We start from the raw sequence: 57,325 nt of genomic DNA on the forward strand, positions 1-57,325 counted from the left end.
GGTGTGCGTAAGTCGGCGGTTTCGAGGATGGCGGGCCAAAATAGTGCATGGAAAGTCAGAATGTCTTTGCCGATAAAATGATGCAATTCCGCAGATGAATCTTTGTTCCAGTAGCTGTCAAAATCTAAACCCAAGCGATCGCAGAGGTTTTTGTGGCTAGACATATAGCCGACCGGCGCATCCAGCCAAACATAAAAATATTTGCCCGGTTCATCAGGAATTTCAAAACCAAAGTAAGGCGCATCACGCGAAATATCCCAATCGTTTAAGCCCGATTCCAGCCACTCTTGCATTTTGTTGGCGGCTTCTGGCTGCAATTTGCCTGGCGTATTGGTCCACGTTTTCAAGAAATCGGTACAGTCGCCCAGCTTGAAAAATAGGTTTTCAGTGTCGCGCAGTACCGGTGTTGCGCCAGAGTAAATAGAGACAGGGTTTTTGAGTTCCGTCGGGCTGTAAGTCGCACCGCAGACTTCGCAATTGTCGCCGTATTGATCTTTGGCATTGCATTTTGGGCATTCGCCTTTCACAAAACGATCGGCCAAAAACATTTCTTTTTCTGGGTCGTAGAGTTGTGACTTGATCTTTTTGACGATTTTGCCTTTGGCTTTGAGCTTGGCGTAAATCTCGTAAGCAAATGTCCGATTTTCAGGGCTGTTGGTGCTGTAGTAATTGTCGAACGCGACATGAAACCCCGTGAAGTCACGCAAATGTTCGCCATGTACGCGGCCGATCAGCGCTTCGGGCGTGATGCCTTCTTTTTCTGCGCGCAACATGATTGCGGTGCCGTGCGTATCGTCAGCACAGACATAGTGGCATGCATGGCCACGCAATTTTTGAAAACGAACCCAAATATCAGTTTGGATGTATTCAACCAAATGGCCTAAATGGATAGCGCCGTTGGCGTAGGGAAGGGCAGAGGTAACGAGGATTTTACGGGTCATGGCCAGCCAAAAAATGTGCGAAATAGTAGCTTGATTATAGCGCAGACTGAGGCTGCTCGGCTTGACAGAAAAAATAGGTGGCTTGGATGTCGTCATTTAACTGGCGTGATGCTGGTCAGCCCTAGATGAATTAAGCCGTGGCGGTGCTGGGGCGTAGCTTGTTTAGAATACCTTTATTGGCGAGTAAAACCATTCACGGATTGCCAGTCGATGACGCTGCTGTATATATTGTGGCTGTGACAGTCTGTGTGTTTCCGATGGTAGTGGATGATCTGCTGGTAGATTTAATCTAAACCAAGCAAATTGATGCAACTCAAGTGTGAATCTCAATAGGGGGATGGAATGACGACGACAAGCGATTTAACTGCAGAATTACAACAAGAGTTACACGATATTGAGCGAATGTTTGCTGAATTAACCCAGGCCGTTGGCATGGATATGCAGGATGAATTGTTGGCGCTGTTTTTTCCGACTCAGGATGAGTGTTTGAATGGTTTGGAGCAAGCTATTAGCGAGAATAATGTGGAGCAGATTGTGGGTTTTGCACACAAACTGAAGGGTGCAGCAGGGCAACTGGGTGGCACGCGAATGGCCACGCACTGCAAGCGTATTGAAATGGCGGTGAAGCTAAAAGACATGCCAACGGTGATGACTGAGTTTGCTGCCTTGCAACTCCTGGGGCAAAAAATTAGCGAGCAGTTGCGGGTCGTTTGATCTCGTTGCAATGTGTGTTGTGGCGTATTTCTTATCACTAGGACGAGCGTGAATAACTGGGCTTCGCTGGAAGTGCTGTATTTAATTGGCACTGCATCATTTACGATTTCGGGCTATCTCATCGGTGCGCGTAAACGCTTTGATTTGTTGGGTATTGTGATACTGGCACTGTTAACTGCAATTGGTGGCGGGATGATTCGCGATGTTTTGGTGAATCGCATTCCGAGAGCTTTTATTGATATCAATCCGCTTTACACCATCTTTGCCACCTTGATTCTGGCCTGGTTGATTAAATTGCAGCAGAAAAACTCCCAGTTGCTGATTAGGATTTTCATTGTTGCCGATTCGATTGGTTTGGTGGCGTTTAGTTTGGCGGGCGCTCAACTGGGGATTGACTTGCAGCTCAATGTATTTGGGGTTTGTGCGCTGGGCTTTATTACTGCCATTGGTGGTGGTTTGGTGCGCGACATGATGGTGAACGATGTACCGTTTATTTTGCATCAGGATTTTTATGGTACGGTTTCAATTTTGCTAGCGGTATTGCTATTACTGGCCGAGCGATCTGGTTTTGTTGGTCCTTATGTGATGTGGACTTTATTTGGCTTTGGTCTGGCGCTGCGGCTTATTGCACATAAAAGTGCTTTGCGTTTACCGAGGGTGAGTTAGTCATGTTGCCCAGCGTAGAGCAATTGCCCTTGTGGTTGATGGAGCGGCTTGCTGCCTCCGTACCGACCAGTGGTGGCGATTATCAACATAATTCTCAGCGCACGGCGGCAGTGCTGATTCCGATTGTGCTGCATCCGACGGGCGCGACGGTTTTATTGACCGAGCGCGCCGCGCATTTATCAGCCCATGCCGGGCAGGTGAGTTTTCCGGGCGGTGCGAGCGAGGCGCAGGATGTGGATGCCATTGCAACCGCTCTGCGCGAAACCACAGAAGAAATCGGCTTGATGGCGAATCAGGTGCAGGTTCTGGCTTGTTTGGGTGAATACCATACGATTAGCGGGTTCTGCGTGACACCTGTTGTGGGTCTGGTTCAGCCCGGGTTTGTCCTGCGCCCCGATCCGACTGAGGTGGCTGATGTGTTTGAGTTGCCGCTACGGATTTTGCTAGATCGTTCTCTTTATGAGAAGCGTTGGATTACTCGGCAGGGTTTGCGGGGTACTACGCATTTTTTAGAGTTTGATGAGCGCGTTGTTTGGGGTGCTACTGCAGGTATGTTGTTGAACTTCTCATTGGACTTGCTGCTTGAGGGTATACCCAAGGATAAGACGCAGTAAGTTGTTCGTTGTATTTTTTGGAGCTGACTGCGGCCAGTATTTCTCAATGCCGGTGCAGGCGCACGCAGTGCATCGCATTTAGTTGCCTTCTTTGCTGAAATGGATGCCGTTAATCAGGCATTTTCTAGGGTTAATGCGTTTTCCTTGGCATAAGTCCTTGGCGACTTCACGGTTTTTTCATTAAGCCGTGGTACAATCCGCGTTTTCGCAAATACCCACAGTCCAAACATGACCCGTGCACTTCGTAACGTCGCCATTATCGCCCACGTCGACCATGGTAAAACCACGCTGGTAGACCAGCTTTTACAACAAGCCGGTACATTCCGCGCCAACCAAGCAGTCGTTGAGCGTGTAATGGATTCCAACGATCTTGAAAAAGAACGTGGTATTACCATTCTGGCTAAAAATACAGCCATCGAATACGAAGGCACGCATATCAACATCGTTGATACCCCAGGTCACGCGGACTTCGGTGGTGAAGTTGAACGTGTATTGGGTATGGTTGACGGCGTATTGTTGCTGGTTGATGCCGTTGAAGGCCCGATGCCACAAACGCGTTTCGTGACTAAAAAAGCCTTGGCTTTGGGTTTGAAACCAATCGTTGTAATCAATAAAGTAGATCGTCCAGGCGCACGTCCGGATTGGGTTCACGATCAAGTGTTTGACTTGTTCGACAAACTCGGCGCGACCGACGAACAACTCGATTTCAAAATGATTTACGCTTCAGGTTTGAATGGCTTTGCCAAACTGACTTTGGAAGAAGAATCAGACACAATGCGTCCATTGTTGGACTTGTTGGTAGCAACAGTGCCTAGCCCTCCGGGCGACGCTGATGCGCCATTGCAATTGCAAATTTCTGCATTGGATTATTCAACATTTACCGGCCGTCTTGGCGTGGGTAAAGTATTGAATGGTCGTATCAAGCCAGGTCAACAAGTTGTCGTGATGAATCACGGCGACCAAGTTTCTAGTGGCCGTATCAATCAAGTGCTCGGCTTTAAAGGCCTTGAGCGCGTGCCAGTTGAAGAAGCACAAGCAGGCGACATCATTATCATTTCGGGTCTGGATGAAATCGGTATCGGTGTAACGATTTGTGATAAAGACGCGCCAGTCGGTTTGCCAGTGTTGGGTGTGGATGAGCCAACATTGACGATGGACTTTATGGTGAACACTTCACCACTCGCAGGTACTGAAGGTAAGTTCGTAACAAGCCGTCAAATCCGCGACCGTCTGACTAAAGAATTGCTGGTCAACGTGGCATTGCGCGTTGAAGATACTGACAACACGGACGTGTTCCGCGTTTCAGGTCGTGGCGAATTGCATTTGACGATTTTGATCGAAAATATGCGTCGTGAAGGTTTCGAGTTAGCTGTTGCGAAACCACGCGTTGTGTACAAAGACATCGATGGCGTGAAATGCGAGCCATACGAAAATCTAACGATCGACTTGGAAGATGAGCACCAAGGTGGCGTGATGGAAGAAATCGGTCGTCGCCGTGGCGAATTGACCAATATGGTTTCTGATGGTCAAGGCCGTACGCGTCTTGAGTACCATGTTCCAGCCCGTGGCTTGATCGGTTTCCAGGGTGATTTCATGACCTTGACTCGCGGTACTGGCTTGCTTAGCCACATTTTTGATGACTACGCACCAGCAAAACCAGATATGCCAGGTCGTCACAATGGTGTGTTGATCTCTCAAGACAATGGCGAAGCCGTGGCTTACGCCTTGTGGAAATTAGAAGATCGCGGTCGTATGTTTGTTAGCCCAGGCGACAAATTGTACGAAGGCATGGTGATCGGTATCCATAGTCGTGACAACGATTTGGTTGTGAACCCAATTAAAGGTAAACAACTGACTAACGTTCGCTCTTCAGGTACTGACGAAGCTGTTCGTTTGACAACGCCAGTTAAAATGACGCTTGAGTCTGCAGTTGAGTTTATTGATGATGATGAATTGGTTGAAGTTACACCAAAAACCATCCGTATCCGTAAACGCTTCTTGACGGACAACGAACGTCGCCGTAACAAAACAGCTTAATTGCGGTTTTGAACGCCAAGAAAAACGCCAATCGATTGATTGGCGTTTTTTTATGTTCAGCGCATTACTTTGCCTTGGTTTCGCCAGATGAATAGGCTTAATAGCGCGCCAATGCTGGCAAGTAATATGTCTTTGTGTGCATCCCATTGGTCGCCTTGTTGTCCGTTGTAGCCTTCGGCATCTTGCGCGGATAAGGTGAGCGAGACGCCCCATTCGAACCATTCATAAAACAAGCTGCTCGCCATGATCCATAAAATCGCCAAATGCCAGCTGGTCTGTTTACTGTGCCCTTTGCGTTGAAAAAACTCAGCCAAGGGTAATGTGAAGCACAGGCCGTAGGCGAGGTGAACGAGGCGGTCATAATGATTTCGCGTCCAGCCAAATAATTGTTGTGTATTGGTATTGCAGCAGGCGCTAAGCCAGTGATCGTAAGGGACGTTGGAGTAAAGCCAGCGCGCGCCAAAAATATGTAGCAGGATGAAAATCGTGATTAGGCTGGTGCTGCTGCTTGAGAGTTGGTATTTTCTTTGAATGAAAAACCAGCCGATGATAAAAACCATCGTCAAGCTGTGTTGTAGAAATAATTCTTCAGGCCATGGCGCTTTGATGCTTGAAAGTAGGGTGATGGCAATGAGGCTGCAGAGCAATATTTTGAATTGCGAGCGAGAAAGGCTTTTGGGCATGGATGGGCTCTACGAATCTGATGTGCTAATAGAAAATTGCTGTTATTTGGATGAAAAAAACGCCAATCAAAAGATTGGCGTTTTTATTTCCTCATGGGTATATGATTGTAGAGATTAATAACTAATCTCTACAAAGCAATACCCTTGCTAATTAACGCAGGCTTTCTAGGTATTTATCTGCATCTAATGCAGCTTGGCAACCACTAGCGGCAGAAGTTACTGCTTGGCGATAAATATGGTCTTGCACGTCACCCGCTGCAAATACGCCCGGTACGCTAGTGGCGGTTGCGCCGCCGTTGCGTCCGCCCTGGGTGATGATGTAGCCAGTGTTGTCCATTTCTAGCTGACCTTTGAAAATGTCAGTGTTTGGTTTGTGGCCAATGGCAATAAACACGCCCATTAAGGCCAAATCTTTGGTCGTACCATCAACCGTTGATTTCAAACGCGCGCCAGTTACACCAGTCGCATCACCCAATACTTCATCCAATGTTTGGTTGGTTTCTAGCGTGATTTTGCCTTCCGCGACTTTTTCCATCAGATGATCGATGAGGATTTTTTCTGAGCGGAAAGTATCGCGGCGATGGACTAAAGTCACGTGCTTGGCGATATTCGATAGGTACAGCGCTTCTTCAACCGCCGTATTGCCACCGCCGACAACGGCGACGTCTTGGCCGCGATAAAAGAAACCATCGCACGTAGCGCAAGCTGAAACGCCGCGACCCGAGAAGGCTTCTTCAGATGGAAGGCCTAGGTATTGTGCTGATGCGCCAGTCGCAATAATCAGTGCATCACAAGTGTATTCGCCCGAGTCTCCGACCAGGCGGATTGGTTTTTCGGCCAAATAAGTAGTGTGAATATGATCAAAAATCATTTCCGTGCCAAAGCGCTCGGCGTGCTTTTGGAAGCGGCTCATCAATTCTGGGCCCATTACGCCGTCGTTATCGGCTGGCCAGTTGTCTACGTCCGTCGTCGTCATTAATTGGCCACCTTGCGCAAGGCCAGTAATCAAGACGGGTTTCAAATTGGCGCGCGCCGCGTAAACCGCAGCGGTGTAGCCTGCAGGGCCAGAGCCTAAAATAAGTAAACGATGGTGTTGGGTCGCCATATTGAATTCCTTTAGTCGATATTGATCGGTGTCAGATGGGTGCTAGTGTAAAGCTTTTATGCGAAAGCTTCTAATCTAGCTTTTTAATGGGCTTGATAGCTAAAATGCGGGATAGCTCAAATTACTGCGCAGAAGTGCTTACGTAAAGCGCCGAGCTTGCAGCTTGTGCATCAAGGCTACGGGGCTGTAATGCAAGAAAACGGTTGCTTAATTTGTAGTTGGGGCGGGATGGTGAATATCAAGCGGAAGTGATTCCTTGGTCTTGATGGGGTGAATCGCAAGTGCGCTAGCTCAAAGCGTTTACAATGGTGACTTGGGTGTGGTTACTGCGAAAGGGTAGGGTTTAATTGTTTTCAATATTGCAGCGTGTGCTGGTTCATTTTAGTGCTTTGGCGCGCCCGCCTGTGCGGCGAGTATTGCTCAAGCAGGTCTATTTTACGGCGAATGAGGCGGCTTGGCTGGTCGCGGTAACGGGCTTTGCTTTGGGAGCGATTGTTGTCGTGCAGTTGCATGATGAGTATGGGCAAAGCCGTGATGCAGCGCTGCGTTTGCTGGGCTCGCTGAGTTTTGTTGAGTTGTCACCCTTGTTGGCTTGCTTGATGATGGTGGCGCGTTCGTCGTCGGCTGTGGCGATTGAGCTGGCTTCAATGCGAATTAATGGTGAAGTTAATGAGTTAGAGCGAATGGGGATTTCGATTACGTCCTATTTGCTGTTGCCACGGGTGTTGGGGGTTGCGTTGGCGGCGATGGCGTTGACTGCGGTGATGGCGTTGGCGTCTGTTTTGGGTGGGATTTTGTTTGCATCGGGTTGGGACGCGAGTTATCAAATTTTTGCTTTAGAGCGAATGCTGCGTTTGGATGAAGTGGTGGTGTGTATTTTGAAGGCCGCTACTTTTGGCTTGGCTGCAGGGATTGTATCGGTGCATGCTGCATTTTCAGTGCAATTGCAGGCTTCTGATGTGCCAAAAGCGGCGTCTCGTGCGGTATTGCGCGGATTGTTGGCTTTGTTTGTGATTGACTTTGCTTGGGCGATGGCGCGATGAGCGAAACTGTGTTGTTTGATGTCGATGTTTTGCGTGTGCCTGGCCAGTATTGGCTGACCATTGCTGAGAAAGAAGACGCCGATGAAGTGATTAATCGGCTCGCTGAGGCGGCGAATCAAATTGAGCCGGGTAGTTTGGGTATTTTGGAAGCAAGGCCCGTGCTCATTAATAATTTGCGAGCTTGGGAAAATTTGATTCTACCGCGTTGGTATCATCATTCCGGTGGATTGCATGAGCATGATGAAATATTGAAAGATTTGCTACGGGCAATGGAAGTGGATGAGGAAAAGCTAGTGTTGATGTTAAGTAAACTGCCGGGGCAGCTCGATATTGCGCAGCGCAGGGTGGTGGCTTTTTTGCGAGTAGTGCTGCAGCATGCGCCCGTATGGGTGATTGAGGATGAGTGGTTGGAGTGGTGGCAGGATGCGCGAGGTCGCAACCCAATGTTAGCTAAAATTATGCAGCAGATTGTGATGCCCAATTCTCTATTGGTAATCTCTACGCGCACGGCGCAGCCAAATTATCAGGTGGTGAAAATGATTGTGGAAGAGACTGAATGACGACGCCTTATTTCTTGAAAGATAACGATCCGCGCTTTAAGTGGTTAAGCTGGCGCGTTGGCTTGTTTGTGGGTTCGATTGCTGTGGTATTGGTGGTGTTGGTAGTGTTGCTGGGGCAGCGGCAGGGCTTATTTAGCAGTAAGGAAAAAATTCATTTTGTTGCTGAAAGTGGTAGTGGTTTAAAGCCCGGCATGCAGGTGCGCTTGTCGGGTTTTCGGATTGGCGTTGCGGATCGGGTTGAGCTGAATGAGCAAGCGAAGGTGGATGTCACCTTGCTGATTGAGCAGCAATATATGAGATGGATTAAAGAGGACTCCATTGCGATCTTGCAGCAAGAGGGTTTGATTGGGGATCACTATATCGAAATCGCGGGTGGAACGGCTAAGGCGAAGCTTTTGGCGGAGGGCGGTGTGCTGATGTTTGCACCTGCGCTGGGGATTGCCGATATTGCGCAAAATTTAAGTAATCGAACTTTGCCGATGATCGATTCGGTGCAGCAAACCTTTGAGTATCTGAATGATCCAAAAGGCGATATTCGTTTGATGTTTGCGAACGTACAAAAACTCACCGCCGAAATGCGCGAAACGCGTGAAAAATTGGATGTGCTCTTGGCACGGGTGGATAGTGTGGTCGATGTGGAGGCGCGAACCACTTTGCGCAGCGCTGATCGACTTTTGGTGCGTGCCGATAGTGTGGCGGCGGAGGTTAATGAGAAATTAACGCCGGTCTTGCTGGGCGCAGCATCGATTGTGGTGAGTGCGGATTCGGCGGCAAAAGATGCGAGTGCCACGATGTCGGTGGTGCGTAAGTCGGTAGAGTTAGCCGCGCCGCGTTTGCCGAGTGTGGTGCGTAATGCCGATGAGTTGCTCTATGGTGGTCGCCAAACTTTGGATGGTTTACAGCGTAGCTGGCCGCTTAATTCGATGCTTGCGCCACTGCCGTTAGAAGCGCCGATGCCGGAGAGTCGACGATGATGCGCTCTTTAATGGTATCTCTGTTGGTTTTGATGTTGGGTGCGTGCAGTTCTACGACTGAGGTGATTAAATCTCCAGCACGTATACAGGCGGAGCTAGCTCACAGAAACGCTTTGCTGGCAATACGTGATGGGCGTATCGAAAGTGCTGAGTATGAATGGCGCTCTGCATTGTTGGCGTATCAGGCGATTGATGATTGGTCAGGGCAGGGAATGGCGCGCTTGGGTTTGGCGCAAATTCAATTGCGGCTGGGGCAGGCTGAGGCTGCGGAGCAGGTACTTGCGCCCATGCTGGAGATTAAAGTGTTCCCTGCTGTGCAGCGATCTCAAGCTGCATTGCAAATGGCGCAATTAATATTGGCTGCTGATTCGCCAGATTGGTCACGTGCAAAAAGTTATTTAACGCAAGCCCGTGCCGAGTGCGCTCAGCCTTGCCCGATTGGGACGCAAATTTTGAATGTCAGCGCCAAAATCGCGTTGCGAGAAGGTGATTTGCCTGCTGCTAGTGTGGCTGCGCTGCAAGGTTTGGCGCTGGCGCAAACTAATCGCGCTGAGATGGCTTTCTCGCAGCGAATTTTGGCCGAAGTCTCGCTTAAGCAGAGTGATTTTGCTACTGCCGTCGTTTGGCTCGATCAGGCTATCGTGCTGGATCGGCAAAGTGCCGAGCCTTTATGGCTCTTGGATGATTATCGTTTGCTGCTTGAGATCGCAAAGCAATCGGGTGATTTGGCTTTGCGGCGTCGTGCTGATGTGCACTTAAGCGCATTATGTGCAGCAATGGCGTGTACGCCTTGAGTTTTTGCTGCATTTGCAATACAATCCTTCGCTTGCTGTGATGCTGCGTTTGTTTTGACGTTTTTATCGTAGTGAAAATCCCGTCCGCCCTGTCAAGGGTGCGCTTCAAATGGTTTGAAGTGTCCCGTGCGGATGGAAGACCTAACCCTAAGACACAATTGGAGAATTAAATGTCTGTAAGTATGCGCGATATGCTCGAAGCCGGTGTCCATTTCGGTCACCAAACCCGTTACTGGAACCCAAAAATGGGTAAGTACATCTTCGGTGCACGCAACAAGATTCACATTATCAACTTAGAAAAAACTTTGCCATTGTTTGAAGACGCGATGAAATACATCCGTCAATTGTCTGCAAACAAAGGTAACGTAATGTTTGTTGGTACTAAACGTGCTGCTCGCGAAATCATCGCTGAAGAAGCTGCACGCGCTGGCGCTCCTTTCGTGGATCACCGTTGGTTGGGTGGTATGTTGACTAACTTTAAAACAGTTAAGCAATCAATCAAACGCTTGAACGAAATGAAAGCAGTTCTGGAAAATGCTGAAGGCTCTGGCTACGGCAAGAAAGAATTGTTGATGATGAAACGTGACGTTGAAAAACTAGAGCGTTCATTGGGTGGTATTAAAGAGATGGGCGGTTTGCCTGATGCGATTTTCGTTATCGACACTGGCTACCAAAAAGGCGCTATCGTTGAAGCCGTTAAACTGGGTATCCCAGTAATCGGTGTAGTTGATACTAACAACAGCCCAGACGGCATTGACTTCATCATTCCTGGTAACGATGACTCTTCACGTGCAATTCGTTTGTACGCTCGTGCTGCTGCTGATGCAGTACTTGAAGGCCGTAACCAAGCAACTCAAGCATTGGTTGCATCAATCGCTGATGCTGCACCTGCTGCTGAGTAAGCTTGCATAGCAAGTGATACCAAGAAAAAGGGGCGTCTGCCCCTTTTTTGTAATGTTTATCAAATAAAATGTAAATCCCTGTTCAGGAGAATATTAAATGTCTGCGATTACTGCAAAAATGGTTGCTGAGCTACGTGAATTAACCGGTCTTGGTATGATGGAATGCAAGAAAGCATTGGTTGAAACTGAAGGCGACATCAAGAAAGCTGAAGAACTGATGCGCATTAAATCAGGTAACAAAGCGTCTAAAATGGCTGGCCGTACCGCTGCTGAAGGCGTGATTACTTCGTTTATCTCTGCTGATAAAAAAATCGGCGCTGTGGTTGAGATCAACTGCGAAACCGATTTCGTAGCGAAAGATGATGGTTTTGTTGCTTTTGCTAAAGCAGTTGCACAAGCAGTTGCTGAATCAAATCCTGCTGATGTTGAAGCCTTGGCTGCCGTGGTATTGGCATCTGGCGTAACAGTTGAAGAAACACGTAAAGCATTGATCGCTAAATTGGGCGAAAACATGACTGTACGTCGTTTTGCGCGTTACGAAACGGCTGGCGAATTGGCTGTTTACTTGCACGGTGCAAAAATCGGTGTAATGGTTGATGTAACGGGTGGCGACGAAGGCTTGGGTAAAGATATCGCGATGCACATTGCAGCAGCGAAACCTAAAGCATTGGATGCGAGCGGTGTGGATGCTGAAGTGATCGCTACAGAGCGCCGTATTGCGGAAGAAAGTGCAAAAGCTGAGAACAAGCCTGAAGAAATGATGGCTAAAATTGTTGAAGGCAAAATCAATCGCTTCTTGAAAGAAGTGACTTTGCTGAACCAAGTGTTTATTAAAGCTGAAGATGGCAAGCAAACCATCGAGCAGTTGTTGAAAGCAAAATCAGCTACTGTGAATGGCTTTACGATGTTGGTTGTTGGTGAAGGCATTGAGAAAAAAGTAGTAGATTACGCAGCAGAAGTTGCTGCAGCTGCACAACTTTAAGTCTAATTTAAAGACTTGAAATCACGCCGCGCGGTAACGTGCGGCGTTTGTACGACCACACGCCCAAGCACTCAAAAAGGATATAGAGATATGAGTCAAACCACAAAATATAAACGAATTTTGTTGAAGCTCTCCGGTGAAGCCTTAATGGGCGATGATAGCTACGGGATTAACCGCGCTACGATCGACCGGATTGTGCAGGAAGTGAAAGCGGTCGTTGATTTGGGCGTTCAGGTTGCGATTGTGATCGGCGGTGGTAATATTTTCCGCGGTGTTGCACCTGCTGCGTCGGGCATGGATAGAGCAACGGCTGATTACATGGGCATGTTGGCAACGGTAATGAATGCATTGGCCTTGCAAGATGCAATGCGCCACGCTGGCGTGGTTTCTCGCGTTCAGTCGGCATTGACGATTGCTCAAGTGGCTGAGCCCTATGTACGTGGCAAAGCGATTCGTTATCTTGAAGAAAATAAAGTGGTGATTTTCGGTGCGGGCACCGGTAATCCGTTCTTTACGACCGATACCGCTGCGGCGCTGCGTGGTATGGAAATGGGCGCAGACATCGTGATTAAAGCCACCAAAGTCGATGGCGTTTATACCGATGATCCAAAGAAAAATCCAGATGCAGTTCGCTATCAAACTGTGACTTTTGATGAAGTCATTGGTCGCAACTTGAAAGTCATGGACGCGACGGCTTTTGCCTTGTGCCGTGACCAAAAAATGAATATTTGCGTGCTGAGTATCTTCAAAGCTGGCGCTTTAAAGCGTATGGTACTTGGGGAAGATGAGGGTACGCTGGTACACTGCTGAACACATTAATTCGCAAGGTAACGGGCGGAGTGATTTTCCGCCTGTTTTTTATTGCAGCAAGAGGTAAAAAGATGATTGCAGACTTAAAAAAATCCACTGAAGCCAAAATGCAAAAGACGGCTGAAAAACTACGTACTGATTTAGCAAAAGTTCGTACTGGCCGTGCTCATACCGGTTTGCTAGATCATGTACAAGTTGATTACTGGGGCAGCATGGTGCCAGTGAGCCAAGTGGCCAATGTGACTTTGATTGATTCTCGTACGATTGGTGTGCAACCTTGGGAAAAACCAATGGTTGCTAAAGTAGAAAAGGCGATTCGTGACTGTGATTTGGGCTTGAACCCGGCATCACAAGGTGATTTGATTCGCGTTCCGATGCCGATGCTGACTGAAGAGCGTCGTCGTGACTTGATTAAAGTGGTGCGTGGTGAAACTGAAGAGGCACGTGTTGCATTACGTAATGTGCGTCGCGATGCCAACGATCAAATGAAACGCGCTATTAAAGACAAAGAAATCTCTGAAGATGACGAGCGTCGTGGTCAAGATGAGATTCAAAAACTCACTGATAAATATATCGCTGAGTTGGACAAGCAGTTGGCAGATAAAGAAAAAGAACTTTTGACTGTATAAAAGTCGATTCAATTAGGCGGTAAGAAACGTGGCTTTATTCTCTCGCGAGCGCGAAGAACCGAACATATTGAACGGTAAGATCCCTCGGCATATTGCAGTAATTATGGATGGCAACGGCCGTTGGGCTAAACAGCGTTTGATGCCTCGCGTATTTGGGCATAAAAAAGGCGTTGATTCTTTGCGTGAAGTGATTACAGCGTGCAAAGATTGGGGCGTTCAATATTTGACCGTTTTTGCGTTTTCTAGCGAAAACTGGCGTCGTCCTGCGGATGAAGTTACGTTTCTGATGGGCTTGTTTTTACAAGTACTGCAATCTGAAGTTGAACGGATGTGCCGTAATAATATTCAGCTCAAAATTATTGGCAATCGCAGTCATTTTTCTACTGAACTACTCGCGATGATTGCCGATGCCGAGGAAAAAACGGCTGCGAACACTGGTTTGGTGCTAACGATTGCGGCGGATTATGGCGGGCACTGGGATATTGTGCAGGCGACTCAGCAATTATTAAAAGCTCAGCCCGAGTTGATTTCTAGTTTTTCCGAGGCCGATATTCAGCCTTATTTGGCAATGGCCTATGCGCCAGATCCTGATCTCTTTATACGTACTGGTGGCGAGCAGCGTATTAGTAACTTCCTGCTGTGGCAACTGGCGTATACCGAACTTTATTTCACTGATTTGCCATGGCCAGATTTTGGTCGCACCCCTTTGAACGATGCGATTGCTTGGTTTCAAGGGCGTGAGCGCCGTTTTGGGCGAATTAGTGAACAACTCGATTCTGCAAAATAACCATGCTAAAAACCCGTGTATTGACTGCATTGTTCTTGTTGCCTTTGGTTTTGGCCGCATTGTTTTTCTTTCCGCCGACAGCTTGGATGTTGTTCTGTGCTGCATTGATGGGCTTGGCCAGTTGGGAATGGCAGAATCTAGCAGGGATGCACGGGCTGATTGCAAAAATATATCCTCTACTGACTGTCGCTCTGTTTTTGCTTAGTGCTAATTACGCGCCAGCCTATTTTGTGTACGGCTTGTTATTGGCCTCTTTGGTGTTTTGGTTACTTGTAGTGCCGTGCTGGTTGCGCTTCAAATGGCCTTTGTTGGCGGCGGGTAATTTGAATGTACTGAGCGGCTGGGCTTTATTGATTCCAGCAGGCTTAGCCATGATTGTTTTGCGCGGTGATGGTTGGCCTTTGCTAATCGTGATGGCAATTGCTTGGGTTGCGGATACTTTTGCCTATTTCTCAGGCAAGGCATTTGGCAGAAAAAAGTTAGCGCCAACAATTAGCCCTGGGAAAAGTTGGGAGGGGGTATATGGTGGCACGCTCGCTGTTATATGCTATTTCATGTTGATACCTAAGCCATTTTTACTGTTGCCTACATTGAGCTCAATGCAGAACAGCAAAGCTCAATTATTTCTGTGGGGTGCTTTTGCGGTACTTCTTACTGCGGTGAGTGTGATGGGTGACTTGTTAGAGTCCTTGCTAAAGCGCCAGCGCGCTATCAAAGATAGTAGTCATCTATTGCCAGGTCATGGCGGCGTGTTGGATCGGATCGACAGCCTGCTGGCAATATTACCCGTTTCGGCGGCGATTTATCTGTTACACCTAATGCCTCTGTAAGAGCGATTGGAAAATCATGCAGCAACAAATAGTGACTATCCTCGGCGCCACTGGCAGTATCGGTAGTAGCACCTTAGATGTGATTAAGCGTCATCCAGAACGTTATCAAGTGTATGCATTAAGCGCGGCCAGTCAGATCGACAAACTGATAGCCGCTTGTGAATTGCATCGTCCTCAGCATGCCGTTGTGTTGGATGAAGTGAATGCGGAGCTACTGAGCCAAGGATTGCGAGCGCGGGGGATCGATACCGCTGTGAGCTTTGGCCCACAAGCGCTGATTGATATTTCAATTGCTGCCGAAGTCACTACAGTGATGGCTGCAATTGTCGGTGCGGCGGGTATGTCCGCCACGTTGGCTGCTGCAAAGGCCGGCAAGCGGGTACTCCTTGCAAATAAAGAAACACTGGTTTTGGCTGGCGCTTTATTTATGGACGCGGTTTCGCAGTCTGGCTGTGTTTTGTTGCCTATCGATAGTGAGCACAATGCCATTTTTCAGGCGCTACCTGATTCCTACCGTGAAAATCCATATCAATCATCCTTGTCTGCTGCAGGTATCGAGCGAATTCTTTTAACTGCGTCGGGTGGCCCATTTCGCACTCGAGACATCAATACCTTTCCACAAATCACAGTCGCAGAAGCAGTAAAGCATCCAAATTGGTCGATGGGCCGTAAAATTTCCGTGGATTCGGCCAGTATGATGAACAAAGGCTTGGAGGTGATTGAGGCGCGCTGGTTATTTAATGCGCCTGCCGAGCACATTCAAGTGGTGGTGCATCCACAAAGTGTCGTCCATTCTATGGTGCAGTATCGCGATGGTTCGGTACTCGCGCAGTTAGGCTCGCCTGATATGCGTACGCCGATTGCTTATGGTTTGGCTTATCCTGAGCGGATTGAAGCAGGCGTGAAGGCATTGGATCTTTTTGCTGTGGGGCGTTTGGATTTTAGTCCGCCTGATTTTGAGCGTTTTCCTTGTCTGGGCTTAGCATTTGCCGCGTTGAAGGAAGGCGGCGCAGCGCCAGCGGTGCTTAATGCTGCAAATGAAGTGGCGGTTGCAGCATTTTTAAATGAAGAAATTTTGTTTACTGATATTCCACGCGTGATTGAATCTGCACTAAGTCGTTTATCAACGCTAGCGGCCTTGAGTATTGACGATTTGATGGCGGTAGATGCTGAGACTCGCCAATTTGCCCATTTTGAAATTCAACAAAAGACAGTGCGATGCTAACTTTTTTTGCCTTTGTGTTTGCAATTGGCTTACTGGTTTTTATCCATGAGTATGGTCATTACTGGGCTGCGCGCCGCTGTGGTGTGGGTGTTTTAACATTTTCAATTGGCTTTGGTAAGCCGCTGTATCAATGGCAGCGTGGTCAAACAACCTGGCAAATTGCAGCGATTCCATTGGGTGGTTTTGTGAAAATGTTGGATGAGTCCGAAGCGCCTGTTGCTTCAGATTTACGCCAATATGCCTTTAATACACAGCATCCGGCAAAAAAAATGGCGATTGCTTTTGCTGGGCCATTGACGAATTTGTTATTCGCTTGCTTAGTTTATGCCGGTTTGTATGCTCATGGCGTTGTCACTTTGAAGCCGATTATTGGTGCTGTCTCTGCTGGAAGTATTGCTGCGAATGCTGGTTTGAAAGCCGGTGATCGCATTACGCTAGTGAATGCAGAGAAAGTTAGCGACTGGGAGCAAGTGCAAATTAATTTATTTAGCGCAGCTGGGCATGCTCAATTGTTGATTGGCGCTAAAACGGCACAAGGGGCTGAAAAGCAATTTGCTTTAGATTTGAGTCTGTTAAAAGCGGCTGAATTTGATCAGAAAATTCTAAGTCGTTTGGGTTTGTCACCTTTTGCAGCGACTAATCGTATTGCATTTATTCAAGCAGGCAGCGCTGCTGAGCGTGCGGGTTTACAGGTCGATGATTTGATTTTGGAGATCAATCAGCAAAAATTGCTAGATTGGCATGAGTTTCAAGATGTTGTTGCCAGTAGTCCAAGCCAAGCTTTATCACTCACTGTAAATCGGAACCAGCAAGTGATTGCGCTGGTGGTCACGCCAGATGCAATTGAATTGAATGGCAAGAAAGTAGGGCGCATTGGTGTTAGTCCTGCTAATGATGAAGCGCTATATAAAAAGATGCAGCAGACTGTTCGACTGGGCCCGCTAGATGCTTTGGTCGCGGGCGTCATTAAAACCTACGATTTGTCGATATTAACGGTGAAAATGTTCGGCAAAATGCTGGTGGGGGCGCTGTCTCCCAAGCAAGTAAGCGGACCATTGGGGATTGCCGAATTTGCAGGGCAAAGTGCTGCGATGGGCTGGCTTGCGTATTTGCAAGCTTTGGCACTGATTAGTATAAGTCTTGGTGTGCTTAATTTGATGCCTGTACCGATTTTGGATGGTGGCCATTTGCTGTATCATGGCTACGAATTATTAAGCGGACGCACGGTTCCTGAGTGGCTTGCGTTGGTCTTGCAAAAAATTGGAATTTCTTTACTGCTCTTATTGATGGCGCTAGCACTCTTTAATGATGCTAATCGCTTCTTGTTTGGCCTCGGCTAATCTCTAACCTGTTGACGAATGGACCAATGAAATTTAAACCTATGTATATGCTGCTTGCAGCGGCATTTGCCAGCATGAGTCTTACTGCTCAAGCTTTTGAAGCTATTACCGTTCAAGATATTCGTGTTGAAGGTTTGCAAAGAACAGACCCTGGTACTGTTTTTAATTACTTGACAGTCAAAGTGGGTGATCGATTTGATGAGGCTCAAGCAAGTGAGGCCATTCGTACTCTATTTGCAACTGGTTTTTTTGACGATGTACGCGTTGAAGTAGATGGCCGCGTCATTGTCATTACTGTCGAAGAGCGTCCAACAGTTGCACAAATCAATATTAATGGCTCAAAGCTTCTTGAAAAAGATCAGGTTAAAGCGGCATTTAAAGGGCAAAACTTGGCTGAAGGTCGAATTTTCCAGCAAGAGGTGCTGGACGCCGCCATTAATGAATTAAAGCAGCAATATTATGCACGTGGGCGTTATTCTGTTGATATCAAAACCACGATTACCAAATTAGATCGAAATCGTGTGGGTATTCAGGTTGATATTTCGGAGGGTGAAGTTGCTAAAATTAAGGCAATTAACTTCGTTGGTAATACCGTTTATTCACAGTCTGATTTAATTAGCGTGATGTCGCTAACTACGCCGACGTGGATGACGTGGTATACAAAAACAGATCAGTATTCAAAACAAAAATTCAGTGGCGATCTAGAGGCGATTAAGTCCCTTTACTTAGACAGCGGTTATCTGAATTTCTCAATTGAATCAACACAAGTTGCCTTATCTGAAGATAAAGCCGATATGTTCCTTACCGTGAATGTACGCGAGGGTGACATGTATCGGATAGGTGATATTAGCTTTGCGGGTAACTTTACATTACCAGCCGCTGAGTTGCTCGCTTTGGTTGCCGCTGAGAAAGGCGAGGTATTCTCGAGAGACAGTATTAATAAATCCACTGCAGCCATTTCCGATCGACTTGGACATGAAGGTTATGCATTTTCAAATGTGAATGCTGTACCTACAATTGATGAAGAAAATAAAACCGTCGCGTTTACATTTTTTGTTGATCCAGGCAAAACAACATCGATTCGTCGGATTAATATTTATGGCAATAATCTGACTAAAGATGAAGTTATCCGCCGCGAAGTCCGTCAGATGGAAGCTGCCGCCTACGATTTAGCCAAAATTAAGCGCAGTAAAGAGCGTTTGCAGCAGCTGGACTTCTTTAGTGAGGTTAATATTGATACCCCTGTTGTGCCTGAAAGCGCTGATTTGGTGGATATGAATATCAATGTTGTAGAGAAAAAAACAGGTAGTTTGAATTTTGGTGTGGGCTACGGGCAAGGTGAGGGCGCGCTCTTCCAGGCGTCGGTTTCACAGGCTAACTTCTTAGGGACAGGTAAGCGCTTCTCGGCAGAAGTGAATACGAGTAAGGCTTCTAAGGTGTTGTCGCTGGGCATGAACAATCCTTATGCTACTCCTGAAGGCGTGTCATTCGGTTGGACAGCCTATTTGCGTGACACAGATCCCGGTACGATGGATTTAGGGCAGTACAAGATATCGTCTAAAGGTTTGGGCTTTAATTTTGGCATGCCAACGACAGAGTATAACTCGCTTGGTTTAGGGGTTAATTTTGAAAATATGAAGTTCGATGTAACTTCAGGTTCGCCATCTTACGTTCTTGATTATATTAAAGAATTTGGTGATACGGCTCAGGTGTACTCTGTTAATGCCAATTGGAGTACCGACTCTCGTGATTCTGCCGTCTTCCCAACTAAGGGCTGGATGGTTAAAACTTCCGCAGAACTAGGTGTGCCACCATCGGATATAAACTACTACAAACTAAATTTCCAAAGCCAATATTTCTATTCTTTACCAACTAAAAAACCATTCACATTCATGTGGAATATGGAATTAGGTTATGGCGGCGTGTATGCCGGCAATGAAGACTATCCGTTCTACAAGAATTTTTATGCGGGTGGTGTGAACTCGGTTCGTGGTTATAAGTCGGGTAGTTTAGGGCCTATGGATAACACCGGAAATAGCATGGGTGGATCAACTCGGTTTGTAAATAACTTCGAAGTATTTGCGCCTGTCCCTGGTATGAAAGATGATAAGTCAATGCGCCTGAGTGCATTTTATGATGCGGGTAATATTTGGACTTACAACCAAAGTATTGACATTGATTCGATTCAGCAATCGGTCGGTGTTGGTTTTACTTGGATATCGCCAATTGGCCCATTGAAACTAATTTATGCACACCCAATTAATGCCGCGCCTGACGCGAAAAAAGAAAGTGTCCAATTCCAAATTGGTCAATTGTTCTAATAAGAGAGGCTAGTGATGAAGTTATATAATTTATTTCCCATTTTATTACTTCTGACATCGGTTTCAGTATTTGCCGATACTAAAGTTGCCGTGGTTGATATTCAACGTATTTTGCGTGAAGCGGCTCCCGCAGTGCGTGCAACGAAAAAGTTAGAAAAAGAATTCGAGCCTAAAAGAATCGAACTACAGCGTTTCTCAGCACAAGGTAAAGCATTGCAACAACTGCTGGACAAAAATACGCTGCTGGAGGCGGATCGCCGCGTGAAAGAGCGTGAATTAGTTAAGTTGAATCAAGATTTTCAGCGCATGCAACGTGAAATTAATGAAGATTTAAACACTCGTCGTAATGAAGAAATGGCCGGGTTACAAGAACGTGTCAATTTGGCAATTCGTACTGTTGCTGAAGCCGATAAATTGGATGTTGTTATACAAGATGCGGTATATCGGACATCGAAAGTTGATGTAACAGAGAAAGTGTTAAAGCTATTGGCTGACAAATAAAGTGAGTACAGATAAGGTAGTATATAAATTATCAGAACTTATTACATTATTTGGCGGCGAGCTTATTGGTGATGATGTCACTATTGCTTCAGTTGCATCATTAGAGTCTGCAGGTATAGGACAGCTGTCATTTTATACCGGCTCTAAATTTTCATCAGAAGTTGAAAATTGCCATGCGTCGGCAGTGGTGCTTAAAAAGCATGAGCCAAAATACAAATGCTCGCAAGTTTTGGTTAAGAATCCACAGCTATTTATCACCAGAGTATTGGCTTTAATTTATCCAGCTCGGCGCTCTAAACAAAGTCTCCATCCAATGGCATCAATTGCGCAAGATGCTTGCGTTGATAAAACCGCAGAAATTGGTGCATTTGTCGTGATTGAATCAGGCGCTCGAATCGGTGCTAATACCATTATTGAATCAGGCTCGACAATTGGAGAGAATGTTTTAATTGGTGATCATTGTCGAATTCATGCTCGAGTTGTAATTTATGCTGATTGTGAAATTGGTAATTTTACTGAAATTCATAGTGGTGTGGTGATCGGCTCCGATGGCTTTGGTAATGCTTGGACGGGACAAAATTGGGAAAAAATACCGCAAATCGGTCGAGTTATTGTTGGTTCTCATGTAGAAATAGGTGCGAATACGACGATTGATCGTGGTGCATTGGATAATACATTTATTGCCGATGGAGTACGCTTAGATAACTTAATTCAAGTCGCGCATAATGTAAAAATTGGTAAACATACTGCAATTGCTGCTTGTAGCGGTATTGCTGGTTCAACCACAGTAGGAAGTCAGTGTTTAATTGGCGGCGGTGTTCTGATTGCGGGTCATATTGAAATCGCTGATGGAATTACATTATTGTCTGGTGGTGGTACGCCAGCTTCTTTAACGGAGCCGGGTGTTTATGCTAGCGGCGTTCCTACGATGCCTTATGCACTATGGGCTCGAAATAGTTTGCAATATAAGCGTTTAGATGAAATGGCTAAACGCATAAGAAAAATTGAAAAAATCTGCTTGGCAAATGATGCGAAGCAGCTAGGAGAGGAAAATGGAACCGATTGATATTAATGGCATTATGCAACATCTACCGCATCGCTATCCCTTTTTGCTGGTTGATCGCGTATTAGAGCTTGATGTTAATAAGTCGATTGTTGCACTTAAAAATGTTTCGATGAATGAGCCTTTTTTTCAAGGACATTTCCCAAAATATCCAGTAATGCCAGGCGTTTTAATCTTAGAAGCCTTGGCGCAGGCCGCTGGTATTTTGACATTTAAAAGCATCATTCCTGCCCCATCAGAAAATACAATTTTATTTTATGCGGGCATCGATAATGCACGCTTTAAACGCCAAGTTGTTCCTGGTGATCAATTGATTTTAAAAGCAGAGATCATTGCAAGTAAGCGTGGTATCTGGAAATATGTTGCAAAAGCTTATGTCGGTGATGAATTGGCCTGTGAAGCTGATTTGATGTGTGCGCAGCGTGAAGTGCTTCCTAACTAATATAGAATATAGTGAATGCCAACAATACATCCTACTGCCCTTGTTGATTCGAATGCGATTATTGCTGCTGATGTCATAATTGGCCCTTATTCGATTATTGGCCCTCATGTAACTTTGGGTGCAGGAACTGTTGTAGAAGCCCATTGCGTGATTGAGGGTTACTCAGAGATTGGAGAGAATAATTTATTCCATTCTTTTTGTTCTGTCGGTTGTGTACCGCAAGATAAAAAATACGATGGTGAGCCAACCCGTTTATTGATCGGAAATGGAAATACATTTTTCCAAAATGTCACTATTTCAACAGGTACCGCGCAAGATCGTGGTGTTACTGTAGTTGGTGATCATAATTGGGTCATGGCTTATGCGCATATTGCGCATGATTGTATTGTGGGTAATCACGTTATTCTGGCCAATAATGCAACTTTAGCTGGGCATGTTTCAATTGGTGATTTCGTGATTCTTGGCGGATTGACTGCTGTGCATCAATTTTGTGTCATTGGCGCGCATGCGATGGCGGGTGGGGGCTCTATTATTGTGCAGGATTTACCACCCTTCGTCATGTGTGAAGGCAATCGGGCAAGTGCCAGAAGTATCAATATTGAAGGTTTAAAGCGCCGTGGTTTTTCTGCTGATGAGATTGCGGCAGTTAAAAAAGCATACAAAGCTTTATATCGAGACGGTATTTCCTATGAAGATGCAGTAAATCTAATTCGTAATGAAGCGCAAACACATACAGTATTGCAGTGTTTTGTTGATTTTTTTGATCATTCGAAACGCGGCATTGTTCGTTAATACATATGGGTGATCAATTATTTTTTTCGGGCAAAGGCCCGCGTATTGCGATTGTTGCGGGCGAAGCCTCGGGTGATCTTTTAGGCTCAGCTTTGATTAAAGCACTGCTTGAGCGATTTCCTGATGCCCAATTCTCTGGTGTTTGTGGGCCGAAAATGCTCGCCCTGGGCGCGCGCACTATAGAGCCAATGGAAACATTAGCGGTGGGGGGGATTGTCGAAGTAGTAAAACATTTACCCACATTGCTTAAACTACGCAAACGTCTAATTCGCTCGATTACCGCTGAAAAACCGGATTTGTTTATTGGTATAGATGCACCGGATTTTAATATTGGTCTTGCCAAGCGACTGAAAAAAGCAGGTGTAGCCACGGTTCACTATGTGAGCCCATCAATTTGGGCTTGGCGCCCTGAGCGGATTAAGCAAATACGTAAAGCGGTCTCGCATATCTTATTGATTTTGCCCTTCGAAGAAAAAATATATCAGCAAGAAAAAATCCCAGCGACTTATGTTGGCCATCCTTTAGCTGATTTAATGCCTATCGCTGCAAATCAAAATCAGATGCGTGAAGTTTTAAGTGTTGCTAATAAAGATAGCGTTGTTGCAATTCTTCCGGGTAGTCGTCAACGGGAAGTTCGTGCGATGGCGGAAGTTTTTGTTAAAACCGCTTTATTGCTCGCTGAGTCGAATCCAAAAATTGTGTTGTTAGTGCCATTAATCACGAGAGAAACGCGAACAATTTTTGAAAGTGAAATTTGGCGGCTGAATGCGCAGCATTTGAATTGGCGTTTGATGTTTGGCCATGCACATGAGGCAATGATTGCTTCCGATGCTATTTTACTGGCATCCGGTACTGCCGCATTAGAAGCAATGTTGGCAAAACGGCCTGTCGTGGTGGCGTATAAAATTAGCCCTCTAACTTATAAAATAGTTAAAAGAAAGTTTTTGCTGCCTTATGTGAGTTTACCAAATGTGATTGCTGGACGATTTTTGGTTCCCGAATTTTTGCAAGATGAAGCAAAGCCTGAAAATCTAGCGCAGGCGCTCAATAATTTCTTGCAAGATAAAGTATTGGCGGCAGAAATAGCCTCGGTATTTACTCAACAACATCAGCGCTTGCAGTGTAATGCGGCTCAGTCTGCTGCAAATGCCGTGACCAAACTTTTGCCTAGAGTATGGCAATGCTAATTTGTGGTGTGGACGAGGCGGGCCGAGGGCCTTTAGTTGGCTCTGTGTTTGCTGCTGCCGTGATTTTGCCTGTACAGCACACGATTACCGGTTTAAACGATTCGAAAAAACTGTCTGAAAAGCAGCGTGATTTGCTTGCGCTTGCCATTATGGAGCAGGCGATCGCTTGGGCTGTTGCCAGTGCATCTGCAGCAGAGATCGATCAGATTAATATATTGCAAGCCACCATGCTGGCTATGTCAAGAGCAGTCGGGGCGCTTTCTATCACGCCTGAAGAAGTGCTTGTTGATGGCAATCGCACCCCAGCGTTAACTATGCCGAGCCGAGCTATTATCAAGGGGGATGCAACTGTGCAATGCATTTCAGCCGCTTCTATATTAGCCAAAGTCAATCGGGATGCAGAGGCATATGAATTAGATTTACGTCATCCCGAATACGGCTTTGCGAAGCATAAAGGGTATGGTACTGCCCTGCATATGGCGGCTTTAAAAGAGTTTGGGCCTATACCTGAGCATCGGGTTTCATTTGCTCCTGTTCGCGCCGCTTATGCACAGCGCAAACTGTTTTAATGGCTTGTGACGTAGCGACGCAACTTCTATGATGTACTGAGATTGAGTATTTATTTCCCCCGTAATACCGCTAACTAGGAAGCTGGCTTATGTTTGTCATTATTGGCTACATCTTTATGTGTGTCTGTATTTTGGGTGCATATGTCTGGCATGGCGGTCATCTTGCTGTATTTTGGCAACCTTCTGAAATTATTATTATTTTTGGTGGCGCAATTGGCGGCATGATTGCGGGTGCTAGCCCAAAAAGCTTAAAGCTCTTTGGGAAGGCATTGCCTACTATTTTTAAAAGTTCTGCTTTTAATAAAGCTTTTTATATGGATTTATTTGCCTGTTTATTTGAATTGCTGGCGAAAGTTCGTAAAGAAGGCTTAATGTCAATTGAGGGCGACGTTGAAGATCCACACGCAAGTCCAATTTTTTCTAAGTATCCAAAAATTTCTCACGATCACCACATTACTGATTTTATCTGCGATTACCTTCGTTTAATGGTCGGTGGCAACTTGAACGCATTTGAAATTGAAAACTTAATGGATATTGAGATTGAGGCGCATCACAATGAAGCGCATGTCGCAGCGGGGATGATGGCTAAATTAGGTGATGGTTTGCCCGCGTTTGGTATTGTGGCAGCTGTGATGGGGGTGGTGCATGTAATGGGCTCATTACATTTGCCGCCTTCTGAGTTGGGTAAATTAATTGGTGCCGCGCTAGTGGGGACTTTCATGGGTATTTGGCTGGCCTATGGTTTTGTTGGCCCATTGGCGAACGTGCTGGAAACCAAGATGGCAGAAGGCCATCAGGTTTTTCTTACAATAAAAGTGACGTTGATTGCTAGTTTGAACGGTTATGCCCCACAAGTTGCCGTGGAATTTGGTCGTAAAGCACTTGACTCTTCAGAACGCCCATCCTTTAAGGAATTAGAAGAATTCGTCAAGAGTACTAAGGGTAAATAATCTTATTGATTGATTAGGTTGAGAAAAGATGAGCGATGATTCTCAAAGGCCAATAGTTGTAAAAAAAATAAAAAAAGGCGGCCATGGACATCATGGCGGCGCATGGAAAATTGCATACGCCGATTTCGTGACGGCGATGATGGCTTTTTTCTTATTAATGTGGCTACTGGGTTCGGTTTCGAAAGGTAATTTGAAAGGTATTTCAGATTTCTTTAATAATCCATTGAAAGTAGCGCAAGCAGGGGGGTCGGGCTCGGGCGATGCCGACTCTTTGATTCAAGGGGGCGGTAATGATATTACCAAGCAAGCAGGGCAGGTGAATAAAGGTGATCCGCCAGCTCAAACCGAAGCTGCAAAAGATAGAAAAAGATTGAGTGCATTAAAGCAGAAATTCGAAGCTTTGATGGATGATAAAATTAAGCAAAACTCTAATTTAGGTCAGTATAAAGATCAGATTAAATTAGATATGGTAGCTGAAGGTTTACGGATTCAAATTGTCGACGAACAGAATCGACCGATGTTTAAATCAGGCAGCTCCGAATTGGAAAGCTATGCCCATGGTGTATTGCAGGAAATTGCACAGTTATTAAATGAGGTACCTAATGCTGTTTCTCTCGCAGGGCATACGGACGGGACTCAATTTGCAGGTGGTGCAGCAGGATTCACTAATTGGGAGTTATCATCTGAGCGAGCCAACTCCTCACGTCGTGAGCTGATTATCGGCGGCTTAGAGCCAGGAAAAGTATTGCGAATTAATGGTTTTGGCGATGTAATTCCTTTAGATAAAGATAATGTTTACAATCCGGTGAATCGTCGTATTAGTATTGTTGTGCTGAATAAAGACGCTGAAACAGATATTCGTAAATTGGCTGGCCAAGGTGAAAGTGGCAATTCAGCAGGCGCTCAGGAAGGATTTGTTAATCCTATAAAAAACCCACCGAAGTGATGAAATATTTGAGAGCGCTGCCGCAATGGCGTATTTTCGCAATTATTACGTTGACCTCATTTGTGTTTCTTTACTTCATTGGCACAAATTTTAGTTCGCGTATTGCAACAATTTCGATTCCTTTTCTAGCTTTTGGATTGGCTATTTTCTTGCATGATGGCTCGTGGTGGAAATGGATACACCTATTTTTTCTGCCAACAATTTTAATTTTCGTGCAGTTAAATATTGCACCGCAATGGTATTTACTAGCTTTATTGATTTGTTGGCTGGTTTTTGGTCGGGTTATGGTGTCGCGCGTTCCTTTGTATTTAAGCAATCGTGAAGCTTTACTTCAACTAGAGCCAGTTATTCCACAGTCAGCAAAATTTCTTGATATCGGTGCTGGCACAGGAACTGTTTTGAATTATTTGGCGCGGCAAAGACCTGATTTGAGTTTGATTGGGGTTGAGCAAGCAAAAGCGCCGTGGTTACTAGGTAAATTGCGATTACCAAGAAATGTTACATGGCTCAATGCTGATTATGAATCGCTGGATTTATCTGCTTATGATTGTGTGTATGCATTTTTATCTCCGGCGGTTATGTCAAAACTCTGGCAGCAAGCTAGTTCGCAAATGCGGCCGGGGAGTATGTTGATTAGCAATACCTTTGTTGTTCCTGGAGTTTCTCCGGATCAAATTATCGAACTCAATGATTGGAAAAACGGCAAGCTTCTGTTATGGCGAATGTAAAATCCGCAGCAAATCATGCTTGGCTCCAATTTTGGGCGCGGCGCTCTATCCCCATATTGCAAGAATCTCGCAATCAAATTATGGGGATGATGCGTCGCGCTGAAATGATTCGTCCCTCTGAAGTGGCCGAAGTCGTGGCGCGCGATCCTCTATTAACAACTCAAGTTTTACGGATGATTAATCAGCGTGAACGAGGGAGTTTATCTTCAGACATTGTGGCAATTGATGCTGCCATTATGTTGATTGGCGTGATTCCATTTTTGGAGCAATTTGCTCGCGCGCAAACGATAGAAAGCTTGATGTTGCCGGCACATCAGGCCGAGTATGGAAAATTATTGAAGCTTGTTTTTGAAGCCCGCCTCGCACGCCGCTTGGCGAGTCATTTTGCCAATGCTCGGTTTGATGCCAAGCTGGGCGAAATTCAGGCTGCGGCTATTTTGCTGAATATTTCTGATTCATTGGCACTTATCGCGCCTTATTTGGATAGTAATGCGCCTCCTCGTGATTCTGCGGCCATCGCAGACTTACTGGCTACATGGCAAATGCCAGAACCGATTCTGGCGCTGGTTCTACCTCACAAAGATCCTTCGACGCGAAGTGTTTTACAGCTGGCAGTTGTGCCGCTGGCACGTTTACTTGATTCGGGTTGGTGGCAAGATGAGGTGCAGCAAAAAATAAGCACAATTGCTGCAGTGCTAAATTTACCTTTTGAGCGTGTTTGGCAGTTATTAACGCAGCAATTGCTGGCGTTTACGCGTAAAGAAGGCAAAAGTCAGCAGCTTTATTCGCCGGCGCGCTGGTTGGCAATGTTGCCCGGCGAATGGCCGCGACCCACTATGGTTGTGCCAAAAACAGATGCAGCAATATTAAAAAAAGATGTACTCGTAGAGCGGATGCAAGCCTTGCATTTGGCGGGAGTTCAGGGCGTTGCTACCAATCAAGTGATGGTTTTGGCAGTGCGTGCTTTGTCTGAAGGTCTTGGCTTGCAGCGCATTGCGTTTACTTTGTTGATGGCGGCGGAAAACTCATTGCGAGCCCGTTACGTGCAAGGCGTTGAGCCAACTGACCCTTTGAATACCTTGCGGATTTCATTGGAAAAGCAGCACGTGCTGACCAAGCTACTGCAAAAGCCACAAAGTTTCTGGCTAAATTCGGGTAATTACGGCCAGTTTTTACCGCATTTGCCGCTTGAGCTGATTGAGCAGGTAGGGGCAAAAAGTTTTTGTGCGATGTCAATTTTTGTCGGTGATAAGCCCGTCGGTTTGATTTATGCGGATGCGGGTTTGGCGGGAGCAGTGACTGAATTTCATTATGAGCACTTCAAGCAAATCTGTATTTTGGCCAGCAAAGCATTGGCGCATAATGCTCGGCATCCTAAGTAATTAAGCAAAACTGCGTGTTTTCTCGTCATTTCCTCTCGGCGCAAGGCCTTGCCATCGCACTGCAGTGCAACTAATTAAGTGTGAAATCAATGGAAATTATAACTTCAGCACAAAATGCCATTTTTAAGCAGGCATTAAAATTATTACAAAATCGTCGTGAACGAATTAAAACTCAGCAAACCATTCTGGATGGCGCTCATCTTTTGAGTGCTTGGTTGGATGCGGATCGTACGCTGAAACGGGTCTTTATTTCTGAAGTTGGCGCTGCGCGCGTTGAAATTCAAGTATTACTCAAGCGAATTGATTGCCCAGTCACGTATCTGTCGACTGCTTTATTTGCTCAGCTCACCGATTTACCTAGCGCAAGTGGTGTGCTGGCACTGGTGGCGATCCCGCCTGCTGTAATACCGCAATCGAGTGGCTTTGTGCTGTTGCTTGATGGGGTACAAGACCCCGGTAATGTGGGCGCAATTTTACGTACCGCGCAGGCTGCAGGTGTCGAGCAGGTGTTGCTGTCTGCTCAGTGCGCGGATGTATGGTCGCCAAAAGTGTTACGTGCTGGTATGGGCGCGCAAGCGGTATTGCCGTTGCTGGAGCATGCGGATCTGAGTTGGTTTGCAGAACAATTTAACGGGCAAATTGCGGCCACTTTATTAGATGGCGCGGTTGATTTGTATGCGGCTAAATTGCAGGGTTCTTTGGCCTTGGTATTGGGTTCTGAGGGCTTGGGGGTTAGCGCTGAATTAGCGGAAAAAGCCACCTTACGCCTGAAGATTCCGATGGCCGATGGCATTGAATCTTTAAATGTTGGGCATGCGGCGGCGATTTGTTTATATGAAATTAAGCGGCAGAATGGATAGGTTTTTCATGGTGGTATTGACCTGTAGACCTTGATGAATATGGCTTACAGGTAAATACGTTTAGTTGCTATCCAGAATGGCGCGTTGTTGTAATGATTGCAGCGGGCGTGCATTCATAGCAAATTCTTTTTTGAAACGTGCGATTTGTTTTGCTGAAACATATAAAGGATTTTTAAGCACTAACCAGCGCACACCTTCGCTGCAAGGCGGCGTGGTGAGTGAGCCCATCAAAGTCCAGTAACTGCGATTGCTTGGCAATAAATTTGCAGCATTGTATTTAATTTCGTCATAGCCCCGTGTTTCGTTATGATTTGCGGGCATCTTTTCCCAGAGTTTTTTCAGAATTTCGTTATCACTACTGCCTTGGTTGATGAGTAGTGCGACGACTGCCAGTTGCCCCGCATCATTTTTATGTACTAAATGCGCGACCATTGGATAACGCTGCCCGCCAATGGCTTCTTCGCTGGGGGTATGAAAATGAAATTGCAAAAGCTGGTATCTATCATTGCCGACTTGCAAAAAACTACCTGGGTCATAATTGAGTTGAATTGTATGACCGTTGTTTTGAATCGTGGTTTTTGACTCTTGGTATTGAAACTGCAGCGGTTCTAAATCTTGTGCGTATGCTTCGGTAATGTTGACGGGAGATTGCTGCTTGCCGTTGCTGCATAGGCCAAATTCTGCTTTCATTGCGCCCCAGCTATTGGGTCCCGTTTCGCCTTCATAACTCCAGTGTGAAGGATCGGCTTTCGCCTTGCTGTGTGGGGCGTTACTGGCTTTGCCGTGTGCTTCATTGGCGCTGCTATTTCCTGCTGCGAGGAGTAGGCCAGCAGAGATTAAAATGGCACTGGTTTTGATCAACATTGTTGTACTCCGATAGGTCCGACGTGCCGCAGAAAATCGCCCAAGTGCAATGCGCTGGGCGATTTCTGTTTGTTTACATGATAAATTTAATGGTTTTATTAGCATAGAAAACGCGGTGTAGATTTGCTTTGCTTTACGTTAATTTAGCTGACTTCACGTTATAATCGTCATCTTATTGAGATTCTTGAAGCGGTTAATGTCATTTCCTTTATTCGACGGTCCATGTTTGCTGCGCGATGCCATGCCTTTGGTATGGGACATTCACGCCGAGCCTGCTAGTGATTGGGAGATGAGCCGCTATTTGCAAGTATTGGCCGAGTTTGAGCAGCCCAGTGAGTTACTCGATGAGAAGTACACTACGCAGAATGCGAAATTAGACTTAAGTTTGCTGTGGCTTGCTCGCTCGCTCAATACGCAAACACTTGCCGAAACCCGCGTTACTTTAGGCTTGGAGCAGATAGCGTGGCAGTCGCCGCAGCCGCAAACGCTAGAGCAAAAAGGGATGGTACTCTTTTGTCTATCGCAGCAATTTCCTTTACTTTTGAAATTTCCAGCTCAAATCACGCAATGCACGCCGATTAACGAAGGTTATTGCATTCAAGCGATGTGGTTGCCGATGAGCGAGGGTTTGCTTGATAGTTTTGAGAAAACCATTTTTCGTTATCACCGTCGTCATATTCATCAGTTACGTGAGCACAGCGCATGAATTTGCATCAGCGCCTTCCTTTGGCTTGGCAGCCGGCATTAAATGCTGCGTGCCAAACGCCAGCAGTGTTGGCCTTAACTGAGTTTTTGCAGCAAGAAATCAGTGTCAATAAACCGATTTACCCCGCGAAAAACGATTGGTTTCGGGCGCTTGAATGGCTTGCGCCTGAGCAAGTTCGTGTCGTGATTTTGGGGCAAGATCCGTATCACGGCGCAGGTGAAGCGCATGGCTTGTCGTTTTCGGTACCGTTTGGTGTAAAAACGCCGCCGTCTTTGCGAAATATTTGGCAAGAACTTGCGCGCGATCTAGGTATTACGCCGCCGCAGCATGGCAATCTAAGTGGCTGGGCAGAGCAGGGCGTATTGCTGCTGAATACCTCGCTAACGGTAGAGGCGAATAAAGCAGGATCGCACGCCAAAAAAGGTTGGGAAACCATCACCGATGCGGTGATTGCACATTTGTCGCAATCGCAATCTGGGATTGTATTTATGTTGTGGGGCGCACACGCACAAAAGAAAGCGTATTTAATTGGTGAGCAGCACTGTATTTTGCTATCAGTACACCCATCGCCTTTGTCGGCGTATCGCGGATTTATCGGCTGCGGACATTTCTCGGCCGCCAATGCCTATTTGCAGCAGCAAGGTAAAAAAGAGATTGATTGGAGTTGTGTGGGATGAATTTATTAGCGTTTGATATTGGTGGCACCCAGATTAAATACGGCTTAGTGTCTAATACTGGGGGCGTGATTTCAGCCACAGTGGTCGATACGCCCAAGTTTGCTGGCGGGGAAGGCGTAATTCAGCTTTTGCGTGAGTTAACGCGGGCTATGCTGCAGCAGCACGCGATTGCAGGCATTGCGATTAGCACATTTGGATTAGTTGATGCCTACAGTGGATTGATCCTAGGAGCCGCTGAAGCGGTTGAGGGTTACGCTGGCACATCGCCGAAAGCTGCGCTGGAACAAGAGTTTGGTTTGCCCGTGAGCATTGATAATGATGTGAATTGTGTTGCTTTGGCGGAAGGCTGGTTAGGTGCCGCGCAGGGTGCGGCGCATTATATTGCGGTTGCGATTGGCACCGGAATTGGTGGCGGCATTGTGATTAATCATCAGATTTATCGTGGGTCTCGTGCTGCGGCAGGTGAGTGGGGGTATATGAGAATTGCCGGAGTCATTTGGGAGGATCATGCTTCGATGCGTGGTTTGCTGGCGGCGGCAAATTCAGCGGTAGTCAGCCCGTTTGCTAATGGGCGTGAAGTTTTTGCTGCGTATGATGCACAAGATCCTATTGTGAGTGGCGTGGTGAAAAGCTGGTTTAAATTGCTAGCTACGGGCATTGCAAATTTGATTTATGCCTTTAATCCTGAGCGTGTTGTTATCGGTGGTGGCGTCAGTGCGCGCGGTACGGTTTTTCTGCGTGAGCTTAATGCAGCACTCCATGCTGAGCTACTGCCTGATTTTCGCGGTATGAGCGAGGTCGTTTTGGCGAGTGCTGGTAATCATGCCGGTATGATCGGGGCAGTACGAAATTGGTTGCAATCGAATAAATATTAAAAAATCGCTTAAGGATAGTCCTGTGAATTTCTTATTTAACCATCTTGGTTTTGCGCCATCGGCGAGCAAAGTTGCGCTGATTGAGGCGCCTGCAGATCAACTCGAAGGTAAAACCTTTACTGTTTTTGATGCCAACACACGACATGCCGTGCATCGCGGTGCGATTACCGCACGTGGTACCGTGGCAAAATGGAAAAGCTGGCATTTCTGGGCGGCTGATTTGACTGCATTGCAGCAAGTGGGTGAGTATTTTATCGTCGTTGACGACGTGCATCCACCGCTGGTCTCGCATCGTTTTGCGATTGCGGATGACTTGTTTGCAGGACAGATGCTGTCAGATATCGTGCATTACATTAAAGGCCAGCGTTGTACTGGAATTTACGATATGGCGGATTTGTCACGGCCGAAGTGGGGCTCGGACGAGCGTCGCGACGTGCACGGTGGTTGGTATGACGCTTCGGGGGATTGCTCGAAATATCTAGCGCATTTGGCGTATTCGCAGTACATGAACCCACAGCAAACACCGCAAGTCGTATGGAATTTAATTGATGGACATGCACGCTTGCCGCAGCAATTGAAATGGTTTGACGAGCGCATGATTGATGAGGCCTTGCATGGCGCTGATTTCTTGATGCGAATGCAAGATCCGGCCGGTTATTTTTATATGACCGTGTTTGATCAATGGAGTAAAGACGAAAATCGCCGCGACATTTGTGAATATAAAACGCAAAAAGGCGAGAAATTTTCGACGTATCAAGCCGCTTATCGTCAAGGTGGCGGCGTCGCCATTGCGGCTTTAGCCCGCGCATCGCAACTATCACGCGATGGTGAAGGTTTTAGCCGTGCCGATTACTTGCTTGCTGCAAGCCGTGGATTTGCACATCTTGAAGTGCATAACGTCGAGTATTTGGACGATAAAACTGAAAATATCATCGACGATTATTGTGCTTTGCTGGCGGCGGTTGAGTTATTTAATGTGAGCGACGATGCCGTGTATTTGGCCGCCGCAGAGCGTCGTGTTGAGCAATTGTTGGCGCGCCAACAGCCTGAGGGCTGGTTCCGCGCGGATGACTCTGGTGCGCGCAGCTATTTCCATGCAGCAGAAGCGGGCTTGCCGTACATTGCGTTGATGCGCTTTATCGAAGTGATTGCTGATTCGGCATTGAACGAAAAAATTCGCACAGCTTTGCGTTTGGCATTTGAGTTTGAAATTAAAATCACTTTTGCTGATGTAAATAATCCTTTCGGGTATCCGCGTCAATACGTTAAGCATAATGGCTTGGAGGGCAATACCCAGTTCTTTATTCCACATCAAAATGAATCCGGCTATTGGTGGCAAGGTGAAAATGCGCGTTTGGGCTCGCTGATCGCAGCAACTGCACAGGCACGTGTTGTGTTTGCAAGTGATGTCGATTTTGTCGCGCAATTAGCGCATTACGAGCAAGCGGCGCTGGATTGGATTTTGGGTGCTAATCCGTACGATGCGTGTATGTTACAGGGCTGGGGCCGAAATAACCCGCGTTACGAGCCGGGCTTTTATAATGCGCCGGGCGGCGTATGTAATGGGATTACTAGTGGTTTTGATGATGAAGCCGATATTGATTTCAAAACGGCAGAAGCGGCTACGATGGCCAATAGCTGGCGCTGGACTGAGCAATGGATGCCCCATGGCGCATGGCTATTTTTAGCTTTATGTCGTCGCCAGCCACAGGCTTAATTTGTAGGACGGCTTGAAGTCGGATTGGGATTCGTACCCACTGGCCTGGCGCTAAATGCTGGTGTAATGATCTAATCGATCGTAGATGCAATCGCTTCAATCAATTTAATGAGGATAAATCATGAGTATCGTTGTTACAGGTGCCGCAGGTTTTATTGGCTCTAATATTATTAAGGCGCTCAATGAGCGCGGTGAAACCGATATTATTGCGGTGGATAATTTGACGCGTGGCGATAAATTCCGCAATTTGGCCGATTTAAAAATTGCACATTATCTCGATAAAAACGATTTTATCGAGGAATTGTCCGCAGGCGCATTTGACGGTGCAATTAGCGCGATTATTCATCAGGGGGCGTGCTCTGATACGATGGAACATAACGGCAAATATATGATGGATAACAACTATCAATATACGCTGGCTTTGTTTGAGTGGTGCCAAGCTGAAGAAGCACAATTTTTATACGCATCATCTGCTGCAACCTATGGCAATGGTGAAAACGGCTTTATTGAAACGCCAGATTGCGAAAAACCGCTGAATGTTTACGGTTATTCAAAATTACTGTTCGATCAAATCTTGCGGGATCGAATTGCCCATGGTGAAATTACGGCTCAAGTAGCCGGTTTCCGTTATTTTAATGTCTATGGCGCACGCGAATGGCATAAAGAGCGGATGGCGTCGGTGGCATTTCATCACTTCAATCAATACCAAGCGACGGGTAAAGTTAAATTATTCGGTGAATACGGTGGCTATCCAGCAGGTGGCCATACGCGCGATTTCGTGTCGGTTGAAGACGTGGTGAAGGTGAATCTATGGTTCTTGGATAATCCTGAAGTCTGCGGTATTTATAATGTTGGCACAGGGCATTCGCAGCCATTCAATGATATTGCTGTAACAGCAGTCAATACCTGCCGTGAAGCAGCAGGCTTGTTACCTCTTTCATTGGAAGAATTACTGGCTGAAGGGATTTTGGAATACACTGAGTTTCCTGAAAGCCTGAAAGGAAAATATCAGTGCTTTACTGAGGCGGATTTAACTTTGCTGCGTGAAGCGGGTTATGGCGAAAAATTCTTTTCAGTGCAAGAAGGCGTTCGTCGTTATGTTCAGGCCTTATTGGCTGCGTAATAAGTAAATATGTGCTTCAGTGAATGAACAATATGAAGCGGCGATCAGTTTTTATTCGCCAGCTTCAGTTTATAGCAGTCGCCCAAAAATAATTGAGTGGAGTGAGTATGATGCGTAGCCTACTTTTATTAGTATGTGTACTGGCTTTTGGCGCTCAAGCTGAGGTCTATAAGTGGACTGATGCGTCAGGTCGAGTGGTTTTTTCAGATCAACCGCCACCGGCTTCGCAAGGGAAGGCGCAGCGGATGAATTTGAATGAAAGCCGCGTCACTACGGTAGCTGCGAATCGTCCTGCTTCTGCGGTCGTGACTCAGAATGCTTCGGTGCCAGCACAGGCGACGCCTACTGCAAAACCGCCACGAGACGATAAAGCATGTGCTGCTGCAGAATCACGACTTGCATTTTTGAAAAGTGCCAATATGTTCAAGCAGGTTAGCAATGACCAAGGTAAAGTTGAGTTTTTGCCTGCAAAGCAACGTGAACAAGAAATCGTTGAGCGATCTGCATTTATTGAAAAGAACTGCCGTTAAACTCTAAGTTCACAAGCAAGTTTTTCTTGCGCCGTAGTGACCCGAGTTGTACAAACTGTACTGCCTGCGGTTTCTGCGGTTTGCCATAAGCGCTTGTGCGAGCACTGAGTTTGTTTTTTTATCTAATTATTAAGTTACGTTTTCGAGTGTGTTATGAATTTAATCAAAAGTATTTCTAATTTCTTTGGTAAAAAATCTAAGTCAGACAGTGCTCAGCCACTGACTGCAGAAGAAAAAGCAGCTAAATCGGTTGAGTTAAATGTACCGAATGCTAAAGTGAAACGTCGCAAGCAAAAGCGTGGTTATTAATTTTTTAGGAGTGTGATTGAAGGTGAATTCAGCAGCAGATTTGTTTAATACTGAAACGTGGCACGTTCTAAAGCAAGAACAAGAGCGTACCAACAGCCAGCGCATCGCGCGGCAAAGAAAAAAGCGCGAACTGATCGAAGATCTACAAGCACAATTGGCCGCAGCCGGCATCTCTATCGATGACTTTCTTGAGTCATCGAAAATTGATGCTTAGTAGTTGTCGGTGCTGGATGAGTTAAGATCTTGATGGGTTAAATAAAGCCGAAGATCAAATTCGAGCTGCATATAATTCGGTTCAATATGCTGGCAAAGTTGATAAAACGCTTTGTTATGATCTTTTTCTTTTAAGTGCGCCAGCTCGTGCGTCACGATCATCTTTAAGAATTCAGGTGCGGTGTTTTTAAACAAGCTGGCAATTCGAATTTCATGCTTACTTTTCAGTTTGCCCCCTTGTATACGCGAAATCTGTGTGTGCGTTCCTAAGGCGTGCTGAATGACTTTGATTTTGCTATCAAATGCTACTTTGGCGATCGCTGCTGAATTTCTGAAAAATTCCTGTTTTATTTCTGTGACGTAATCATACAAAGCTTTATCAGTTTGTACCTGATGCTTATGTGGATAACGCTGCGCGAGTAGCGGGCCGAGTTCGTTTTTGGCGATGAGCTGGCTGACGCGAGCTTGAATATGTTCGGGATAGGCGCTGAGATATTTAAGCGCTGGCAGTGTGTTTGCTTTGGAAATCATGCTGCAATTATACGGAATATGGTTTTTTACGGGTGAAACTTTCCGTTGCGTGTAAAATCGGCCGTATGAACTATGAATTGATAATCCCCGACACGCTCTGGCGTGATGAAGCATTACGGCTCGTGATTAACCGTGATTTAGCCTTGCCTGCGCTGGCTCAGTTGTATGCAAAAGGGCGTAAATCAGCCTTGGCAAACACTGATTTCTCTAGCCATATCGCGCAGCACTTTGGCCTTACTCAAGTGGCAGCAGCTGCGTTGACTTTGGCAAAAGATTGTCCTGATGCTGAGCCAGGTTTCTGGCTACGCGCTGATCCGATTCATTTACGGATTGACCGTGATCGGTTGACCATTCTTGGTGTGCCTTTTTTTCAAATCAGCCAGATTGAAGCCGATGCATTGGTCACCGCTTTAAATCAGTTATTTAATCAGGATGGTTATACTTTTATCGCTGCGACGCCGACACGTTGGTATTTACGCTTGCCTGCGGATCCTTTGCTCAGTTTTACGTCGCTGGATCAAGCGCTTGGGGGCAATATGAATGATTGCCTGCCACAAGGCGCAGCAGCACTAAAATTTCATGCTGTAATCAATGAGATTCAGATGGTGCTGTACGGTCATTCGATCAATGATGAGCGCGATGCGCTCGGTCTGCCGATGATTAATAGTGTGTGGTTGTGGGGGGGCGGCTTCTTTCCGCTTGCGGCACGAACGCAAAAAGTGACATCACCTATTTTTGGTGGTGATGCATTCGTTCAAGCTTTAGCTGGGGATACTTGGCAGCCTGCGCCAACTTCTGCTGCCGAACTCCCTGCGCAAGATGCCATCGCTGTGCTGGATGATTTATGCTTTGATGCAATATATGGCAATGCGTATGAATGGCGTACGCAATGGGAACAACTGGAAAAAAACTGGTTTGTCCCACTACTCGCGCAATTAAAATCCGGCCAACTTGAGCAATTAACGTTAACGCTGCCTAGCGCAGCGCAGCAAGTCAAAATCCGTCGCCGTGATTTATATCGTTTCTGGCACTCGCCTTGTTTGCCGTTTTAGTCCTTCGTACCCAAAGGTTTTTGTGCTCGCTATTCGCCCCCGTATCGTTCCTGCTGATTTAGAAGCCAATTTACGCAGCGCTGGTTTTTCTGCGCTGCATGCCAAATTGTACGCCGCGCGCGGCATTGCTCATCCGCAGGAGCTAGAGCATGAGTTGAAAAACCTGCTGCCATTTTCGCTGTTAAAAAACGCCGCTGAAATGGGCGCGCGTTTGGCCGATGCAATTGCTGCGGGGCAGCGTATGTTGATTGTCGGCGATTACGATTGTGATGGCGCGACAGCAACGACTTTGGGAATGAAAGGTCTGGCTGCGTTTGGTGCAAAAGTTGATTTTATTGTGCCCAATCGTTTTGAATATGGCTACGGCTTAACGCCGGAAATCGTTGCGCTGGCGGCGGAACGCCAACCCGACATCATTATCACCGTGGATAACGGCATCGCCAGCCATGCAGGCGTCGAGGCGGCGCGCGCCTTAGGCATTGAAGTGTTGATTACCGATCATCATCTGCCGGCGGATACTTTACCTGATGCTTTGATCGTTAATCCCAATCAACCCGACTGCGAATTTCCGAGTAAAAATCTCGCCGGTGTTGGCGTGATGTTTTATGTGCTGATGGCACTGCGCGCAGAGCTGCGCTCGCGCGGTGCGTTTAGCGACAAGCCCGAGCCTAATTTAGCGCAATGGTTGGATATTGTGGCCTTGGGTACGGTCGCTGATGTGGTCAAACTCGATGCCAACAATCGGATTTTAGTTGAGCAAGGCCTCAAACGCATGCGTGCGGGTCGTGCTGCTCCAGGGATTATGGCGCTGTTTACAGCGGCAGGACGCTTTTATGGTCGAGCCAGTTGTTTTGATTTAGGCTTTGCCTTGGGGCCGCGCCTGAATGCCGCTGGTCGGCTTGATGATATGAGCTTTGGCATCAATACTTTGCTCGCGGCGACTGAAGAAATTGCTTTGCCGCTGGCCAAAGAACTGGATCAACTTAACCGTGCGCGACGTGAAATTGAACATGGGATGCGGGAAGAGGCTGAATTGGCGCTATCAACCGTGTCGGTCGAAGACAGTCATAGCATCTGTTTATACAATACCGATTGGCATCAAGGCGTGGTGGGGATTGTGGCGTCGCGGATGAAGGATCGTTTTCATCGGCCAACGATTGTGTTTGCGAATGGCAATGGCGATGAAATCAAAGGCTCTGGGCGCTCGATTCCCGGCTTGCATTTGCGGGATGCTTTGGATTTGGTTTCAAAACGCCATCCAGTGCTGATTCGCAAATTTGGCGGCCACGCGATGGCGGCGGGATTGTCGCTAAATGTCGCTGATTTTGCACAATTTAAGGCCGCGTTTGAAGCCGTTTGCCAAGACTTGCTCGATGATGGCGCGCTAACAAGGGTGTTGGAAACCGATGGCGAGTTGCCAGACGATGCCTTTATGATTGAAACCGCAGAGGTGTTAGATCGGCAAGTTTGGGGGCAAGGGTTTCCAGTTCCCTTGTTTCAAGGTGTATTCCGTGTGATCGAACAGCGTATTGTGGGTGAAAAACACAGTAAGCTAAAATTAGCGAATAAGCAGGGTATTATCTTGGAGGCTATGCAGTTTAATCACTGTGATCCTATACCTAGAGATGTGCGTGCGGTATATAAAATTAACGTCAATGAGTTTCGTGGTGAAAGAATGCTGCAATTGCAGTTAGAGTATTCTGAAGCAGCGTAAATGTAGGATGGGGCGAAGAGGGTGATATGAGATTACTAGCGGTGTTGTGTTTGATATTAAGCCTCGAAGCGCAGGCTGGATTTTTACTTTCCAGTAGCGAAGCGGAAAGGCGCGAGCAACTCGCCTGCCGACCATCGATGATTTTGGGAATGATGGAGTGCGAAGCATTGCCGCCCCCGCCGCCCCCGCCGGGCAATGATCCCAGCATTAGGCCGGTTGAATTTGTTCCCAATAGTGGGCCGGGTTTTGGGGCTGTGATTGATGAAACCCCGCTAAATCCCTATTTAGACGCTGTGCCTGCGCGCATCAAGGCTGGGCCATTTAGCTTGCGCTGGAATATTGGTTTTGGTGTGCCAGGGCAGTGGTGGGAAGTTTGGAGTAACAATCAGCTGCGTTATCGCGGCCGAGATTTTGTGGCGCATCGGCTAAATCCACCAGGGCAAAATTCAATTGATGGTACGGTGATTGAGGCAGTTCAAGGTGGTGTGTTCTCGGTGACCTTACTTGAGCCGGGCCAGCATAAATGGTCTATTCGTTTATGCAATGGCACGCTAAAAGAGCCCAAATGCAGCGAGTCAACTGCCGAAACTTGGGTCGATACAAGCGCATATGATGCGAGCCAGCCCAAGCCAGAGCGCCCCGATGTGCCGCAGTTGGCGTGGACTCCGCCGGTGACCACTGATGGTGTGGCGCTGTTACGCTGGAATATTTACTGGGGCAATATCGGCCGACAGTGGGAAGTGCTTAATCATGGCAAGGCAATTTATCGCTCGACTAAATTTACCGATGAAACAGAGAAAAGCCAAGAAGGGCAAGTTGAGTTGCCATTAGCCAATGGGGTTTATCAGCTCTCTGTGCGGCTGTGTCTGCAGTCTTTGTGCAGCGAGTCGGATAAAGTTACCGTTGAGGCGATGCTGGGGCCTGAGGTCGCTCCGGCTCCGCCGCAGGCGAGAATCTTTACTGCGGCAGATCCAGAGTTAGGCAATGGTTTAGCTGTAGGGCAAGTGATTTTAAGTTGGCAAACCGCGCAAGCGAGCGTTGCTCCCGATCACTGGCTATTGTTGGATGTCGATAAGCGGCAGGTTATGTTTAGCCAGAAAATCACTAAAACTTGCAGCCCTGGCATCTGGTGCGGTAGCTGGCAGGGCATTCCGCCTGAACGGCCTGCAAACTGGGTCGTGAAGCTGTGCCGTGCGAAACAATGCGTCGATAGCGAAGTGGTTGAAGTACCTAACGAGTAAGCTCTGCAGCCGCTTAATGAGCGGCTGTATTCTTTTGCAGGTTGGTGATTAAGCCTTGCTGAAGTAAAAGACCTAAGGTCTCTGCGGGATCAAATTGCGCATTCAATTGCGCTGCGTGTTCTAGCGCAGCCGCCAAGCTTTGCTGATCTTGCAGCGCGCTTAAAAACAGTTCCTGATCTGCGCCAATTTTTGCATATTGGTCGCGCCATACCAAAACACATTCAGCTTCATTCAAATCGCGAGGCGCCGCTTCGCCGTGGTGCATCGCCAAAATACTGGCAATCGGCCAATTTGATTTCAATATGTTCACTGCTGGATGTAGCGTAAAGCAGAGCTCCGCCAAATCTGCCGCATGTTCAGCAATCGCTTGTGCGCTAATGGCTTGGGTGTCTGTCGCGTAATGTGCTGTGTGAATCGCCCAGTCGAGCCGTGCCACGTCACTTAAATAGGGGTAATCGTTGGCGGGTCCAAATTGGGCGATAAAATCCACCAGATTCTGTCCTTCTGCATGCAAATTGGCCGATCTTGCTGCGACCTGTCGTACATAAATCAAAGCCATTGCATCAAAGAATTCCTCACCCAGCAGCGCCGCTATCGTTGGATAGGCAATGCGCAGTGCATTGATGCGGTTGAGCTCAACATTGTTGCGATAAATCGCGATATGGGCTTGCGAAGCGTTGGTCAGTGAGTCACAGCCGCGCTGAGTATCGTTGAGCGATAGGGCGAAATCTTCTAAAACACGCAGATAGTGGCTCATGCGTTTCCCCAAACTGTATTGCAGCGATCTTGCAGCGTTTGATAGTCAAGCAAAAACTCATCCAGTGCGGGGATATTATTATCGCGCTCAAGCAAAACCGGAATCGGCCCTGTTCTCTGGATCACCGCATCCAGTAACGTCCACACTTGCGGCACTGGCGCTGCGCCGTGGGTATCAATGGCGACGCCATCAAATACCTCAAATCCAGCAATATGAATTTCACCAATCGCGGCCAGTGGCAGGTGCGCTAATTCAATCAATGGATCAATGCCAAGATTAAGTTGGCTCACATAGAGATTATTCACATCGAGCAGAATTCCGCAGCCCGTTTGTGCCACAAGTTCAGCCAACACTTCGCTTTCAAGATATTTTTCACCAGTAAACTGCACATAGCTAGAAACATTTTCAATCAAGATGCGTCGTTGCAATGTCTCTTGCACGATCTGGATATGCTCACTCAATAGCTCAATGACGCCTTCAACGCGCGGTACAGGCAGCAAATCGGTATAGACTTGGTCGTTAAAACGATTCCAAGCCAAGTGCTCGGAAATCGCTTGTGGCTCGATGCGTTTAACTAAGGACTGTAACTGCGTAAGATGTGCGGGATCTAAGGCTTGCGCACTACCTAAACCCATGCCGACGCCATGCAAACTAATCGGATAACTAGTGCGTAGCCGCTCTAGCGCCGCAATCGCGGCGCCACCGCCAAAATAATTTTCGCTATGCACTTCCCACCAAGCGACATTGGGCTGTGTGGCCAGAACTTGTGATAGATGCGGGCTGCGTAGGCCAAGGCCTGTCGCCAAAGGAAGTGTGGTCAGCATTGTTTTGATCAAAAGTGAGGAGGCACGACCAGACGTGTGCTGTGTCGTGCCGATTGAAGCAATTACATCGCTTTGAGCGTGCCTTTCATGTCAACGCAAGTGCCTTTGGCGACAAATTTCCATTCTTTTGAATCCATATCTTTGGTAGCTTGGCCAGCACAAGAATGGCCATTTGCCGCGCAGTCATTCGCACTGGCTTTGGCGACGCCGTAGCATTTTTCCTTGGCGGCATCAGCAGCGAGCGCCGGTTGTGCTGCGGCAGCTAAAACGGCGACCATTGCAGAGGCCAGCATGATTGATTTATTAGGCATTTTGTTTCTCCAGTGCTTGGTGGGTTGTCTGTATTGACACTACTGTAGTCGTAGCGTGCTTCTTCTTATTACACGAAGATCATAAAAAAACACCCAATATTGAATAAAAATTGAGTGTTTTGTGCGGGGCTTGTTTTTTTGATTAGGGTATATGACTGCAGCCATTAATTTTTAATGGTTGCAGTCATATACATGCTATTTATTTGAAGTAATTTAGAACACCGTCCAAACCAACAAAATTAATTTTTAATGGCGCTTCGGCTTGTACTTTTGGTTTTGCGTGGCAAGCCACACCAAATCCGGCTGCGTGTAGCATCGGCAAATCATTCGCGCCGTCGCCCATTGCAACCACTTGATCGGCACGCAGGCCCAGCTCGTCACGCATCTTAATCAGCTCAGTGCGTTTGCGTTCGGCATTCACAATCTCGCCAATCACGCGGCCAGTGAGTTTGCCGTTTTCAATTTCGAGCACGTTTGCAATCGTACGCGTTAGGCCGAGCTTGGCTTGTAGTTTTTCGGTGAAAAACGTAAATCCACCCGAAATCAGCAAGGTTTTTGCGCCCGCAGCTTGAAAGCCTTTGAGCATGGTTTCAGCGCCCGCCATCAATTGCAGGCGCTCAGTGTAAACGCACTCTAACGCCGATTCATCTAGCCCAGCAAGCAAAGCGACGCGTTGTGTCAGGCTTTCGTTGAAATCGAGTTCACCGCGCATTGCTGCAGCGGTAATCGCCGCCACTTGCGGTTTGAGGTTGCACATATCGGCGATTTCATCGATGCATTCAATGGTAATCAGCGTTGAATCCATGTCCATCACGACCAAGCCGATGTCACGCACGCTGTGGTCTTCAGGGATAAAAGCGTAATCGTATTGGTTGGATTCGCAAAAATCAGCCACTGATTCGTCGTTTTCAATTTCAGCGCCATGCAGCTTAAATGCTTGTTGGTTGATCGCTTCAATGGTATGCGCGCCAGAGAGGCGGGCGAGCTGTTTGAGGTTTTGCGTGGCGATTTCTGGGGCTTGGATCACTAAACGGTACATAAAACTCACTCTTGTCCTATTTCAGGTTTTAAACTGCGAAAAATCATCGCAAAAATGACGGCGACAGCCGCGCCCAATAATGTTTCTAAAATGCGGTATTCGGCGGAAACCACCGCCGCATGACCATGAATACCGAGTAAGGCTAAAATTAAATACACAATAAACGTGGTCAGTGCGGCGACATACATTAGGCCATTGGCAAAGGCCAGCGGCAATAAAGCGCCAGCCAAGGCGGCCAGCGCTACTAATTCCCAATTGGACTGGTTTTGAAACACCAGTATCCAAGCGAGCAGGGAGCCGAGTAATACGCCGACTAAGCGCAGCCAAATGGTTGAGTGTGTGCGATTAGGCTCTGGGCGAAAAACCATTAATGTGCAGATGGCAGCGACATTGGGCGCGCTAAAGCCCAGATGTTGCGCCAAAAAAAAGCTACAAGCGCAGGCGCAGGCCAGTAAGAGGCCAAAAGTTCCGCCAGCAAATTGCCCTTTGCGCAGGCGCTGAAAATCACTGCGCCAATGCGGTGGTATTTTTAAACTCACAGGGTTGTTCATTCTGGGCGCAAAGCCAATGCTTAATGCAATGGTGAGCGAGGCGGCGATCAAATAGACCGGCAAAATATCGCTAGTTACAAAGGAGCCGGGATAGCCAATCAAATAGGCCGAAGCCAGCATGCGCAGCAGTAAATCCAGCGCAAATCCTGCGGTTAAACTAGCGCCAATTAAGCTGATTAAAAATAAAATTCCACCTAACCATAGCAGTACATTATGGTTGATCGACAAACTGATGCCAGCAGTGATTAACATGAGTATATTGCCCAAGGCCATGCTCTCTAAGCGCTTGTGGCGAGTACCCCCGATGTCGAGCATCAGTGTCGATAAAATGGCAAAGCCCATCATGCCAGCGGCTTGATTTTGGTTATTGAAAACTTGATATCCCATAGGCAATGCAAACGCCAGCGCACCTAACAGCATGCGCGACGGATGAAAAGCGCCACCATTGGGGCGTAGCATCAATAACCAATCACGCACGCATTAAGCTCCGTGGCACTTTTTGAATTTTTTGCCCGAGCCACAAGTGCAAGGATCGTTGCGGCCGACTTTTGGCTCTTCGCGCTTCACTTGCTCGACTTTGCCAAATTTCTCTTCCAGCACGAAGTACATAATGTCTTCAACATGCCAAGGCAATTCAGCCACGCGCTCTTGGCGCTCTTTCGCGTTCAGCAATTTCAGTGGCTCTGCACCCACTTCATCGCTTGGGCTGGTGTCAGCCAGATCGCCTTCGGCTGCGGCGGCCAAGGCCAGAACGCTTTCCACCGCAGTGTCGAGTTCTTCATTGGCTTCAAGTAGCGCATCCCAAGCGGCTGAGCGCGCTTCGATACCTGCAAAAAAGCCCGAGGCCCAATACACGCCCGAGGTTTCTTGCCAGTTTTCGTCTTGCTCTTCATCCGACAAAATCACGGGTACATAGAGTGGATTTTCGCCCGGATTATCACGGCGATTCACGGAAAATGCCGCTTTAATGCTGGCGGCGTGCTGGCGAATTAGACCGAAAATTTCATCGGCTTCAGCGTGATCATCAAATTCAGGTGGCGTGCCCGCAAAAATGGCAGGTAGCCATTCTTCTTCAGGCACATCTTCTGGGCCTACGGCCAGCGCGACCAAAAAGCCATCGAGCATTTCGATGTCCATCGTCTCGCCCGGCGTGCGTTCGGACATTAAAAAGTTATCGAGTTGTTCGAGTTGCGCGTCAGAAAGTAGTTTTGTGCTCATATTAATTCCAAATAATTAATGTTGCTGGAGTGGCTTTTCTAGCCATTCTGCGTAATCGGGTCGGGTCGGGATAAAGCCTTGGGCGCGGAAAAACCCGCGTCCAGTCAATGTAGTGGCAAGCATTATATGGCTTAAGCCCATGTCGCGCGCGGACAATTCGACCGCCGCGAGCAGGTGTTTGCCGATGCCGCTGTGCTGATGCGCAGGGGCGATGTAAAGGGCGCTTAATTCACCGTCATCATCCAGCGCGGCATAGCCAATGACGAGATTCTGTTTCGTCGCCAGCCAGTGCGTGCCCTGATGTAAGTGCTCGCGCAGATGTTCAGGCGTCAGCTCGCTGAGCCAGTCGGCGATAGTCTCAGGTTCGCCCTCGTGATCCGCTACGCAGGATTGCGTGATAGTGTCACAAAGTAGTGCGCTGATGGCGGCAGCGTCTGCGTCTGTTGCGGTGCGGATATCAAAGATCATGGTTTTGTTCTGCGGGTATATTGATGTAGCCCTCTGTTATTAATTCTTTCATCTATATACCTAGTTGGTTATGTATATTCAGCAGTAGGGTGGGCTTTAGCCCACCGCAATACGCCGCCGGAATATATGAGTCATTGTGGTGGATTGGTGGGCTAAAGCCCACCCTACATCACCGCTGTTACGCTGCCGACTTCAAAAGTTCAAGCAGCGCATCCGCGCCGAGCTTGCCGCTGCTATCGCCGCTTTCGAGCAAGCTATCGGCCAAATCGCGTTTATTGTGATGCAGCGCGACGATTTGCTCTTCAATCGTGCCTTCGGCAACAAGGCGATAAATCGTCACAGGGCGCAGTTGCCCCATTCGATGCGCGCGATCAGAGGCTTGATCTTCAACCGCCGGATTCCACCACGGATCAAGATGAATCACATAATCGGCCGCAGTCAAATTCAAACCTGAACCACCCGCTTTTAAGCTAATTAGGAAAATATCACCTTCACCAGCCTGAAACGCATTCACCGCTTCGAGGCGTTTTTTCGGTGGCGTACTACCGTCGAGGTATTGGTAGCTAATGCCTTGGCTGTCCAGCCATTCGCGCACAATCGCCAAATGGTCGACAAACTGACTAAACACTAACGCTTTATGCTTGTTTTCCAGTAACTCAGTCGTGATTTCGGTAAACGCAGTCAGCTTGCTGCCGATTAAATGGCTGTCTTTCATGACGAGTTTGGGGTGGCAGCAAAAACGGCGCAGCTTGGTGATTTCAGCCAGCACTTGCATCGGTTTCTTGGCGGCTTCATCAATACTGTCGAGACGCTCCACCGCTTGTTGGCGCAGCGCTTCGTAGAGATGCATCTCGTCGGAAGTCAACGGTACGCGCAGTGTGATTTCGGTGCGTGCGGGTAGTTCTTCGAGCACTTGGGTTTTGGTTCGGCGCAGCATAAAGGGCTGAATGATTTTTTTCAGCGCTTGCCTTGCCGCTTTGTCGCCGCCTTCAATCGGGTTGGCGTAACGGCTGGTGAATTTCTCTTTTGAACCCAAGAGCGCGGGATTGATAAAGCGGAATAAATTCCACAGTTCGCCCAAATGGTTTTCCATCGGCGTGCCGGTGGCGATCATCCGAAAATCAGCTTGCAGCGCCATCGCCGCTTGGCTGCGTTTGGTCGTCGCATTTTTAATCGCCTGCGCTTCGTCGAGCACGACGGTGTGCCAATGCACGGCGGCGAATTGTTCGGCGTCTTGTTGTAGCAGGCCGTAGCTGGTGATAATCACATCAAATGCGCCCAGCTCGTCCAGTTTGCGATTTTGGCCGTAAGCTTGGATTTTCAGCGTCGGCGCGAATTTGCGCGTTTCGGCTTCCCAATTCAGAGCGACTGACGTTGGCGCAACGACCAAGCATGGCCCATGGGGTGCGCGTTCTAGCATCAGCGCCAGCGTTTGCACCGTTTTTCCCAAACCCATATCGTCGGCCAAACACGCGCCAACGCCCCAATGCGCAAGGCGCGAAAGCCACTGAAAGCCGTCTTGCTGATAGTCGCGCAGCGTTGCTTGCAAGGTGGATGGGATTTTGGGTTGATGCTGAGCGAGACTATCGAGCTTGGCGATGTGATTGCGCCACGCGGCATCGGCTTCTAGCTCACCGACTTCGTTCGCCAATTCAAGCAGTGCGCCGCTGGCGAGGAGATTGACTTTAAATCCGTCTTTGCCACTTGGCTCGGCGACTGCGTACAGCTCTTCTAAGCGTTTTCTAAATGAATCGGTCAGCGCCAGATAATCGTTGTCGCCGAGTTTCAAAAAACGCCCCGGTGACGCATCAAGCAATTCCAATAATTGGCGCAGCTGCAAAACTTTGCCGTCGTCGAGTTTCACTTCGCCGTTCACAACAAACCAATCGCCTTGCTGCTTTAAGCCTAACTTCATATTGGCTAGTGATTTGGTGGCTTTGAGGCGGAAGCGCTCCCCTTCAGGCCAAACCAGTTCGATTTGCTCAGCTGGCAGGCGGCGCAATTGCATCAGTAATTCAAGACAATCATCAGGCGCATCGATTTGCCATTCTTGGCCGTCCGATTCTCCGTTGGCCAGCGCCGTGCAGTAGTTGATGATGTAGGCGAGATTGCTTCTTTCGCCGCCTAGATCGCGCTCGGCTTGCACCGTTTTACCGTCGATTTCGCCTAAAATATTGGTCGTGCCTTTGCCGGGCGTAAACCAGCCGCCGTCTGGTAGTGGCCGAACCAGAAATTGCAGGCGCAGACCTTCGTTCAATGGCAATAAATGCGCGTAAATCAGCCCGTTGGCAGCAATTGCAGCGATATGCGCGGCCAGCTCAGGCAAGTCGGAATGGATCGCTATATGCGGGGCAATCGACGTGATCGCGCCGACGAGTTGTGGCTTGGCCTCGGCAGGCACCAACAGCCCCGCGCCGATAATACCGGCAATTTGCCGGATATCGGGGTTGATGCGGTAAACGACGAGCCGCGTTGGCGTTTCTTTGCGCCAAACCACGTCTTCACCGGCGACGATGCTCGGACTGAGTTTGAGCGAGATTTGCCCTTTGATTTCTTTCAGTTGCAGTGCAACCTCACCAGAAACCAAGTCAATTCTCACGTCAGGAGAATCCGCCCAGTACACGTTTGGATGCCCAACTAGATCGAGCAGCGCGGCTTCGTGATTGAGGGTATAGCCCGATTCGCCATAGTAGTTATGCTCTGCACGTGCATGCCTCACGATACGCTGGTCTTGTTCGCTTAAATAGGCCAGCGCAGGGTCGTTGCCGATGCTGAGGCGTTTGAGCGCCACGGCGCGGCCTTTGCTCCAAATGCTTTTGGCGCCGAGCTTTTGCTCGCGTGGCTCGATGATGACGCCGCCATGCAAGAGATTCACCAGCCAAGCCAAACGTAAATTGCTGGTGTTGCTGTCATTCGGTTTGGTATTGAGCTGGCTCAGTGCCGTCAGTGCGCGTGACCATGCGGCTTCACGCGGGAAAATATCGACCCATGGCTGAATTTTCCGTTGTTGATGCCAATCAGGGTTGAGCACCGCATCGCCAAAGGCGCGCGCCATAAACACATCCAGCTCTTGCGTCACCCATTCGTATTCTTGCCAAGCATGATGCAGGCGCTCGCATTGCGTACGCCAATTGGCATCAAATGGGTAGTCGCGCCAATATAAAATCAGCAATTCAACCAGCCCAGCAACGCCATAGCTTGCGGTGACGGGTTGTGCTGGCGTGGTTTGGCAGGCTAAACCCGTCGCTAAGTAATACACCCAGTCGATGTGCTCGTCGTACAGGCCGTTGAGTTTGTCTTTCTTGCCGACTTCAAATTGCGTGACCAAGCGCTTGAGGTCGTCTTCTTGGCGTGAACCCAGCAAAGCCAAGCAATAAAACAAGCCATTCAGGCCGGAAATCGCGATTTTTCGTTTATTACTTTGCTTTTTGATTTGCTCAATCACCAAGCCAAAGCGCTCAACCGTGCCGGTAAAATCACCACGGCTAATACGGCTGGCGGTATCCGCTTCGGCAATTAGATTGGGATTAATTTGCGCAATCAAATGCGCGTAAGCTTCGGTGTCGCCGCGCAAATGCGCTTGCCACGCGAGGATGGTCAAGAAATTGGGTAAGATCGCTTTGAGTTTCGTGTTGTGATTGAGTGCGTATTGGTATTGCGGCGTCGCTGGTGCGAGCAAATTACTCGCGTAAAACAAGTAATTGACCAATAGCAGAGCTTGGGTCTCAAAGCTCAACAGGCCGAAATGCTGAAGGCCTAACGGATGGTCAAAGAAAAAATGAATTGGATGTAAGGTCAGCGCGGTTAAGGACATACCGCTAGTGCAGAAAGCTTCAAGATCGCTGGCAAGTAAATCTGCATCGCCCAATAGCGCTGAATACACGCATAAAGTGGCGTAGCTCTGTCTTGACGTGCTTTCCCAATATTGCACTGTCGGTTTGACTTGCAGTGTCGTTGTTACCCAATCGGCGAGCGTACCAGCAGCGTGCAGCTGGCTCAGTAATGGCCATTGCAATTCATGTTTAAGCTCGAAACCCACCACATCACTATCAATGAGTTTGGCAATCATCAAGCGTCCCAGCGTCGCTTTGATCGACGGCACATCCAGCGCGGGTGGCGTGTCAAATGGCGTAATCGCATGCTGGCGCTTGAGCAATTCAATCAAACGCGTTTGCCCAAGGCCTTTGCCATAGACGGCAAAGGCATACAGAATGGGTAGGTCTTTATTGGGTATATTGCTCAATGCATTGCTGGATGATGGGTTCAAGTCAATACCTTAGTTAATTTGAAGCTGTTCAGATTGCGTGTTGATAAAGTGTGTCTTTCCTAACGTGAAGGCATCAATTTTCTATTTAGCATGGTCGCGCTAATGCCGCGCGGCACTTACTTTCTTTGCTTCGCCAAAGAAAGTAAGCAGGCGACCCGGGCGCACATCGGTCCCCGATGCCCTCGCGTGGCGTGAGCCAAACGATAAGGCTGTTTGTCTCTCTTCGTGCTCGGTGTGCTTGGACGGGGTTGTTAAGCCCTAGCCCAACGAGCGCGGCACAGCATTAATAGCAAATCTGAACATCGCTTAGTGCTTGTTGCGTGGATGCCTTAAACCAGTTCACGCAACAACTCGGAAATACGCGCTGTGCGCATTGCGTTGTCTGGCCACGTACCGTCAATGCGTAGCTTGTCTTGGCCTTGCAGCTTGTAGTTTTTCTTACTTTGAATCAATTTGATGATTTTCATCGGCTCAACGACGGTGTTTTGCGCAAAGTGCACGATGATCGCCGTGTCCGCTGCATCGATTTTGCTGATGCCCAGCGGTTTGGCGAGCATACGCAGGCGATGGCAGTCGAGCAGCACTTTGGCGGGTTCGGGTAGCAGGCCAAAGCGATCAACCAGTTCTTGATGGATTTCGTTGAGTTCGTCTTTTTCTTCTACGCTGGCAAGGCGTTTATACAGTGACAAACGCTCGTTCACATCGGGGCAATAGTCTTCTGGCAACAGGGCGGGCGAATGTAGATTGATTTCGGTCGTGACGCCCAGCGGTTGCGAAAGATCCGGTTCTTTGCCCGATTTCAATGCTTTGACGGCTTCTTTGAGCATTTGCGAATACAGCGTAAAACCGATTTCTTGCATTTCACCCGATTGCGAATCACCCAGTACTTCACCTGCGCCACGAATTTCCAAATCGTGCATGGCTAGATAGAAACCACTGCCAAGTTCTTCCATTTGCTGAATGGCTTCGAGGCGTTTTTTTGCGTCTTTGGTAATGCCTTCCAGATCAGGAATCAACAAATAAGCGTAGGCTTGGTGATGTGAACGACCAACGCGGCCGCGCATTTGATGCAATTGCGCGAGGCCGAATTTATCGGCGCGATTCATCAAAATCGTATTGGCGTTCGGAATGTCGATGCCGTTTTCGATAATCGTCGAGCACAGCAGTAGATTAAAGCGCTGTTGCGTGAAATCACGCATCACGTGTTCTAGCTCGCGGCCGCGCATTTGGCCGTGCGCCACGCCGATGCGCGCTTCGGGCAGCAAGGCGGCCAGTTTTTCGCGCATGTTTTCTATCGTATCGACTTCGTTATGCAAGAAGAACACTTGCCCGCCGCGTTTGAGTTCACGCAGCACCGCTTCGCGGATAATGCCGTCAGAAAACTTGGCGACAAAAGTTTTGACTGCGAGGCGTTTATTCGGCGCAGTTGCAATCACCGAGAAATCACGCAGACCTTCCAAGCTCATCGCCAAGGTACGTGGAATCGGCGTCGCAGTTAAAGTCAGTACGTCAACATTGGCGCGCAGCGCTTTAAGCTGCTCTTTTTGCCGCACACCAAAGCGATGTTCTTCGTCGATGATAACGAGTCCGAGCTGCTTGAACACCACATCAGGCTGCACTAATTTGTGCGTACCAATGACGATGTCCACGCTACCATCGGCCAGCCCGGCAATCGCTGCAGCAGTTTCTTTTCCCGAGCGAAAGCGCGACAGTTCGGCAATTTTGATTGGCCAGTCTGAAAAACGATCCGCAAAAGTTTGGTAATGTTGCTCGGCTAGTAGCGTGGTGGGTACGAGAACGGCGACTTGTTTGCCACCGGCTACCGCCGCAAAGGCTGCGCGCAGCGCCACTTCGGTTTTACCAAAGCCTACATCGCCACAAACCAGTCTATCCATCGGTTGCTTGATTCGCATATCGACCAACACGGCTTCAATCGCACCGGCTTGATCTGGCGTTTCTTCAAAGCCAAAACCAGCGGCAAAAGCTTCGTAATCATGCGGATTCCATTCAAACGCATGGCCTTCGCGTGCAGCGCGGCGGGCGTATAGATTGAGCAGCTCGGCGGCGGTGTCGCGGACTTGTTCAGCAGCTTTGCGTTTGGTTTTTTCCCACGAGCCAGAACCCAACTTGTGCATCGGCGCGGTGTCGGATGCGCCACCGGAATAACGTGAAATAACGTGTAGCTGGCTCACCGGCACGTAAAGTTTGTCGTTGCCTGAGTATTCAATCAGTAGCAATTCAGTCGCGCCGTCACCCAAATCCATTGACGTGAGGCCCATATAGCGGCCAATGCCGTGCGCTTCATGCACGACCGGATCGCCGATTTTTAGCTCGGACAGATCGCGCAGCATCGCGTCGGTATTGCTGCGTTTTTGCTGCCGTTTGCCACGACTTTGGATGACCGATGGATAGAGATCGGCTTCGGTGATAATCGCGATACGGGTGCTGCGCCACTCAAAGCCTTTGAATAGCGGCGAAGCCAATAAAATGGCGTGTTCAGTGCTGGCCAGCGCATCGGCCCAAGTGTCGAGCAAAGTCGGCGTGAAACCATATTCGGCAAAAAATTGCGACATCGTTTCGCGCCGGCCCAGACTCTCTGCGCTGAGAATGATCTTGCCGGGATAATGCGTGACGAAATCATGCAGGCGGCGAATCGGATTTTCGCTGCGGCGGTCTACATCGAGCGCCGGTAGCGGCTGCGTGAGGCTGGTGTCGCCGCTCACACCTTCGGCGGAGGTGATTGAGGGCTTAATTTCGATGCGGCGGTATTTTTTGATATTCGCAAACAGCAAATCAGGTTCGACAAATAGCTCGCGTGGCGGCAAGAGTGGTCTGTCTTTTTCGCCGTAGCTCAGCTTATGGCGTTCAGCAATATCTTGCCAGTATTGCCCTGCAGCCGTTAGCAGTTCTCCGTGTAAGACCAATACTGCCTCTGCTGGCAGATAATCAAAGACGGTCGCGGTGTGATCAAAAAATAGCGGTAAATAATATTCAATGCCGGCTGGAATCACGCCATTGGAAATATCTTTGTACAGCCGTGCTTTGGATGGATCGCCTTCAAATGCGGTACGGAAATTCTGGCGGAATTTTTTGCGGCCTTCTTCATCGGTCGGAAATTCACGCGCGGGTAAGAGGCGAATTTCGGGAACAGGATAGAGGCTGCGCTGCGTATCCACATCAAAAGTGCGGATGGTTTCGATTTCATTATCGAATAAATCAATCCGAAACGGCAGTGTGCTGCCCATCGGGAATAAATCTATCAAGCCGCCACGAATTGAAAACTCGCCCGGGCCGTAAACTTGGGTGACATGGTTGTAACCGGCAAACGCCATATCGGCACGCAGTTTTTCGGCATCGAATGGATCGCCTTTTTTAATGAAAAAGGTCGTTCCGGTTAAAAACTCAACCGGCGGCAACACGCCCATCGCGGTTTGCAGCGGGACGATTAATACGTCAACGGCGTTTTGCCGTACTTGCCAGAGCGTGGCGAGGCGTTCGCTGATGAGGTCTGAATGTGGCGAGAAGTGATCGTAAGGTAGCGTTTCCCAGTCCGGTAGCTGCAAAACTGTTTTGCTGCCCGTTTGGCCATTAAGAAAAAAACTCAGCTCATCTTTGAGCCGCGCCGCTTCTTGTGCATTGGCAGTAAAAATCACCAGCGGGCGAGCGGCTTGAGCGTAATCGGCCAGCAGTAGCGCATCGGCCGAGCCGTGTGGCTGGTTTAGTTGCAAGCGCTCATTAGCGCGAGGCAGGGCAGGAAGTGAGGTAGGAATTGACATGGTCGGCGCAGCAGGAAAGGCTGGGAAGCGCTGATTATACCAGTCCTGCGTAGGCTGCAATATGGCAAAACGGCTGATGTAGCAATCAGCCGTTGTTGTGTTTTGTGATGTTTCTACATCACTTTCTACATTACGCCATTTAGGGGAAAGTTAAACTGTCATGGTGCTGTGTTGACCAAGATTTTCGGATGCTCCATGATTTTTTTGCATCGCTTAGTTCGACATACCAGTTGCCTTGTTGCAGGCCTTGTGTGAGCGTGCCGGTATACATCGAGCCTAGGGTATTGTTGAGCGTCACTTCTTGATCCAAACCGCTTAGGGTGGCATGAACCAGTTTGAGCTTGATGGGACCCAAGTCATTTTTATTAAATAAAACGCGAACTGATTTTTGGTCTTCGCCTAAATACACTTGACCCGTAATCCCTTTAGTTGTCGCTGCTTTTTCAAGAGCGAGCCGCTGATTGATATTATTGCCTTCCTTGTAATAATTATCGCTCACAAGGCTATCGGTTGAGGTTGCAGCCAAATACAGCATGTCGATGCCGCCGATGATGGCGAGTGCCGGAAAGGTGATGAGTAGCCACACATGAGGATGTTTGTACCAAGGTTTTTGCTCTTCGGTCATTACTTATTTTCCAATGAAAGTTGCTTTTTCAATAACGGTTTGCTCAGGGTCATCTTTGGCGGTGACGATGAATGTGATTGCGTGACTGCCGGCTTTGGCGTGCTCGGGAGCGACCTGAATACGCACCGAGACATCATTAATATCTGTCGGAGCTAATTCGATTGAATCATCACCAATAAGTTTCATGCCTGGTAAACCGGTTGCACGAATTAAATAAATATGCGGCTGTTCGCTGGCATTTTGAATGATCAGGCGGTAGCTATTTTCTAGCCAACCATTATCTGCTTCACGCACTAGGGCGACACGGTCACGTTCAATATTGACTTTGACGGGTTGGCGCAGCATCAAGGATGCTATGGTCGCAGCCAAGGTAATGCTGATGACGACTGCATACATCAACACGCGTGGGCGTTTGATTTTTTTCAAAATATCGCGCTCAGGGTATTTGTGTTCCAGCGCATTTTCTGTTGTATAACGTACCAGCCCGCGTGGGTAATTCATTTTATCCATGATTTCGTCACAGGCATCAATACAGGCTGCACAGCCTATGCATTCGTATTGCAGGCCTTCGCGAATATCAATACCAACGGGGCAAACTTGCACGCACATGGTGCAATCGATACAGTCGCCTAGGCCTTCGGCTTTGTAATCTGCGCCTTTTTTGCGGCTACCGCGATTTTCACCGCGCTCGCTGTCGTAACTGATAATCAGCGTGTCGGCATCAAACATCGCACTTTGGAAACGCGCATACGGGCACATATATTTACATACTTGCTCGCGCATCCAGCCGGCATTGCCATAAGTGGCAAAACCGTAGAATAAAATCCAGAATACTTCGTAGCCGGATAAAGCCAAGACCAGTAGATTGCTCCACAGTTCGCGAATCGGCGTGAAGTAGCCGACAAAAGTAAAGCCCGTCCACAGTGCGAAAACAATCCATAGCGTATGTTTTGTCGTTTTGAGGCGGAGTTTTTTGGCGCTCAGTGGCGCATTATCGAGCTTGATTCTTGCTGCTCGATCACCTTCTACCCATTTTTCTATCCATAAAAAAATCTCGGTGTACACCGTCTGCGGACAGGCGTAGCCACACCAAAGCCGGCCACCAATGGTGGTCCAAGCAAATAGGCCAAAAGCCGAGAGCAAGAGCAGGGCTGTGAGGTAAATAAAGTCTTGTGGCAGAAAGACTAAGCCAAATACGTAGAACTTCCGATGGACTAAATCAAATAGCAAAGCTTGTCGTTCATGGATTTGTAGCCAAGGCACGCCGTAGAAAAACAGCTGCGTGGCAAATACAAAAAAGATGCGCCAATTATTCCAAAAGCCTGTGACCCAGCGCGGGTAAATCTTTTTGTGGGCAGAGTAAAGCAAGGTTTCTTCGATTTCGCCATCGGCTTTGACATTAATGACGTTGATGGGGATTTCTTGTAGTTTCTTGCTCATGCGGCCACCTCATGAAAAAACAAAAATGAAATTGTCTGATTTTAAGTGAGCACTCATGTAAAAATTTTATGGCAGTGCGTCAAAACCGCAGGCCGTACATGAAGTACGGCTCAGAAAATAACGATGCAAGAAAACTTTTGCTTAAGCACTAATGGATTGTTGGAATGAAAAACGGGCGGAATAGTCCGCCCGAATGATTTGCCCGTTCAAATAAGGCTTACTTTGCTTGTTCTGTGGTTGGGCGCAGACTAAACACATAGGCAGCTAGCAAATGCACTTTGCCGTCGCCTAAGAATTCTTTCCACGCTGGCATCACATTGTTGCGACCATTGGTGATGGTTTCAACGATGGTGTTTTCAGAGCCACCATACAGCCATACATTGTCGGTCAAGTTCGGTGCGCCAAGGTCTTTATTGCCTTTGCCATCGGTGCCATGACAGGCGACACAGACTTGTGCAAATGTGTTTGCACCACGTTCGGCACGGACATTGTTCACGGCTGTGTTGCCAGACAGTTTCATAACATAGTTGGCAACGTCACGTACTTTTTCTTCACCAAAAACGGCACCAAATGGTGGCATTTGACCGTGACGACCCAAATTAAGCGTTTCTTTGATCTTTTCAGGGGTGCCGCCGTACAGCCAGTCACCATCCGTTAGATTTGGGAAGCCCTTTGCACCGCGTGCATCTGAACCATGGCACTGAACGCAGTAAGTTTGAAATAGGTTTTTACCCATTGCAATCGCTTCTGGCGTTTGCGCTACTTCAGGAATTGGCAATGCAGAGTATTTGGCATACAAGACATTGGTTTTTTGCTCAACTTTCGCCACTTCGGTTTTGTATTGACCGACAGCGCTCCAGTTTTTCAAATTACCAAAAGCCACGAGGCCAGGATACAGAGCCAAATAAACCAAGGCAAAAATGATGGTTAGAACAAACATCCCTACCCACCAGCCGGGTAGGGGGTTGTTGTATTCTTCTAGATCGCCATCCCAGACGTGACCGGTCACGTCTGCTTTTTCGCCTTTTTTGAGCTTCACTTTCATTTGTGTGGCGAGGATATAGGCGCAATAGAAAATCCCGCCTAACGATACCGCAGCAATGAAGTAGCCCCAAAAACT

The 57,325-nt window shown here is 47.9% G+C and carries 56 protein-coding genes (2 of these 56 only partly in view); 39 read left to right on the forward strand and 17 right to left on the reverse strand.

All coding sequences use genetic code 11. The features are described 5' to 3' along the window. Window positions 1-941: the start of a methionine--tRNA ligase gene (metG, locus tag Q320_RS0104750; protein WP_027468060.1), read on the reverse strand. 1,144 nt of this gene lie to the left of the window's left edge; 941 of the gene's 2,085 nt are visible here — the first part of the coding sequence; it begins with the start codon at window positions 939-941; the stop codon falls past the left edge of the window. A gap of 342 nt (window positions 942-1,283) precedes the next feature. Here metG and Q320_RS0104755 point away from each other — a divergent pair, with 342 nt between their 5' ends. The 4 genes from Q320_RS0104755 (at window position 1,284) to typA (ending at window position 4,972) form a co-directional block, all read left to right on the forward strand. Then, complete coding sequence (locus Q320_RS0104755) at window positions 1,284-1,655, forward strand: Hpt domain-containing protein (RefSeq protein ID WP_027468061.1); 372 nt, start codon at window positions 1,284-1,286, stop codon at window positions 1,653-1,655. Between the two features lie 48 nt (window positions 1,656-1,703). Further along, entirely contained in the window at window positions 1,704-2,321 is a 618-nt protein-coding gene (locus Q320_RS0104760; protein ID WP_027468062.1) for a trimeric intracellular cation channel family protein, read from the forward strand. 2 nt (window positions 2,322-2,323) lie between these two features. Beyond that, window positions 2,324-2,935, forward strand: coding sequence for a CoA pyrophosphatase (locus tag Q320_RS18465; RefSeq protein ID WP_051534469.1), 612 nt, complete (start codon window positions 2,324-2,326; stop codon window positions 2,933-2,935). Between the two features lie 228 nt (window positions 2,936-3,163). After that, window positions 3,164-4,972 (forward strand): translational GTPase TypA, encoded by a 1,809-nt coding sequence (gene typA / locus Q320_RS0104770; RefSeq protein ID WP_027468063.1) that lies wholly within the window; start codon window positions 3,164-3,166, stop codon window positions 4,970-4,972. Window positions 4,973-5,028: 56 nt separating this feature from the next. Here typA and Q320_RS0104775 read toward each other — a convergent pair whose 3' ends face one another. Together Q320_RS0104775 and trxB are read right to left on the reverse strand one after the other, a co-directional pair. After that, window positions 5,029-5,655, reverse strand: a complete 627-nt coding sequence (locus tag Q320_RS0104775) for a DUF2238 domain-containing protein (RefSeq protein ID WP_051534470.1) — start codon at window positions 5,653-5,655, stop codon at window positions 5,029-5,031. A 151-nt stretch (window positions 5,656-5,806) separates the two neighbouring features. Beyond that, the gene (trxB, locus tag Q320_RS0104780; protein ID WP_027468065.1) at window positions 5,807-6,760 is read right to left on the reverse strand and encodes a thioredoxin-disulfide reductase; all 954 of its coding nucleotides are present in this window, start codon (window positions 6,758-6,760) and stop codon (window positions 5,807-5,809) included. Window positions 6,761-7,107: 347 nt separating this feature from the next. Here trxB and Q320_RS0104785 point away from each other — a divergent pair, with 347 nt between their 5' ends. From Q320_RS0104785 to Q320_RS0104900, 24 genes are all read left to right on the forward strand, one after another. Beyond that, window positions 7,108-7,803 carry an MlaE family ABC transporter permease gene (locus Q320_RS0104785; RefSeq protein WP_084282360.1) on the forward strand — a complete coding sequence of 232 codons (696 nt, stop codon included), beginning with the start codon at window positions 7,108-7,110 and terminating at the stop codon, window positions 7,801-7,803. Beyond that, a complete protein-coding gene (locus tag Q320_RS0104790; protein ID WP_027468067.1) occupies window positions 7,800-8,363 on the forward strand; it encodes a P-loop NTPase family protein in 564 nt (187 codons plus the stop codon). Before Q320_RS0104785 ends, Q320_RS0104790 begins: the two co-directional genes overlap by 4 nt. Further along, the gene (locus Q320_RS0104795; protein ID WP_027468068.1) at window positions 8,360-9,337 is read left to right on the forward strand and encodes an MlaD family protein; all 978 of its coding nucleotides are present in this window, start codon (window positions 8,360-8,362) and stop codon (window positions 9,335-9,337) included. Before Q320_RS0104790 ends, Q320_RS0104795 begins: the two co-directional genes overlap by 4 nt. Further along, a complete protein-coding gene (locus Q320_RS0104800; protein ID WP_027468069.1) occupies window positions 9,334-10,131 on the forward strand; it encodes a tetratricopeptide repeat protein in 798 nt (265 codons plus the stop codon). The genes Q320_RS0104795 and Q320_RS0104800 overlap by 4 nt, the downstream gene beginning before the upstream one ends. A gap of 170 nt (window positions 10,132-10,301) precedes the next feature. Continuing rightward, entirely contained in the window at window positions 10,302-11,033 is a 732-nt protein-coding gene (gene rpsB / locus Q320_RS0104805; RefSeq protein ID WP_027468070.1) for a 30S ribosomal protein S2, read from the forward strand. Between the two features lie 97 nt (window positions 11,034-11,130). Next, window positions 11,131-12,015: a translation elongation factor Ts gene (gene tsf, locus Q320_RS0104810; protein WP_027468071.1), complete on the forward strand. Its 885-nt coding sequence runs from the start codon at window positions 11,131-11,133 to the stop codon at window positions 12,013-12,015. Window positions 12,016-12,105: 90 nt separating this feature from the next. Next, window positions 12,106-12,825 carry a UMP kinase gene (pyrH, locus tag Q320_RS0104815; RefSeq protein WP_027468072.1) on the forward strand — a complete coding sequence of 240 codons (720 nt, stop codon included), beginning with the start codon at window positions 12,106-12,108 and terminating at the stop codon, window positions 12,823-12,825. 71 nt (window positions 12,826-12,896) lie between these two features. Beyond that, on the forward strand, window positions 12,897-13,454 hold the full coding sequence (gene frr / locus Q320_RS0104820; protein WP_027468073.1) for a ribosome recycling factor: 558 nt from the start codon (window positions 12,897-12,899) through the stop codon (window positions 13,452-13,454). Between the two features lie 28 nt (window positions 13,455-13,482). Beyond that, window positions 13,483-14,241: a polyprenyl diphosphate synthase gene (gene uppS / locus Q320_RS0104825; protein WP_027468074.1), complete on the forward strand. Its 759-nt coding sequence runs from the start codon at window positions 13,483-13,485 to the stop codon at window positions 14,239-14,241. Between the two features lie 2 nt (window positions 14,242-14,243). Beyond that, window positions 14,244-15,071, forward strand: a complete 828-nt coding sequence (locus Q320_RS0104830; protein ID WP_027468075.1) for a phosphatidate cytidylyltransferase — start codon at window positions 14,244-14,246, stop codon at window positions 15,069-15,071. Window positions 15,072-15,087: 16 nt separating this feature from the next. Further along, entirely contained in the window at window positions 15,088-16,296 is a 1,209-nt protein-coding gene (ispC, locus tag Q320_RS0104835; RefSeq protein WP_027468076.1) for a 1-deoxy-D-xylulose-5-phosphate reductoisomerase, read from the forward strand. After that, window positions 16,290-17,636 (forward strand): RIP metalloprotease RseP, encoded by a 1,347-nt coding sequence (rseP, locus tag Q320_RS0104840; protein ID WP_027468077.1) that lies wholly within the window; start codon window positions 16,290-16,292, stop codon window positions 17,634-17,636. The genes ispC and rseP overlap by 7 nt, the downstream gene beginning before the upstream one ends. Before the next feature lie 26 nt (window positions 17,637-17,662). Next, on the forward strand, window positions 17,663-19,957 hold the full coding sequence (gene bamA / locus Q320_RS0104845; RefSeq protein WP_027468078.1) for an outer membrane protein assembly factor BamA: 2,295 nt from the start codon (window positions 17,663-17,665) through the stop codon (window positions 19,955-19,957). 15 nt (window positions 19,958-19,972) lie between these two features. Next, window positions 19,973-20,458: an OmpH/Skp family outer membrane protein gene (locus tag Q320_RS0104850; protein WP_027468079.1), complete on the forward strand. Its 486-nt coding sequence runs from the start codon at window positions 19,973-19,975 to the stop codon at window positions 20,456-20,458. Window position 20,459: 1 nt separating this feature from the next. Beyond that, a complete protein-coding gene (gene lpxD, locus Q320_RS18470; RefSeq protein ID WP_051534472.1) occupies window positions 20,460-21,524 on the forward strand; it encodes a UDP-3-O-(3-hydroxymyristoyl)glucosamine N-acyltransferase in 1,065 nt (354 codons plus the stop codon). Further along, window positions 21,511-21,963, forward strand: a complete 453-nt coding sequence (gene fabZ, locus Q320_RS0104860) for a 3-hydroxyacyl-ACP dehydratase FabZ (RefSeq protein ID WP_211251173.1) — start codon at window positions 21,511-21,513, stop codon at window positions 21,961-21,963. Before lpxD ends, fabZ begins: the two co-directional genes overlap by 14 nt. A gap of 15 nt (window positions 21,964-21,978) precedes the next feature. Further along, on the forward strand, window positions 21,979-22,755 hold the full coding sequence (lpxA, locus tag Q320_RS0104865) for an acyl-ACP--UDP-N-acetylglucosamine O-acyltransferase (RefSeq protein WP_027468081.1): 777 nt from the start codon (window positions 21,979-21,981) through the stop codon (window positions 22,753-22,755). A 5-nt stretch (window positions 22,756-22,760) separates the two neighbouring features. Continuing rightward, complete coding sequence (gene lpxB / locus Q320_RS0104870; RefSeq protein ID WP_035852317.1) at window positions 22,761-23,942, forward strand: lipid-A-disaccharide synthase; 1,182 nt, start codon at window positions 22,761-22,763, stop codon at window positions 23,940-23,942. Continuing rightward, window positions 23,930-24,511: a ribonuclease HII gene (gene rnhB, locus Q320_RS0104875; protein ID WP_027468083.1), complete on the forward strand. Its 582-nt coding sequence runs from the start codon at window positions 23,930-23,932 to the stop codon at window positions 24,509-24,511. The genes lpxB and rnhB overlap by 13 nt, the downstream gene beginning before the upstream one ends. An 89-nt stretch (window positions 24,512-24,600) precedes the next feature. Further along, the gene (gene motA / locus Q320_RS0104880; protein WP_027468084.1) at window positions 24,601-25,461 is read left to right on the forward strand and encodes a flagellar motor stator protein MotA; all 861 of its coding nucleotides are present in this window, start codon (window positions 24,601-24,603) and stop codon (window positions 25,459-25,461) included. Between the two features lie 28 nt (window positions 25,462-25,489). Continuing rightward, window positions 25,490-26,407: a flagellar motor protein MotB gene (gene motB / locus Q320_RS0104885; protein ID WP_027468085.1), complete on the forward strand. Its 918-nt coding sequence runs from the start codon at window positions 25,490-25,492 to the stop codon at window positions 26,405-26,407. Continuing rightward, on the forward strand, window positions 26,407-27,135 hold the full coding sequence (locus Q320_RS18475; RefSeq protein WP_051534473.1) for a class I SAM-dependent methyltransferase: 729 nt from the start codon (window positions 26,407-26,409) through the stop codon (window positions 27,133-27,135). The genes motB and Q320_RS18475 overlap by 1 nt, the downstream gene beginning before the upstream one ends. After that, window positions 27,123-28,517: an HDOD domain-containing protein gene (locus tag Q320_RS0104895; RefSeq protein WP_027468086.1), complete on the forward strand. Its 1,395-nt coding sequence runs from the start codon at window positions 27,123-27,125 to the stop codon at window positions 28,515-28,517. Before Q320_RS18475 ends, Q320_RS0104895 begins: the two co-directional genes overlap by 13 nt. 89 nt (window positions 28,518-28,606) lie before the next feature. After that, entirely contained in the window at window positions 28,607-29,377 is a 771-nt protein-coding gene (locus Q320_RS0104900; protein ID WP_027468087.1) for a TrmH family RNA methyltransferase, read from the forward strand. 60 nt (window positions 29,378-29,437) lie between these two features. Here the strand turns inward: Q320_RS0104900 and Q320_RS18480 are convergent, their stop codons facing one another. Next, a complete protein-coding gene (locus tag Q320_RS18480) occupies window positions 29,438-30,241 on the reverse strand; it encodes a carbonic anhydrase (RefSeq protein ID WP_035852320.1) in 804 nt (267 codons plus the stop codon). A gap of 196 nt (window positions 30,242-30,437) precedes the next feature. Between Q320_RS18480 and Q320_RS0104910 the strand changes: the two genes are divergently transcribed. From Q320_RS0104910 to Q320_RS0104945, 8 genes are all read left to right on the forward strand, one after another. Beyond that, window positions 30,438-30,947 (forward strand): PilZ domain-containing protein, encoded by a 510-nt coding sequence (locus Q320_RS0104910; RefSeq protein ID WP_027468088.1) that lies wholly within the window; start codon window positions 30,438-30,440, stop codon window positions 30,945-30,947. After that, window positions 30,944-31,624, forward strand: coding sequence for a uracil-DNA glycosylase (ung, locus tag Q320_RS0104915; protein WP_027468089.1), 681 nt, complete (start codon window positions 30,944-30,946; stop codon window positions 31,622-31,624). The genes Q320_RS0104910 and ung overlap by 4 nt, the downstream gene beginning before the upstream one ends. Beyond that, window positions 31,621-32,499, forward strand: coding sequence for an ROK family protein (locus Q320_RS0104920; RefSeq protein WP_027468090.1), 879 nt, complete (start codon window positions 31,621-31,623; stop codon window positions 32,497-32,499). The genes ung and Q320_RS0104920 overlap by 4 nt, the downstream gene beginning before the upstream one ends. 22 nt (window positions 32,500-32,521) lie before the next feature. Continuing rightward, window positions 32,522-34,216 carry a glycoside hydrolase family 9 protein gene (locus Q320_RS0104925; protein WP_027468091.1) on the forward strand — a complete coding sequence of 565 codons (1,695 nt, stop codon included), beginning with the start codon at window positions 32,522-32,524 and terminating at the stop codon, window positions 34,214-34,216. 121 nt (window positions 34,217-34,337) lie between these two features. Then, on the forward strand, window positions 34,338-35,339 hold the full coding sequence (gene rfaD, locus Q320_RS0104930) for an ADP-glyceromanno-heptose 6-epimerase (protein ID WP_027468092.1): 1,002 nt from the start codon (window positions 34,338-34,340) through the stop codon (window positions 35,337-35,339). Window positions 35,340-35,446: 107 nt separating this feature from the next. After that, window positions 35,447-35,869, forward strand: a complete 423-nt coding sequence (locus tag Q320_RS18485; protein WP_051534474.1) for a DUF4124 domain-containing protein — start codon at window positions 35,447-35,449, stop codon at window positions 35,867-35,869. 153 nt (window positions 35,870-36,022) lie between these two features. Next, a complete protein-coding gene (locus Q320_RS21475) occupies window positions 36,023-36,178 on the forward strand; it encodes a hypothetical protein (protein ID WP_156938979.1) in 156 nt (51 codons plus the stop codon). A gap of 22 nt (window positions 36,179-36,200) precedes the next feature. Beyond that, a complete protein-coding gene (locus tag Q320_RS0104945) occupies window positions 36,201-36,392 on the forward strand; it encodes an H-NS family histone-like protein (protein ID WP_027468093.1) in 192 nt (63 codons plus the stop codon). Here Q320_RS0104945 and Q320_RS0104950 read toward each other — a convergent pair. After that, the gene (locus tag Q320_RS0104950) at window positions 36,389-36,922 is read right to left on the reverse strand and encodes a M48 family metallopeptidase (protein ID WP_035852325.1); all 534 of its coding nucleotides are present in this window, start codon (window positions 36,920-36,922) and stop codon (window positions 36,389-36,391) included. The two genes, Q320_RS0104945 and Q320_RS0104950, sit on opposite strands and share 4 nt — an antisense overlap. A gap of 65 nt (window positions 36,923-36,987) precedes the next feature. Between Q320_RS0104950 and Q320_RS18490 the strand changes: the two genes are divergently transcribed. Genes Q320_RS18490 through Q320_RS0104965 form a run of 3 tightly spaced genes read left to right on the forward strand, consistent with a single transcriptional unit; the run spans window position 36,988 to window position 40,929 of the window. Continuing rightward, window positions 36,988-37,974: a hypothetical protein gene (locus tag Q320_RS18490; RefSeq protein ID WP_051534475.1), complete on the forward strand. Its 987-nt coding sequence runs from the start codon at window positions 36,988-36,990 to the stop codon at window positions 37,972-37,974. A gap of 22 nt (window positions 37,975-37,996) precedes the next feature. Next, window positions 37,997-39,688 carry a single-stranded-DNA-specific exonuclease RecJ gene (gene recJ, locus Q320_RS0104960; RefSeq protein WP_027468095.1) on the forward strand — a complete coding sequence of 564 codons (1,692 nt, stop codon included), beginning with the start codon at window positions 37,997-37,999 and terminating at the stop codon, window positions 39,686-39,688. A gap of 26 nt (window positions 39,689-39,714) precedes the next feature. Continuing rightward, window positions 39,715-40,929 (forward strand): chitinase N-terminal domain-containing protein, encoded by a 1,215-nt coding sequence (locus tag Q320_RS0104965; protein WP_156938981.1) that lies wholly within the window; start codon window positions 39,715-39,717, stop codon window positions 40,927-40,929. A 13-nt stretch (window positions 40,930-40,942) separates the two neighbouring features. On the opposite strand, the gene Q320_RS18495 is transcribed toward Q320_RS0104965, so the two are convergent. The 12 genes from Q320_RS18495 to ccoP form a co-directional block, all read right to left on the reverse strand. After that, entirely contained in the window at window positions 40,943-41,686 is a 744-nt protein-coding gene (locus tag Q320_RS18495; protein ID WP_051534476.1) for an HvfC/BufC N-terminal domain-containing protein, read from the reverse strand. Beyond that, the gene (gene bufB, locus Q320_RS18500; protein WP_051534477.1) at window positions 41,683-42,510 is read right to left on the reverse strand and encodes an MNIO family bufferin maturase; all 828 of its coding nucleotides are present in this window, start codon (window positions 42,508-42,510) and stop codon (window positions 41,683-41,685) included. The genes Q320_RS18495 and bufB overlap by 4 nt, the downstream gene beginning before the upstream one ends. A gap of 62 nt (window positions 42,511-42,572) precedes the next feature. Next, window positions 42,573-42,821 (reverse strand): BufA1 family periplasmic bufferin-type metallophore, encoded by a 249-nt coding sequence (locus tag Q320_RS0104980; RefSeq protein ID WP_027468097.1) that lies wholly within the window; start codon window positions 42,819-42,821, stop codon window positions 42,573-42,575. A 199-nt stretch (window positions 42,822-43,020) separates the two neighbouring features. Next, entirely contained in the window at window positions 43,021-43,860 is an 840-nt protein-coding gene (gene serB / locus Q320_RS0104985; RefSeq protein ID WP_027468098.1) for a phosphoserine phosphatase SerB, read from the reverse strand. A 5-nt stretch (window positions 43,861-43,865) separates the two neighbouring features. Further along, window positions 43,866-44,888 carry an FUSC family protein gene (locus Q320_RS0104990; protein WP_027468099.1) on the reverse strand — a complete coding sequence of 341 codons (1,023 nt, stop codon included), beginning with the start codon at window positions 44,886-44,888 and terminating at the stop codon, window positions 43,866-43,868. A gap of 3 nt (window positions 44,889-44,891) precedes the next feature. Further along, window positions 44,892-45,629: a UPF0149 family protein gene (locus Q320_RS0104995; RefSeq protein WP_027468100.1), complete on the reverse strand. Its 738-nt coding sequence runs from the start codon at window positions 45,627-45,629 to the stop codon at window positions 44,892-44,894. Between the two features lie 15 nt (window positions 45,630-45,644). Beyond that, window positions 45,645-46,097, reverse strand: coding sequence for a GNAT family N-acetyltransferase (locus Q320_RS0105000; protein ID WP_027468101.1), 453 nt, complete (start codon window positions 46,095-46,097; stop codon window positions 45,645-45,647). A 178-nt stretch (window positions 46,098-46,275) separates the two neighbouring features. After that, a complete protein-coding gene (locus tag Q320_RS18505) occupies window positions 46,276-50,364 on the reverse strand; it encodes a DEAD/DEAH box helicase (protein WP_156938982.1) in 4,089 nt (1,362 codons plus the stop codon). Window positions 50,365-50,693: 329 nt separating this feature from the next. Next, window positions 50,694-54,140 carry a transcription-repair coupling factor gene (mfd, locus tag Q320_RS0105010; protein WP_211251174.1) on the reverse strand — a complete coding sequence of 1,149 codons (3,447 nt, stop codon included), beginning with the start codon at window positions 54,138-54,140 and terminating at the stop codon, window positions 50,694-50,696. A 139-nt stretch (window positions 54,141-54,279) separates the two neighbouring features. Further along, complete coding sequence (locus tag Q320_RS20600; protein WP_051534478.1) at window positions 54,280-54,765, reverse strand: FixH family protein; 486 nt, start codon at window positions 54,763-54,765, stop codon at window positions 54,280-54,282. A gap of 3 nt (window positions 54,766-54,768) precedes the next feature. Then, on the reverse strand, window positions 54,769-56,205 hold the full coding sequence (gene ccoG / locus Q320_RS0105020) for a cytochrome c oxidase accessory protein CcoG (protein ID WP_027468103.1): 1,437 nt from the start codon (window positions 56,203-56,205) through the stop codon (window positions 54,769-54,771). 217 nt (window positions 56,206-56,422) lie between these two features. Next, on the reverse strand, window positions 56,423-57,325 hold the 3' portion of the coding sequence (gene ccoP, locus Q320_RS0105025) for a cytochrome-c oxidase, cbb3-type subunit III (protein ID WP_027468104.1). 18 nt of this gene lie beyond the right edge of the window; 903 of the gene's 921 nt are visible here — the last part of the coding sequence; the start codon falls outside the window, past its right edge; its stop codon occupies window positions 56,423-56,425.

Origin of the sequence: Deefgea rivuli DSM 18356 (assembly GCF_000620145.1) — a bacterium.
GTDB lineage: Bacteria > Pseudomonadota > Gammaproteobacteria > Burkholderiales > Chitinibacteraceae > Deefgea > Deefgea rivuli.

What these genes read in the sequence shown, in the direction of transcription:
- Q320_RS0104755 (WP_027468061.1), top strand. Translation starts at nt 1,284, where the DNA reads ATGACGACGACAAGCGATTTAACTGCAGAATTACAACAAGAGTTACAC.
- Q320_RS18465 (WP_051534469.1), top strand. Translation starts at nt 2,324, where the DNA reads ATGTTGCCCAGCGTAGAGCAATTGCCCTTGTGGTTGATGGAGCGGCTT.
- typA (WP_027468063.1), top strand. Translation starts at nt 3,164, where the DNA reads ATGACCCGTGCACTTCGTAACGTCGCCATTATCGCCCACGTCGACCAT.
- Q320_RS0104775 (WP_051534470.1), bottom strand. Translation starts at nt 5,655, where the DNA reads ATGCCCAAAAGCCTTTCTCGCTCGCAATTCAAAATATTGCTCTGCAGC.
- trxB (WP_027468065.1), bottom strand. Translation starts at nt 6,760, where the DNA reads ATGGCGACCCAACACCATCGTTTACTTATTTTAGGCTCTGGCCCTGCA.
- Q320_RS0104790 (WP_027468067.1), top strand. Translation starts at nt 7,800, where the DNA reads ATGAGCGAAACTGTGTTGTTTGATGTCGATGTTTTGCGTGTGCCTGGC.
- Q320_RS0104795 (WP_027468068.1), top strand. Translation starts at nt 8,360, where the DNA reads ATGACGACGCCTTATTTCTTGAAAGATAACGATCCGCGCTTTAAGTGG.
- Q320_RS0104800 (WP_027468069.1), top strand. Translation starts at nt 9,334, where the DNA reads ATGATGCGCTCTTTAATGGTATCTCTGTTGGTTTTGATGTTGGGTGCG.
- rpsB (WP_027468070.1), top strand. Translation starts at nt 10,302, where the DNA reads ATGTCTGTAAGTATGCGCGATATGCTCGAAGCCGGTGTCCATTTCGGT.
- tsf (WP_027468071.1), top strand. Translation starts at nt 11,131, where the DNA reads ATGTCTGCGATTACTGCAAAAATGGTTGCTGAGCTACGTGAATTAACC.
- pyrH (WP_027468072.1), top strand. Translation starts at nt 12,106, where the DNA reads ATGAGTCAAACCACAAAATATAAACGAATTTTGTTGAAGCTCTCCGGT.
- frr (WP_027468073.1), top strand. Translation starts at nt 12,897, where the DNA reads ATGATTGCAGACTTAAAAAAATCCACTGAAGCCAAAATGCAAAAGACG.
- Q320_RS0104830 (WP_027468075.1), top strand. Translation starts at nt 14,244, where the DNA reads ATGCTAAAAACCCGTGTATTGACTGCATTGTTCTTGTTGCCTTTGGTT.
- ispC (WP_027468076.1), top strand. Translation starts at nt 15,088, where the DNA reads ATGCAGCAACAAATAGTGACTATCCTCGGCGCCACTGGCAGTATCGGT.
- rseP (WP_027468077.1), top strand. Translation starts at nt 16,290, where the DNA reads ATGCTAACTTTTTTTGCCTTTGTGTTTGCAATTGGCTTACTGGTTTTT.
- bamA (WP_027468078.1), top strand. Translation starts at nt 17,663, where the DNA reads ATGAAATTTAAACCTATGTATATGCTGCTTGCAGCGGCATTTGCCAGC.
- Q320_RS0104850 (WP_027468079.1), top strand. Translation starts at nt 19,973, where the DNA reads ATGAAGTTATATAATTTATTTCCCATTTTATTACTTCTGACATCGGTT.
- fabZ (WP_211251173.1), top strand. Translation starts at nt 21,511, where the DNA reads ATGGAACCGATTGATATTAATGGCATTATGCAACATCTACCGCATCGC.
- lpxA (WP_027468081.1), top strand. Translation starts at nt 21,979, where the DNA reads ATGCCAACAATACATCCTACTGCCCTTGTTGATTCGAATGCGATTATT.
- lpxB (WP_035852317.1), top strand. Translation starts at nt 22,761, where the DNA reads ATGGGTGATCAATTATTTTTTTCGGGCAAAGGCCCGCGTATTGCGATT.
- rnhB (WP_027468083.1), top strand. Translation starts at nt 23,930, where the DNA reads ATGGCAATGCTAATTTGTGGTGTGGACGAGGCGGGCCGAGGGCCTTTA.
- motA (WP_027468084.1), top strand. Translation starts at nt 24,601, where the DNA reads ATGTTTGTCATTATTGGCTACATCTTTATGTGTGTCTGTATTTTGGGT.
- motB (WP_027468085.1), top strand. Translation starts at nt 25,490, where the DNA reads ATGAGCGATGATTCTCAAAGGCCAATAGTTGTAAAAAAAATAAAAAAA.
- Q320_RS18475 (WP_051534473.1), top strand. Translation starts at nt 26,407, where the DNA reads ATGAAATATTTGAGAGCGCTGCCGCAATGGCGTATTTTCGCAATTATT.
- Q320_RS0104895 (WP_027468086.1), top strand. Translation starts at nt 27,123, where the DNA reads ATGGCGAATGTAAAATCCGCAGCAAATCATGCTTGGCTCCAATTTTGG.
- Q320_RS0104900 (WP_027468087.1), top strand. Translation starts at nt 28,607, where the DNA reads ATGGAAATTATAACTTCAGCACAAAATGCCATTTTTAAGCAGGCATTA.
- Q320_RS18480 (WP_035852320.1), bottom strand. Translation starts at nt 30,241, where the DNA reads ATGTTGATCAAAACCAGTGCCATTTTAATCTCTGCTGGCCTACTCCTC.
- Q320_RS0104910 (WP_027468088.1), top strand. Translation starts at nt 30,438, where the DNA reads ATGTCATTTCCTTTATTCGACGGTCCATGTTTGCTGCGCGATGCCATG.
- ung (WP_027468089.1), top strand. Translation starts at nt 30,944, where the DNA reads ATGAATTTGCATCAGCGCCTTCCTTTGGCTTGGCAGCCGGCATTAAAT.
- Q320_RS0104920 (WP_027468090.1), top strand. Translation starts at nt 31,621, where the DNA reads ATGAATTTATTAGCGTTTGATATTGGTGGCACCCAGATTAAATACGGC.
- rfaD (WP_027468092.1), top strand. Translation starts at nt 34,338, where the DNA reads ATGAGTATCGTTGTTACAGGTGCCGCAGGTTTTATTGGCTCTAATATT.
- Q320_RS18485 (WP_051534474.1), top strand. Translation starts at nt 35,447, where the DNA reads ATGATGCGTAGCCTACTTTTATTAGTATGTGTACTGGCTTTTGGCGCT.
- Q320_RS21475 (WP_156938979.1), top strand. Translation starts at nt 36,023, where the DNA reads ATGAATTTAATCAAAAGTATTTCTAATTTCTTTGGTAAAAAATCTAAG.
- Q320_RS0104950 (WP_035852325.1), bottom strand. Translation starts at nt 36,922, where the DNA reads ATGATTTCCAAAGCAAACACACTGCCAGCGCTTAAATATCTCAGCGCC.
- Q320_RS18490 (WP_051534475.1), top strand. Translation starts at nt 36,988, where the DNA reads ATGAACTATGAATTGATAATCCCCGACACGCTCTGGCGTGATGAAGCA.
- Q320_RS0104965 (WP_156938981.1), top strand. Translation starts at nt 39,715, where the DNA reads ATGAGATTACTAGCGGTGTTGTGTTTGATATTAAGCCTCGAAGCGCAG.
- Q320_RS18495 (WP_051534476.1), bottom strand. Translation starts at nt 41,686, where the DNA reads ATGAGCCACTATCTGCGTGTTTTAGAAGATTTCGCCCTATCGCTCAAC.
- bufB (WP_051534477.1), bottom strand. Translation starts at nt 42,510, where the DNA reads ATGCTGACCACACTTCCTTTGGCGACAGGCCTTGGCCTACGCAGCCCG.
- Q320_RS0104980 (WP_027468097.1), bottom strand. Translation starts at nt 42,821, where the DNA reads ATGCCTAATAAATCAATCATGCTGGCCTCTGCAATGGTCGCCGTTTTA.
- serB (WP_027468098.1), bottom strand. Translation starts at nt 43,860, where the DNA reads ATGTACCGTTTAGTGATCCAAGCCCCAGAAATCGCCACGCAAAACCTC.
- Q320_RS0104995 (WP_027468100.1), bottom strand. Translation starts at nt 45,629, where the DNA reads ATGAGCACAAAACTACTTTCTGACGCGCAACTCGAACAACTCGATAAC.
- Q320_RS0105000 (WP_027468101.1), bottom strand. Translation starts at nt 46,097, where the DNA reads ATGATCTTTGATATCCGCACCGCAACAGACGCAGACGCTGCCGCCATC.
- mfd (WP_211251174.1), bottom strand. Translation starts at nt 54,140, where the DNA reads ATGTCAATTCCTACCTCACTTCCTGCCCTGCCTCGCGCTAATGAGCGC.
- Q320_RS20600 (WP_051534478.1), bottom strand. Translation starts at nt 54,765, where the DNA reads ATGACCGAAGAGCAAAAACCTTGGTACAAACATCCTCATGTGTGGCTA.
- ccoG (WP_027468103.1), bottom strand. Translation starts at nt 56,205, where the DNA reads ATGAGCAAGAAACTACAAGAAATCCCCATCAACGTCATTAATGTCAAA.